This is a genomic window from Microbacterium sp. CJ77, from assembly GCF_002911615.1.
Lineage (GTDB): Bacteria > Actinomycetota > Actinomycetes > Actinomycetales > Microbacteriaceae > Microbacterium.
Genome location: NZ_PQBR01000007.1, coordinates 56,600 through 111,858 on the forward strand (window position 1 = coordinate 56,600; position 55,259 = coordinate 111,858).

A 55,259-nucleotide genomic window follows, 5' to 3' on the forward strand; every position below is an offset into this window, starting at 1 on the left:
GGGCCCGATCTGGACCCCGCTGCAGCCGAGCGGCGGACAGCGGCAAGAGAAGCTCCCGTCCTTCGGTGAGCAGACGCCGCTCGGACGCATGGGGCAGCCCGCCGAGCTCGCACCGGCGTACGTCTTCCTGGCATCCGCGGAGTCGAGCTACGTCATCGGCGAGACGCTCAACGTCAACGGCGGCATGCCGACCCCGTAGCGACCGTCGGATCGAACGGACGCGACATGCCGTCTGCCCCTCGTGATGGACGGCATGTCGCGTCCTTTCACGGCGCTGTGCGGCGTGGGACGACGACGGGATCGCGCGCCGCGGAGGCGTGAACGGGGGGAGCGGCATCCGCACGCCTAGGATCGGGAGCGGGCGCCCGCGTCCGATCCGGAGCCGACCGAGGAGCCACCGTGAACGACAACGATGCCCGCACGACCTGGGTGCTCGTCGATGGCGAGAACATCGACGCGACCCTCGGCGGCTCCATCCTCGGACGTCGCCCGCAACCCGACGAACGTCCCCGCTGGGATCGCCTGCTCGACTTCGCGGAACGCCAGTGGGCCCAGTCCGCGCGGGGCGTGTTCTTCTTGAACGCTTCGATGGGTATCCCGATGCCGTTCGTCCAGGCGCTGAAGGCCATGGACTATATCGTCGTGCCGCTGTCGGGATCGCCCGACGAGAAGGTCGTCGACATCGCCATCCAGCGCACCCTGCGTGCGCTGCTCGCGCGTCCCGAAGACGTCATGCTCGTCAGCCACGACGGGGACTTCCTGCAGGATCTCGGATCGCTGCTCGCCGCCGACCGCCGCGTCGGGGTCGCCGCGTTCTCGGAGTTCCGCAACGCCGGCTTCGGCACGCTCACGGGCCTGGAGAAATTCGACCTCGAGTACGACGCGCACGTGTTCGATGCGCCGCTCCCGCGCATCCGGGTCATTCCGATCGACGAGTTCGACCCGAGCGACTTCCTGCGCTGACGGGTACGCGGCAACGGTGTCTCACGCGAATCCGGTGAGCGTGTTCACCGGGCATCTGCCCGGCACTCGGGAGTACCGGCGCCTTCTGGCGGGACTGTTCTTCGCCGGCGTCGCGACGTTCGCTCAGCTCTACGCACCGCAGGCGGTGCTGCCTCAGATAGCGGCGGAAGCGGATGTCTCGGCGGCGACCGCTGCGCTGACGGTCTCGGCCGCGACGCTCGGACTGGCGGCGGCGGTCATTCCGTGGTCGATGGTCGCCGACCGGATCTGCCGGGTGCCCGCGATGGTGATCGGCATCAGCGCGGCGACCGCTCTCGGCGTCGCGGCGCCGTTCAGCCCGGACATCACGGTGCTGCTCCTCGTGCGCCTGCTGGAAGGCATCGCGCTCGGGGCGGTCCCCGCTATCGCGCTCGCCTACCTCAGTGAAGAGGTGGACGTGCGCCACGCGGCTGCGGCGGCGGGCAGCTATATCGCGGGGACGACGGTTGGTGGGCTCTCCGGCCGGATCGTCGCCGGGCCCATCGGGGATGTCGTGGACTGGCGAACGGGCGTGTGGGCGACCGCCGCGCTCTGCGCCGTCGCGGCCGTGCTGTTCGTCTGGCTCGTCCCGCGGGCGCGCGGCTTCGCGCCCGGACGATCCCGAAAACCCGGCGCGCGAGCACTCGGTGGCACGCAGTCCCGTGGCCCGGCGAGTGAGCCTCCCGGTGTCGCCTCGGCGGGAGCCCCCGGCATCCTCGTCCGCCTCTGGGCAGCCTTCCGGGCACCGGGGCAACTCGCCCTCTACGCGCAGGGCTTCCTGCTCATGGGCGCGTTCGTCGCGGTCTACAACTACCTGGGGTTCCAGCTGTCGGCGCCGCCTTTCTCCCTGTCCCACACCGTCGTGACGCTGCTGTTCCTGGCCTATCTGGCCGGCACCGTTTCGTCGCCGTGGGCGGGGGCCCTCGCGACCAGACACGGTCGGCTGCCGGTTCTGCTGGCGGGGATCGGCGTGATGGCGGCGGGCACGGCCCTGATGCTCGTGCCCTGGGCGCCCGCCGTGCTCGTCGGGTTGGTCATCATGACGGCCGGGTTCTTCGCCGCGCACGCCATCGCCTCGGGATGGGCGCCCGCGCGGGCGGATCCGATCACCCGCGCACAGACGTCATCGCTCTACTACCTCGGCTACTACGGCGGTTCGAGCCTGTTCGGCTGGTGTCTGGGGCTCGTCTTCGCGGCTCTCGGGTGGGCTGGACTCGTGGTCGGCGTCCTCATCATGTGTGCGGTCGCGGCATCGAGCGCGCTGCTCTCTCTTCGCGCGGGCGGCACGACGGATGCGGCCCGGTGAACGTCGGTCGATGCGTGCCCGGATGTCGGGTGGCGGCGGGGGTCGACGGGGTGTCAGGATGAGCACAACACCCCTATCTGGAAGGCGCTGCCATGGTTGCGTTCGCATACGGTCCCGTCGAGTTGTACCTCGTCGGTCTCGAGGATGAACGTCCCGCGCCGGGCGTCGTGGACGCGTTGGCCGAGGTGCTGGATGCGGGACTCGTGCGCCTTCTCGACCTCGTGCTGATGTCGCGCGATGACGACGGCAACCTCACGGTCGTCGAGATCGAGGAAGAGACCGACGACTACGGATTCGGGGGAGTCGAACTCGCCGCGGTCGGCATCGTCGGGGACGAGGACATCGCCGAGCTCTCGGAGCTCGTCGAACCCGGAACATCCGCGGTTCTGGTCGCGCTCGAACTCGCGTGGGCGCGTCGGCTCTCCGAAAAGCTCGCCGCTTCGGGCGGCCAGCTGCTGAGCGTCGAGCGCATCCCCGCGCCGGTCGTCAACGCCCTCATCGAATCGATCGACGAGGACTGACGGCGACCCCGGCGCGTTCACTCGACCGCGCCGATCACGAATGAGCAGATCGACCAGTCGTGTCGATCGACAGTAGGAACGGATGCTTGTGATGAGAAGAATGGGACGCCCCGGACTGCTCGGACTCGCCGCCCGCACGGCCGTCGTCGCGGGTACCGCGTCGGCCGTGAGCGGTGCGATGTCGGGGCGCCAGCAGCGTCGCGCGCAGGACCAGTACGAGCAGGACCAGTACCGGGCCGCGCAGCAGCAGGCGCAGATCGACACCGCAGCTCAGGCGGCCGCGGCCCAGGTCGCCGCGCAGGCTCCGGCAGCTCCGGCCGCCGCGCCGCCGGCAGTTGCCCCGGCAACCGCGCCGACGATCGACCTGGTGGGTGAGCTGCAGAAGCTCGCCGCTCTGAAGGACGCGGGAGTCCTGAGCGACGCCGAGTTCCAGGCCGCGAAGGCCAAGCTCCTCGCCTGAGCTCTCGGTAGACTCGCTGGTTCCCGCGCGGGCGCGGCGACCGTGCGCGCGCGGGAGCGAACGAACTCGATACGAACGAACTCGATACGAACGACGAGAGGCGACGATGTCGGACAGCACCCCCACGAACGTCCCCGCAGGTTGGTACCCCGATCCGAGGGACTCCTCGTGGCAGCGTTGGTGGGATGGCCTGGGCTGGACCGAACACGCGGTGCCCGCGGCATCCGGATCGGTGCAGCCGGCCCAGACGGACGCGGCGCAGTACCCCCAGGCACCCGCCGCGCCCAGCACACCGCTGCGGCCCGACATCCAGACCAACACGGTGTGGATCTGGCTCGTGGTGCTGCTGCCGTTGGTGATGCTGCCGACGATCTTCCTCATCGACTGGCGGGGATACCTCGAGTCGAGCCTCGACATGTCCTCGCTCGACACAGCCAACCCGATGCTGCCGTCCGTCGGCATGACGCTCACATCGGTGGGCCTGAGCATCGCGGGCTTCGTCGTGGCCGGGATCGGCGTCCTGTTCGCCTGGCTCGACTGGCGTGAGCTGAAGCGCCGCGGCATCCAGAAGCCGTTCCACTGGGCCTGGGCTTTCCTCGCCCTCGTCGTCACGAACGGTGTCTACGTGATCGGCCGCGGCGTGATCCTGCGTCGGCAGACGGGCAAGGGCTTGGCGCCGGTGTGGGTCTGGATCGCCGTCTCGGCGCTGAGCGTGATCGTCGGAGTCGTCTACGCCGGCATGATCATGGGCGAGATGTTCGACATCATCTTCGAGCAGACTGGCAACCTGCAGGTCTCCTAGTCGAACTCGCCCCGGGCGTGGGCGAGGATCATCCGAGCCACCGGATCCGGCTTCGTGATCATCGCCTCGTGACCGCGGCCGGGAATCTCGCGCATGTGCGCGCGGGGAAGCAGCCGGGTGACCTCGGCCACCCAGTCGTGCGGGCACACCCGGTCGTCGGCGCCGCGTAGCACGAGCGCATCCGCGCGCACCTCGGGCAGCGTCTGCTCGAGCCGGTGGTCGAGCATCACGCGCAGTTTGCGCAAGAACCAGCGCGGCCCGGTCTTGATGTAGTTGACGGCACCGAGCCAGATCACGCGGGGGTTCTCGTCGATCAGATCCTGAAGCATCCGCCACGCCTGGATCCGAGCGGTTCGTTCGGCGGCGTTCACCGTTGGAGCGATCAAGACGATGCGGTCGGAGACGGCCGGATGCCTCGCCACTGCCCCGCGACGACCTGCGTACCCATCGAATGCCCGACGAGCACGGGCTCGTCGATGCCGAGCTGTTCCACGAACGCGACGATCAGGTCGCCCGACTCCGCCATCGAGCGCGGGGTCGATGGCTCGGGGGACTCGCCGAACCCGGGCAGGTCGAGGGCGAACACGCGCCCGACGGTGCCGAGTTCTCTCGCGAGGCCGCGGAAGACGGTGTGACCCATGCCGATGCCGTGCACGAGGACGAAGTCCGGGCCGCCGAGCGTGCCCGTCGCCTCGTAGACGATCACCTGGTCTCCGAGGCGGACCGTGCGGTCGCGCGGCTCGGGCACGTCTTCACCGTCCGGCAGGGCATGATTCCTCGGCACCCCGCGAGCCTAGCCGCGGCCCAGCGTCGTCTGCTCGTCGCGGCTCAGCCGTCCTCGGACCGCTCGGTCGAGGCCGCGGCAGCCTCGCGAACGCGCTGCTCGGCCCGCCGCGCCCTGCGACCCTTGATGCCGCGACGAATCCCCCACACGAGGACCCCCGCCACTGCGACCACGGCGATCCACGGCAGCAGGAATCCGAGTCCGATCACGATGCCGTTCAGCGTCGCGATCAGGCCGTTCCAACCCGCGACCAGCCCGTCGCCGAACCCCGCCGGGTCTGCCGTGACGGTCTCTCGGTCAAGCATCAGCTCGACGCTCAGGCTCGACATCGCGACCTGACTCTCGAGCATCTCGAGCTGCTGCTGATACGACTCCAGCGTCGCCTGGCGCTCGGCCAACGCCGATTCGGCGGCGATCAGGTCGGCGACCGTCGCGCTCTGCGACATCAGCTCGGTCAAACGGGCGACGGATGCCTCCGCAGATGTGATTCGCGCGCGCAGATCCACGGCCTGATCGGTCACGTCCTGCCGCGAAATACTCGACGCGGTCACCTCGCCCAGCGCCCCGAGCTCGTCCATCGTCTCGGTCAGTTGATCAGCCGGGATCCGGACCTGAACCCATGCCCCGTTCGGCGACGCGGGGATCGTCGTGCCGTCGGCATCCATGACCCGGCCGTTCGACCCGACGTTCAGGCTCTCGACGTAGCCGCCGCGGGCTGCGGCAACATCGGCGACCGTGGCCGCCGCCGCGTCGATGTCGTCCACGCGCAGGCTGAGCGAGCCGGACGCGATCAGTTCGCGGGCGTCGGATGCGTCGGCGGCGCTGTCCGCGCCGCCGCGCGCGATCATGCCGCCGGATGTCGCGTTGCCGTCGACGGCGCCCTTGAGGGCATCCCCGTCGAGCGTCACGTCCTCCGCGGACTCGGGAACGACGGACATATCGCCCTCCTGGACCTGTCCGATGAGCGGCTGCCCGGCCTCGTTCGACGCCCCCGAGAAGCCCGGGAGTCCGCCCGTGATCGAGGACCCGACCAGCGCCGCGATGACGACCACACCGGCCGCCGCGCCGACTCCGGCCCACACCCGACCCCGACGAGCGCTGCGCCGACGTCTGTCCGCACCGATCTCGGCGAAGATCGCCGATTCGATCCGCGCGATGGTTTCGTCCGTCACCTCGGGAAGTGCGTCTCGGTCCGAGGCATCCTGCGTCGTGTTCATGTGGTCTCTCCGATCGCCGTCCGCATGCGCGTGCGGATTCGCGAGAGACGATTGCGGACCACGCCGTGCGGCACGCCCAGCTCATCCGCGGCGGCTTGGTAGGCGTACCCGCCCGAGGCGCACAGCACGAAGATCTCGCGGTCGAGCGGCGAGAGCCCCTCGACCTCGCGCAGGATCCGCTCGGCCACCTCGGCGTCGATGATCTGCTGCTCGACGTCGATCGTGTCCGGCAGCGTCTCGTCGGCCACGGCACCCGCGTGCTCACGATCGCGCCGACGGGCACGCATCCGATTCGCCGCCTGGAAGCGACAGATCGTGCTGAGCCAGGGCAGCAGCGAATCGCTCGCCAGTTCGAGCGCCGGCAGCTTCCGCCAGGCCACCACGAACGTCTCTTGCGTGACGTCCTCGGCGTCCGAGGCATCCTGCAGCAGGCGGTGCGCGATCCAGTACACGGGCTTCACATACGTCGCGTAGAGGGCACGGAAAGCGTGCTCACTGCCCGCGGCGGCCTGTGCCACCAGCATCCTGTCGCTCACGTCCACCATCCCGGCCATGTCGTCTCGGTGTGCCGCTCCTCGCTCCCTGCTCGTCGGCGTGGCGCGGCTGCCGCTCATTGTCTCTCACCCTGCAGGTGTCGACATCTCGCGGATCGTCTCAAAGAGATTCAACGGGGGCTAGGCTTGCCGACGCGAGAGGGAGTATCCCGACAGCGCGCATCCGTCATCACGGGCCCCGACGACGCGGCCCCGGGTGTGCGCCGCCCGGCACGATGGGGGCGAGGGAGAGACTTTCGTCTTCGAATGACCCTCCCTTTTTCTTGAAAGGCCCTCCATGGACCTGGAACTGCCCCTGTGGTTCGAGATCGGCTCGCTCGTCGCGCTGACGCTGATCTTGGCCGCCGACCTGCTGCTGATCCTCAAGCGCCCCCACATCCCCTCCACACGTGAATCGACCCTGTGGGTCGTCTTCTACGTCACGCTCGCGCTGATCTTCGCGGGGCTGATGTGGGTCTTCGCGGGCGGCGAATACGCGGGCCAGTTCGTGGCCGGCTGGCTGACCGAGTACAGCCTGTCGATCGACAACCTCTTCGTCTTCGTGCTGATCATGAGCCAGTTCGCGGTGCCTCGTCGGTACCAGCAAGAGGTCCTGATGGTGGGCATCATCATCGCGCTCGTGCTGCGTGGCGCGTTCATCCTCGTCGGCGCCGCGGTGATCGAGAACTTCAGCCCGATCTTCTACGTCTTCGGCGCCTTCCTGGTCTGGACGGCGATCCGTCAGGCGTTCCCGGGCGACCACGACGAAGAGGTCAAGCGCGAGAACTTCATCGTGCGGATGCTCCGTCGCACCATCGACATCAGCGACGAGTACGACGGCAAGAAGATCCGCACGGTCGTGAACGGCAAGAAGATCTGGACGCCGATGATCATCGTGTTCGCGGCGATCGGTGTGACCGATCTGCTCTTCGCGATCGACTCGATCCCGGCGATCTTCGGCATCACGACAAGCCCGTTCATCGTCTTCACGGCCAACATCTTCGCCCTGATGGGACTGCGGCAGCTGTACTTCCTGCTCGGCGACCTGCTGGATCGCCTGCGGTACCTGCATTACGGAATCGCGTTCATCCTGGCGTTCATCGGCGTGAAGCTCGTGCTGCACGCGATGCACGTGAACGAACTGCCGTTCATCAACGGCGGTGAGCACATCGAGTGGGCCCCCGAGATCTCGACCTGGACGTCGCTCGGCGTGATCGTCGCGTCCATGGTCGTCGCGACCGTCGCGAGCCTCATCGCCTCGGCGCGCGACCGTCGCGTCGTCGCAGCGGGCGGCGCGGGGACGACGGATGCGGGGACTCCTGCTGTCGCGGACGGGCCCGCCGGCACGCCCACCGCGGCGGCCGCGGTCGTTGCGGACGAGAAGGGCACGCCGCCCACGGTCGAGCAGCCCCCCGCACCCGACGCCCGCTGACCCGGTCGGCCCGCTGACCCCGACCAGTCCCCGAACGGTCGCGACTCGCCGCAAGCGATACACCTCAGGCGGCGAGTCGCGACCGTTCGTCATGGCTCCCATCCGCGTGAGATCAGTGCACGCCTTGTGCGGGTGGCGAGGCCGATGTCGCTCAGCTTCTTGGACGCTCGGATGACGAGCCATCCGGCCTCAGCCAGATCGTTGTAGCGCTCGAGATCATGCGCCCATTGCCACGGGTCTGTGCGGTGCTGATCGCCCTCGTACTCCAGAAGCACGCGCCACGGACGGTAGGCCAGGTCACCGTGAAGGGTGCGCCCGCGCACGGGTATCGGAGCGTTCAGTTCAGGTTCCGGAAGCCCCGCGCGCACGAGCGTCAGCCGAGCGCGCGTTTCGCGGGGTGAGCTCGAACCGGCGCGCACGAGAGTGAGTGCCTGAGCGAGATTTCTCCTGCCGCGCTGGCCCGAGGCATCGGCGACCGCGTCGTACATCTCGGTGGGTGTCGCGAGCGCCCCCGGCCGCCCGAGGAGTCGATCTCCCGCGATGACGAGTTCGTCGACGGTGAGCGGTGCGGCCAGATCCGCCCAGGTGCGGGCTGGATTCGTCACGCGGAGACGTCCGAGTAGGCGGGTGGACGGAGTTCGGCCTGTCGTGTGGCCCACTACTCCGGGCCCCCGTGGTGCACGTCCCCGCACCAGCGTGACGTGCACCCGTTCGTCGGTCTCGAGTCTCGTCGGCAGCGGGATGGCGTGGAGTCGGGCAGCGCTGAGGTGTGAAAAAACGTGCGAGCCCGACATCAGCGCGGCGTAGGCGAGGTGGGGAGGAACCCGCACCCCTCGTCCGGTCTTCTGCGAACGGTCGCGACTCGCCGCACGCCAGCGGATTCGCACGGGGAGTCGCGACCGTTCGGGGGAAGAGGTCAGGAGAAGCCCGGGGCCGCGCGCGACGCCGGGGGAGCGCGCCGCGGTGGTAGCCTGGCCGAATGCTGATCGCTCGCCTTCTCCTTAGCGGCCGCGACGAGTCCTAGTTCCAGGCCTCACTCGTCGCGGAGTCTGTCGCGGGCTTGATCACCCTCACAGGAGAGAACGACTGTCATGACAAACCCTGAATCCACGTTCACCGCGTCCAGCTCATTAGAGCCGTCGGCCGCCCAGATCGCCGCCCGAATTCCGGATGCGCCGCGCACCCTGGCCGAGAAGGTCTGGGACGACCACCTCGTCGTCAAGGGCAACGACGGTGAACCCGATCTCATCTACATCGATCTGCACCTGCTGCACGAGGTCACGAGCCCCCAGGCATTCGACGGCCTGCGCGCCGAGGGGCGCCCGCTGCGACGCCTCGATCTGACGATCGCGACCGAGGACCACAACACCCCGACGCTCGACATCGACAAGCCGATCGCCGACCTGACCAGCCGCACGCAGATCGAGACCCTGCGCCGCAACGCCGAGGAGTTCGGCGTGCGCCTGCACTCGCTGGGCGACAAAGAACAGGGCATCGTGCACGTCGTCGGCCCGCAGCTGGGCCTGACGATGCCGGGCATCACCGTGGTGTGCGGCGATTCGCACACGAGCACCCACGGCGCTTTCGGCGCGATGGCATTCGGGATCGGAACGAGCGAGGTCGAGCACGTCATGGCGACCCAGACGCTGCCGTTGAAGCCCTTCAAGACCATGGCGATCACGGTCGAGGGCGAACTCAAGCCCGGCGTCACGGCCAAGGACATCATCCTCGCGATCATCGCGAAGATCGGTGCGAACGGCGGCCAGGGCTACGTGCTCGAATACCGCGGCAGCGCCATCCGCGCCCTCTCGATGGAGGGCCGCATGACGATGTGCAACATGTCCATCGAGGCGGGTGCGCGCGCCGGCATGGTCGCCCCCGACGAGACGACGTTCGCGTACGTCAAGGACAAGCCGCACGCGCCGCAGGGCGCGGACTGGGATGCGGCGGTCGAGTACTGGCGAACGCTGCCGAGCGACGAGGGCGCCGTGTACGACGCCGAGGTCTTCCTCGACGCGAACGAGCTCGAGCCCTTCGTCACATGGGGCACGAACCCGGGCCAGGGCGTGTCGCTGAGCGACGTCGTGCCCACGCCCGCCGACATCGCCGACCCCAACGAGCGTGCCGCCGCCGAGCGAGCGCTGGAGTACATGGACTTGAAGGCGGGAACGCCGATGAAGGATGTCCCGGTGGACGCCGTCTTCATGGGGTCGTGCACGAACAGCCGCATAGAGGATCTGCGCGCCTTCGCATCCATCATCGAGGGTCGCAAGAAGGCCGACGGGGTGCGGGTCATGGTCGTGCCGGGCTCGGCGCGCGTGCGGCTCGAGGCCGAGGCCGAGGGTCTCGACAAGATCATCACCGACTTCGGTGCCGAATGGCGCTTCGCCGGCTGCTCGATGTGCCTGGGCATGAACCCGGATCAGCTCGCCCCGGGCGAGCGGTGCGCCTCGACGAGCAACCGCAACTTCGAGGGACGTCAGGGGAAGGGTGGGCGCACCCACCTGGTCTCGCCCCTCGTGGCAGCGGCAACGGCCATCCGCGGCACGCTGTCGAGCCCGAGCGATCTGGAAGACGACGTCATCGCCGTCGAGGACACACCGATCTATGCGCGCGTCGAGGCGGGAGAGGCCTGACATGGAGAAGTTCGTCACGCACACCGGGATCGCCGCGCCGCTGAAGCGGTCCGCCGTCGACACCGACCAGATCATCCCGGCCGTCTACCTCAAGCGCGTCACCAAGACCGGTTTCGAGGACGCTCTGTTCGCCTCGTGGCGCCAGGATCCTGATTTCGTGCTCAACCAGCCCGCGTACCAGGGAGCATCCATCCTCGTCGCCGGACCCGACTTCGGTACGGGGTCGAGCCGCGAGCACGCCGTCTGGGCGCTCCGCGATTTCGGCTTCAAGGTCGTCTTCAGCCCCCGGTTCGCCGACATCTTCCGCGGCAACGCGGGAAAGCAAGGCCTACTCACAGGTCTGGTCTCCGAAGCCGACATCGAGCGCATGTGGGCAGCGATCGAGGCGGATCCCGGTGTGCGGATCACGGTCGATCTCGAGGCGCGCGAGGCGCAGATAGCCGATATCCGGGTCCCCTTCGAGATCGACGATTACACTAGGTGGCGTCTCTTGGAGGGACTCGACGACATCGGGCTGACCCTCCGGAACGAAGACAAGATCGCCGCCTACGAAGCGCGACGCGAATCCTGGAGGCCACGCACTTTACCGGTGCCGCCGCTTCCCGCACAGTGAGGCTGCACCGCATGACGACTCTCCTGAACGACACGGCGGGCAACAAGAAGTCGGGACCAGGACGGAGCGCCAAAGTGAGCGCAGAGGTGCTCGCGATCAGGGGTGGCAGGCCGCTGCGCGGCACGATCGAGGTCAAGGGCGCCAAGAACCTCGTCACCAAGGCGATGGTGGCGGCGCTGCTCGGTGAGAGCCCCAGCATCCTGCGCGACGTCCCCGAACTCAGCGACGTCGCGGTCGTCCGTTCGCTGCTCGAGGTGCACGGCGTCACGGTGACGGACGGCGAAGAGCCGGGCAGTCTCGTTCTCGATCCGAGCGGTGCGGCCTCGGCGCACTTCGAAGAGATCGACGCGCACGCCGGTGCCTCGCGCATCCCGATCCTGTTCTGCGGTCCTTTGTTGCACTTGCTCGGCGAGGCGCTCATCCCGGATCTCGGCGGATGCCGTATCGGCGACCGGCCGATCAACTTCCACATGGATGCGCTGCGTGCTTTCGGCGCGATCGTCGACAAGAGCTACGAGGGCATCCGCATCACGGCCCCGAACGGCCTGCACGGCGCGAACATCGAGTTGCCCTACCCGAGCGTGGGAGCCACCGAGCAGGTGCTGCTCACCGCCGTCAAGGCGAAGGGCATCACCGAGCTGAAGAACGCGGCCATCGAGCCCGAGATCATGGATCTGATCGCGGTGCTGCAGAAGATGGGCGCGATCATCTCGTACGAGCCGAATCGCGTCATCCTGATCGAGGGCGTCGAGTCGCTGCGCGGTTACGACCACCGTTCGATCTTCGATCGCAACGAGGCCGTCTCGTGGGCCTGCGCCGCCCTTGCGACCGATGGCGAGATCTTCGTGCAGGGTGCGAAGCAGCAGGATCTGCTCACGTTCCTCAACGTGTTCCGCAAGGCCGGGGGATGGTTCGACATCCGCGAGGACGGCATCCTGTTCCGTCGCGACGGATCGATCACGCCGGTCGTCGTCGAGACGGACGTCCACCCGGGATACATGACCGACTGGCAGCAGCCTCTCATCGTCGCGTTGACGCAGGCCGAGGGCGAGTCGACCGTGCACGAGACCGTGTACGAGAACCGACTCGGATTCACGCAGGCCCTGGTCAAGATGGGCGCCGACATCGTCGTGCACCCGAACGGGCTCGAGGGGGGTAAGCGCCGCGTGCCGCGCCGTGCTCTCGAGCAGGCCGCGGTCATCAACGGACCCACGCCGCTGAGCGGGGCGGTGATCGAGGTGCCCGACCTGCGCGGCGGATTCTCGTACGTCGTCGCGGCCCTCGCCGCGCAGGGCGAATCGCGCGTGTCGGGCGTCGGCATCATCAGCCGCGGCTACGAGAAGTTCTTCGACAAGCTCACCGCGCTCGGCGCCGACTTCGACATCGTCGGGTGACGCGGTGAGCCGGACCCGCCCGCGATCGAGCGAGAAGTCACGACCGAGCGTCTTCTGGCTGCTCGGCGGCATCGTCGAGCCGTTCACGAAGTACTTCGCCCGCATCCGGATCCATGGTGCCGAGAAGATCCCGACCGAGGGATCGTTCATTCTCGCGCCGAACCACTACAGCGAGTTCGACCCGCTGGTCGTCGCCGTCACCGTCTGGGACATCGGCCGCGCGCCGCGCTTCCTCGTCAAGGAGAGCCTGTTCCGGGTGCCGGTGCTCGGCTGGGCGCTGCGGGCCACCGGCATGATTCCGGTCTCACGCGACTCGACGTCGTCATCGGCGAAGTCGACCCTGTCGGGCGCCGAGCGCCTGGCGACGACGGGGAGCAGCATCATCGTCTACCCCGAGGGCACGCTCACGCGAGACCCCGACCTCTGGCCCATGCGCGGCAAGACCGGTGCGGTGCGCCTGGCCTTCGAATCCGGGGCACCTCTCATCCCGGCGGCGCACTGGGGCGTGCAGGAGATCATGCCGAGGTACGGGGGCAAGCTCCGCTTCTGGCCCCCGCGCAAACAGGTGGACTTCGTGATCGGTGATCCCGTGGATCTGTCGGACTTCGAGGGGCGCCACCATCAGCCCGGCGCGCTCGTCGAGGCGACCGAGCGCCTCATGAACGCGATCGCCGCCCTGCTGGAAGAGCTGCGCGACGAGAAGGCGCCCCCCGTCCGGTGGAATCCGGCCACACACGCGCAGAAAGAGACGGGTCGCTTTGAGTCGTAAAGCTCCGGATGGTCCCAAGGTTGCCGTCGTCGGCGCGGGCAGCTGGGGCACGACCTTCGGCAAGATCCTCGCCGACGGGGGTGCGTCGGTCACCATGTGGGCGCGTCGCCCCGAACTCGCCCACGAGATCGCCGAGGGAAAGCGCAACAGCGAATACCTGCCGGGCGTGAACCTGCCCCGCTCGATGACGGCGACGGCGCACCTCTCCGAGGCCCTGCACGGGGCCACTCAGATCTATCTCTCGGTGCCGAGTCAGGCTCTGCGCGAGAGTCTGAAGGCCGTGCGTCCGCTCGTGACCGACACCGACGCCCTGCTCATCAGTCTGATGAAGGGTGTCGAGCGCCGATCGGGAATGCGGATGAGCCAGGTCATCGAGCAGGAACTCGCGTGCGATCCCGATCGCATCGCCGTGGCATCCGGTCCGAACCTGGCGCTCGAGATCGCGCGGGAGCAGCCCACCGCGGCCGTCATCTCATCCACGAGTCAAGAGACCGCCGACGCGGTCGCACGCCGGGCACGCAACGCGTACTTCCGCTCGTTCGTGAACACGGATGTCATCGGCACCGAGTTCGGCGGGGTGCTCAAGAACCTGATCGCCGTAGCGATCGGCATCGTCGACGGTGTCGGCTACGGCGAGAACACGAAGGCATCGATCATCACGCGCGGCCTGGTCGAGATGACCGACTTCGCCGTCGCCTACGGCGCGCAGCCCGAGACCCTCCAGGGTCTCGCGGGACTCGGCGACCTGATCGCGACCTGCCAATCCCCGCTCTCGCGCAACAACACCGCGGGTCGCCTGCTCGGTCAGGGATACTCGTTCCAGGATGTCGTGAAGCAGATGCAGCAGACGGCCGAGGGCCTCGCATCCGTGGCTCCCGTGCTCCAGCTGGCCCGAGAGGTCGGTGTGGAGATGCCGATCGTGGAGCAGGTGAAACGCGTGCTCGATGGAACGATGAAGCCGCAGGAGATCGCGCCACACCTGACCACCGACGATGACACCCCTCGGGGCGAGAGGACGCAGAATGCACAAACCGGCGGTGGCGGTGCTCTTTGGCGGTCGCTCCAGCGAGCACTCGATCAGCTCCGCAACGGCGGGCGGGGTGCTGCGGGCGATTGATCGCGAGCGGTACCGGGTGATCCCGGTCGGCATCACCCGCGACGGCGTGTTCGTGCTCGAGGACGATGATCCCGACAAGTTCGCCCTCGACGCCGCGATGCTGCCGGAGGTCGTCGACAACAACACGCGCATCGTCTGGCCCGAGGGCGGGGGCGCGCGCGAACTGCGTGTGCGCCGTGCCGACGGGACGGTCGAAGACCTCGGTACCGTCGACGTCGTCCTGCCGATCCTGCACGGTCTGCACGGCGAGGACGGCACCATTCAGGGCTTCCTCGATACCCTGCAGCTGCCGTACGCGGGCGGTGGGGTGCTCGATTCCGCACTGTGCATGGACAAGCACTTCATGAAGATCGCGCTGCAGGCCGAGGGTGTGCCCGTGGCCCCGTGGGTCACGGTGCGTCGCGCGCGCTGGGATGTCGATCCCGAGGGCGTGCGAACGGATGCCGCGGCGCTCGGCGACATCCTGTTCGTCAAGCCTGCTCGTGCCGGATCGAGCGTCGGCGTCTCGAAGGTGCATCACCTCGGCGAACTCGACGCCGCGCTCGCGCTCGCCTTCGCCGAAGACGACAAGGTGCTGATCGAGTCGGCCCTGGTCGGGCGCGAGATCGAGGTCGCCGTGCTGGAGGGGCGCGGAGGCGCGTCCGCCCGGGCGTCGCTGCCGGGCGAGGTCGTGCTGACGACCCGTGAGTTCTACGACTTCGAGGGCAAGTACCTCGGCGGCGACGGTGTCGACGTGCGCTGCCCGGCCGAGCTCGAGGCATCCGATATCGAGGCGATCCAGGCGCTGGGTGCTCGAGCCTTCGAGGCCGTGGACGGCCGCGGGCTCGCGCGCGTGGATTTCTTCCTGACGGCCGACGGGCTGGTCGTGAACGAGCTCAACACCATGCCCGGGTTCACGCCCATCTCGATGTTCCCGAAGTGCTGGATCGCGTCGGGCATGACCTACGCCGAACTCATCACCGAACTGGTCGATACGGCTCTCGAGCGCGCCTGACGCGCGGACGGTACCCGGGCACGGCCCTCGCTACGGCGCCGGGATGTCCGTGCAGGCGCCGTCGATCGGAAGTCGCCCGACCGGCGCGGCGAGGGCCTCGAGCACCGCGGCGCTCGACACGCCCGTGTCCACGTTCGTGTCGAGGTAGAGCTGAACCGCGGGGGAACGCCCGAACGTCGTGACACGGAATCGGAAGTCGCCCTCGTCCTCGATGATCCAGTCGACACCGCCGACGGACGTGCACGGGATCGTCGTGGGTCCCGGCGGCTCGACGCCGCAGGTGAGGAGCACGGCCGCCGGATCGCCCCACGCGCCTGTCGCCTGTGCATCCGTCTGCCGCCGTTCCTTGCCGTCGAGCGTGTCCGGCAGCCGCACGGACACCTCGGCGCACAGCGGGTCGTTCGCGTCCGGGCCGGGTTCCATGGCCACGGGCGCGGTGCAGCCGCTCAGAACGCCCGCGGCCATGATGGCGGTGGCCGCTGCGGCGAACAGACGTCGGACGGACATCCCTCCAGCCTACCGAGGCCGTCCGCGGCCGAGATGCGGCGCGGAGCGTTCGCAATTCGGTCTCTCCGGACGACCCCCCCCCCGGACGACCCGCCCCCGACGATCCGCGCGTGTTCTCCGGAGCGGGTTCGGGTCGCGCCCGCGGCGGGACTGAATACGGAACGGGATAGCGTGGACGTATGACCGACCCCGGCGATCCGCGCGTGGGCGACCTCGCCGAGGCCGCCATCCTCCGCGTGATCCTCGACCGCATCGGCACGGCCGAGGGTTCGGAGGTCGGGCCGGGCGATGACGCGGCCGTGCTGCGCGCTCCCGACGGTCGTGTGGTGGCCACGACCGACACCCTCGTGCACGGTCCGGACTTCCGCCTGGCCTGGTCGTCCGGCACGGACCTCGGCTGGAAGGCCGCCGCGGTCAATCTCGCCGACGTCGCCGCCATGGGGGCGCGACCGACGGGCCTTCTGGTCGCCCTCGCGATGCCGGCGGATACTCGGCTGTCCTTCGTTCGCGACTTCGCCGACGGCCTCGCGGCGTGCTGCGACGCGCTCGCGCCGGGATGCGCGGTCATCGGTGGTGACCTGACGATCTCGTCGACGCTCACGATCGCCGTGACGGCCCTCGGATCACTGGAGGGTCGTGCGCCGGTGCTTCGCTCGGGCGCGCGACCGGGCGACATCGTGGCGCTGGCCGGCGCGGCGGGTCTCGCCGCGCGCGGGATCGACCTGCTGTTCTCGAGATTCACGGATGCCTCGGGCCCGGTCGCCGTCGACCGGGCGAGCTTGGACGCCGCAGACCTCGAGGCGCTCGACGCTCAGTTGCGCCCGTCGCCGCCGATCGCGCTGGGCATCGCCGCGGCGGACGCGGGGGCCACGGCGATGATGGACGTTTCGGACGGCCTCGCGCTCGATGCGACGCGCCTGGCCCAGGCATCCGGTGTGACGCTCGCGATCCGCTCCGCATCGGTCGGCGGGGTCGCCCGCTGGGCGATCGACGGCGGCGAGGACCACGCCCTGCTCGCGACCTTCCCGCGCGACGCGGATCTGCCCGAGGGCTTCCGGGCGATCGGTGAAGTCACCGCGGCGGGGGCGAATCCGTTGCTTCTCGACGGCGAGCCGCGCGAGCCGCACGGGTGGGACCCGTATCGCGACTGGGACGCGGGGCGAGGCTGAGGCCGGTCGCGAACGCCCGCCAGTGTCAGTGCGCCTGCCAGATGACCGTGTCGCCGTATGCCCGCTCGCGCGCGAGTTCGATCCCCGCGGGCCAGCTCGGCTGCGGCGAGTGTCGCGAGCGTTCGACGACGACCAGGCCGTCGTCCGCTCTGCGCGGCGCGAGCAGCGCGAGGGTCGCGGCCAGGTCCGCCTCGCCGAGTTCGTAGGGGGGATCGAGGAACACCAGATCGAAGGTCGCGACCGAGCCGCGCAGGAACGCGTCGGCAGAGACGGCGTGAACCCGTCCGAGCCCTGAACCGCCCAGGGATCGCTCGACGCGGCCGATGTTGTCGCGGGCGATCGCCGCGGCCGGGCGGGACAGTTCGACGAGGTCGACGGAGGCAGCGCCCCTCGACAGCGCCTCGAGCCCGAGCGCGCCCGACCCCGCGTACAGGTCCAGGACGCGCGCGCCGTCCAGCGCGCCGGCCGACTCGAGTCCGGCGAACAGCGACTCGCGCACGCGGTCACTCGTGGGGCGTGTTCCGCGTGCGGGAACGGCGAGCCGGATGCCGCGGGCTCCGCCGGCGATGATCCGGGTCATCCCCTCACCCTACAAACCGCGAGGCCCGCGGGTACACGTCGGCGGGTCTGCACGCCCGTCCGCGTCCGAGAACCCGACCGGAACGGCGACGTCGTAGCCGCGAACTAGAGTCGTGGCATGTCGTCGGTGCATCTCGAAACCCGCCTCGAGGGCGTCGTGGGGGGGAAGACCGCCACGGCCCTCGAGCGCGCGTTCGGCATGCGCACGGTCGGTGACCTGCTGGCGCACTACCCGCGGCGTTACGCCCATCGTGGTGAACTCACACCCATCCGCGATCTGCCGGTGGGGGAGTCGGTCACGATCGTCGCCGAGGTGGTCAGCGCCGGTGAGCGTCGCATGCAGGCGCGGCGCGGTTCGATCCTCGAGGTCGTGATCAGCGACGGTCGCGGACATCTGACCCTGACCTTCTTCAACCAGTCCGGCCGCCTCAAGGAGCTCCGGGTCGGTCGACGCGGTATTTTCGCGGGCAAGGTCGGCGAATACCGCCACACGAAGCAACTGGCGCATCCCGACTACGAGCTCTTCGACGACGAAGAGGCCGCCCGCCGAAGCGCTCAGGAGTATGCCAACCTGCCGATACCGATCTATCCCGCCACGTCGACGATTCCCAGCTGGAAGCTCGGCAAGATCGTCGCCACGGTCCTCGATGTGCTGGGCGCCGTCGAGGATCCGGTCCCCGACGCGTTGCGGCTGCGTAAGGGCCTGGTGCCGGCGCGGGATGCGCTCGAGAAGATCCATCGGCCCGCATCGGACGCGGACGTCCACATCGCCCACGAGACGCTGCGGATGCACGAGGCTCTCGTGCTGCAGACCGCACTGCTGCAGCAGCGCGCCGCCGTGCGGGCTCTGTCGGCGCGTCCGCGCCCCGCGCAGAGCGCCGGGTACCTCGAGCGCTTCGACGCGACGCTGCCGTTCGCGCGCACGCCGGACCAGCACGAGGTCGGCGACCGGATCGCCGCGGATCTGGTGGGCGAGTGGCCCATGAACCGGCTCGTGCAGGGAGAGGTGGGGTCGGGCAAGACGCTCGTCGCCCTGCGCGCGATGCTGCAGGTGGCGGAGTCGGGCGGACAATCCGCCCTCATCGCGCCGACCGAGGTGCTCGCCGGTCAGCACCTGCGGTCGATCGCCCGGATGCTCGGGCCCGATCTCGCGCCCGAGCTGATGCCCACGCTGCTCACCGGACAGCAGGGCGCCGCCGATCGTCGCCGTGCCGCCCTTCGTGTCGCGTCGGGGCAGGCGCTCATCGTGATCGGCACGCACGCCTTGCTGAGCGACACGACGACCTTCGCCGATCTCGGCCTGGTCGTCGTCGATGAGCAGCACCGCTTCGGCGTGGAACAGCGCGAGACCCTGCGCGCGAAGGGGTCCAGTCCGCATGCCCTGGTTCTGACGGCGACACCGATCCCGCGCACGGTCGCGATGACGGTCTTCGGCGACCTCGATGTCTCCACGATCCGCACGATGCCCGTCGGACGCGCCGGTATCGAGACGTTCGTGGCGCCCGTCGGGGAGCGCCCGGCCTGGTTCGAGCGGGTCTGGCAGCGCGGAGCGGAAGAGGTCGCGAAGGGCCACCAGGTTTTCGTCGTCTGCCCCGCGATCGATGTCGAGGCCACCGGCAAGGCCGCAACCGACGACACGGTCGAGGCTCCGCCCGTCGAAGGCGAGGCGGCGCGCCAGCGTTGGGGCGTGGTCCAGGTGGAGCGACTGCTCGCCGCCCGGCCCGATTTCGCCGGCCTTCGCGTCGCGATCCTGCACGGACGCATGCCCGGCGACGAGAAGGACGCGACGATGCGGGCGTTCGCCGAGGGGCAGATCGACGTGCTCGTCGCCACCACGGTGATCGAGGTCGGCGTCGACGTGCCCAATGCCTCGACCATGGTCATCCTCGAAGCCGACCGGTTCGGTGTGTCTCAGCTGCACCAGTTGCGAGGTCGCGTCGGCCGCGGCGAGGTACCGGGGCTCTGCCTGCTCGTGACCGAGGCGCAACAGGGAACACCCGCCCGTGCGCGCGTCGAGGCCGTGGCGCGAACGCTCGACGGATTCGAGCTGGCCGAGGTCGACCTGGAGCTGCGCGGCGAGGGCGACGTGCTCGGCGACATCCAGTCGGGCGCGCGCTCGTCTCTGCGACTGCTGCGCGTGGTGACGGATGCTCCGCTCATCGCCGAGGCGCGCGCCGAGGCCGAGTCGATCCTGGCCGATGATCCCGACCTGAGCGCGCACAGCGGGCTCGCCCGCGCGATCGATCGCCGTCTCGACGTCGAGGATCGCGCCGCGATGGCGCGCAACTGACCGGGGAGCCCGCCGCGAAGCGTGTCCGGACACCGGTTGGCTCGGTAGGACGGCGCGCCCGGATAGGCTGGCTGGGTGAACAACAGGATCGCGGTCGTACCGGGGTCGTTCGACCCGCCGACCCTCGGCCACCTCGACGTCATCCGTCGCGCGGCATCGCTCTACGACTCCGTGCACGTGCTCGTCGTGCACAACCCCGACAAAGAGGCGATGCTGCCGATCGCGCATCGCCTGGAGCTGCTCGAGCAGTCGATCGCCGAGAGCGAGATCGAGGGCGATATCGTCGTGGCGTCGTGGAGCATGGGCCTTCTGGTCGACTACGCGACCGATGTGGGGGCGGGCGTGCTCGTCAAGGGCATCCGCTCGCAGATCGACGTCGTGTACGAAACGCCCATGGCAATCGTGAACCGGCACCTGGCACACGTCGAGACCGTCTTCCTGCTGCCCGATCCGTCGCACGCTCTCGTCTCGAGTTCGCTCGTACGCCAGGTCGCGGGCCTCGGCGGGGATGTCTCCCCCTATGTCCCCGCGCCGGTCGCGCGTTTTCTCACCACCGGTTCCAGCACGACCTGATCGGGCCCGATTTTCGGTACGTCCGCGAGCTGCGCGGTGGGCCTCGCCCCGGCGCGCCGTGGCGCGGGTAGCATGGTCCCCCGTGAGAAACCGTCGGCCAGGACCATTCGCCATCAATGTTCGAGACATCGAGCTCCGCCCCGGCGAGATGCGCGAGCACGAGTTCGATGTGACACTCGCGGAGCGGTGGGGCGAAGGACTCGTCTACCTGGAGCAGGGCGGCACCGTCGAGGTGGACGTGCGTCTGGAGTCCGTGCACGAGGGCATTCTGGCCAGCGGCGAGGCGAACGCGGAGTACGTCGGTATCTGCGGACGCTGCCTGATCGACATCGCCGCACCCCTCCAAGTCGAATTCCAGGAGCTTTTCGCGTACCCTGGAGACGAGACATCTGACTTCGAGGTTCAAGACGATCACGTGGATCTTGAAACTCTGGTCAGGGATGCGGTCATTCTGTCGCTTCCGTTTCAACCGGTATGCCAGCCGGATTGCCCCGGGTTGGACCCGGTAACGGGCGAGCGACTGGCCGATTCGGACAGTACTTCACTGAGCTCCAACCTCGATCCTCGATGGTCGGCGCTCAGTCACCTGGGCCAGGACGACGCCTCGGCGAGCGCCCGCGAGCCAGATCAGAACCCCTAAGACTCGAACGAAAGAGATAGAGCCATGGCAGGTAACCCCCCGAAGCGCAAGGTTTCGCGCTCCAACACCCGTTCGCGCCGCGCGCAGTGGAAGGCCGAGCCGATCGCGCTCGTCAAGACGGTCGAAAACGGCAAGGTCGTCTACAGCCGCCCCCACCAGGCCAAGGTCGTCACCGACTCGCAGGGAACCGAACTCTTCCTCGAGTACAAGGGCCGCAAGGTCGCAGACGTCTGATCGGCTCACCGTAGCCGTGGCAGTGCTTCCGGGGGGGAGACGCGCTCTCGTCCAGCGACTCGGGGTCGTCATCGATCCTGGGTTGCTGACGCTTGCCCTCACACATCGCTCGTACGCGTACGAGAACGGTGGCACGCCGCACAACGAACGTCTCGAGTTTCTCGGGGATTCGATCCTCGGGCAGGCCGTGACGGTCATGCTGTTCACCCGGCATCCGGAACTCGATGAGGGTTCGCTCGCGAAGCGACGGGCGAGTCTCGTTTCCACGGTCGCGCTTGCCGAGGCGGCGCGCTACATCGATCTCGGACGCCATGTGCTGCTGGGCCGCGGTGAAGAGCAGACCGGCGGACGCGACAAGGACTCGATCCTCGCCGACACGACCGAGGCGATCATCGGCGCCACGTACCTGTCGGCCGGCGCGGACGCCGCCACCGACCTCGTGCTTCGTCTGATGGAACCACTCCTCGACGATCCCGAGCGTTACGGCGCGGCGATGGACCCGAAGACGAGTCTGCAAGAGCTCGCCGCCCGCCGTCAGGAATCCCCGCCGGCGTATTCGGTGCAGGCCGCGGGCCCGGATCACAACCGCATCTTCACCGCCACCGTGCGCGTGGGTGCGACGGCCGCCCAGGGCGTCGGATCCAGCAAGAAGGCCGCCGAGATGGCCGCTGCTCTCGCGGCATGGCGGGACATCACGACCCGAGATGTCGGGAGCGACGACATTTCGGCACGTGCCTGAGCTCCCCGAGGTTGAGGTCGTTCGCGCGGGGCTCTTCCCGGCGGTGACCGGGGCCCGGATCGTGGCCGTCGACGCACGTGATGCTCGCGCTCTGACCCGGCATACGGGCGGACCTCTGGATTTCGAGACGCGCCTCCCAGGACGCCGGATCATCGGGGCCGCGCGGCGCGGCAAATTCTTGTGGTTGCCGCTCGCGGGAGGTATGCCCGAGGGCGACGGTGACGCGACCGACGGCGCCGAGGCGATCCTGGTCCACCTCGGCATGAGCGGGCAGATGCTGCTTCGTGCCGATGGCGCGCCGATCGAGCGGCACGAACGCATCCGACTCTCGATAGATCATCCCGAGCACGGGCCGCTCGACGTCGTCTTCGCAGACCAGCGAACGTTCGGGTCACTCGCGATCGACCCGCTCGTTCCCACCGCGGACGGCGAGGCCGCGGGGTGGGGAGCCGCGGATCCGCTGCTGCCGAGCCAGGTCTCGCACATCGCGCGGGACCCCCTCGACCCTGCCTTTCGCGACCGGGCGTTCGTGCACGCGCTGGCGCGCAAGGACTCGGCCGTCAAGCGGGTGCTGCTCGATCAGACCGTCGCGAGCGGCATCGGCAACATCTACGCCGACGAGGCGCTCTGGGCCGCGCGCATCCATCCCGAGACATCCGCTCGTACGCTGTCGACGCGGGCCGCGGGTCGGCTGCTCACCGAGGTGCGAACCGTGTTGAACCGGGCACTCGCCGAGGGGGGCACGAGCTTCGACGCGCAGTACGTCAATGTCAACGGACAGGCCGGCTATTTCGCACACAGCCTGCGGGCATACGGTCGCGCGGGCCAGCCGTGTGAGCGGTGCGGTCGCCCTATCGTCCGCGCCTCGTTCATGAACCGGTCGAGCCACTTCTGCCCGCGCTGTCAGCGCGTCCCGCCGCCGCGCTGACCCCGACCATCGAACCTGGCGCGGTGCTCCGGGCGCCGAGACAACCCTTCGTCGACGAATCACCCCGTGGCGAGGGTGTTTTCGTGGCATCAGGGGTGTTTTCGGCGAAGGTGCCGGAGGGGAGCGAAGGTGGTGGGAGCGGACGGGGGAAACGGATGCCCGGGGTCAGGGCTCGAGGATCTTCTTCCACGCACCCTCGTAGGCGATCGGCACGAACCCGATGGCCTCGTTGATGTCGAGCATCGGGCGGTTCTCTTCGGCGTTGTACGTGAGGACGCGTGGCGAGGCGGGCACGAGATCCCTCCAGGCGCGCAGGCCCGCACACTTCACGAGCATCCCCAGGCGGTGCCCACGGTGCTCCCTCAGCACGAGGGTGTCCTCCTGGTGAGACGCGGCGGTCCGGTCCGGCCCGATCGCCAGCTCGTTGAACGCGCACAGCTCGCCCGTCGCGATGTGCTGGGCCGCCGTCACCCGGAGCAGGCGGCCCCCGTCGATGGCGCGCGCATCGTTCCGTGCCACGCGCTCCGCGTCCCAGGTCTCTTCGTCGTACTCGATGGCCGCGGACGGGGCATCGGTCACCATCCGTGACTTCATCCAGGCGTAGCCTTCGACGAACTCCGGGGGAGTGGGCGCCTGCCACGACACGAGCCGATAGCCGTCGGCCGCTGCCGACGCCCGCTCGAAGAGTCGGTCGATCTCGTCGAACGGTGCCCGCAGGTCGAAGGCGCTGTTCCGGTCGATCTGCTCCAGTGAGAAGCCGTGCCTCACGAAGAACCGGGCGCCCGGATCGTCGGCCGGGATGCTCCCGAACCCGGTCGGCGGTTCGAGCCTCGGACCGGGTCGGTCGGGGTGCTCCGCCCACGATTGCAGGACGGTTCGCCCGTGCTCGCGCGCGGCGCGCTCGACCAGCTCGAGCGCGCCGGTGCCGATGCCGCGGCCCCGGACATCCGGAAGCAGCTCGATCAGCATGTACGCGATACGCGAGTCGGTCTCGATCGGAAGATCCAGGCCGACGCGCCCGACGGGACGGTCATCGTCGAGGACGAGCCACGACAACCGGATCTCATAGGGTTCGGGACGGTAGCTGGGCAGCAGCTCGGCGGCCGACATCGAGTGGTCGTCGTGGCCGGAGGTGTGCCGGTAGACAGCGTTTCGAATGTCGGTCATCGCGCGGAAGTCCGCGGCGTCGTCCGAGTCGACGGACTCGGGGATGACGAGGGGTCGGTATTCGATGTGATCACGGGTTGCGCTCATCGGAAGTCTCCTATGTGGGTGGGTGATGCGTGCGGATGCACGACGCCGGGTCAGGCGCCGTGCATCCAGAGCCGCGTCGCGTAGGCCGCGTCGGCCTCGTGACGCTCGCGCTGTTCGGCGTGGAAGGTGCGACGCCTGTGACGTTCGAGGGCATCGGCGTCGCTCGCGGGGCGTGAGCCCCACAAAACGAGCCAGAGCCCGACGCGCATCGCCGTGCGGTCGAGCAGGGACGTGCGGGCGATGCGGTTCGCCACGGGTGCGAGCGGGGCGAGTTGCGCGAGCGTATCGGGCGGATGGGACAGGGACGTCTGCGGCTGGGTCAGCTGCGTATTCATGGGGTTTCCTCGGAAAGGTGTCGAACGAGAAGGGTCTTTGGGGATGCCTGTGAGAAGGCATCCGGAGCCGCGTCCCGCTCGTCGACGCATGCGCGAACGGAGCGGTGAGGCGGGAGGATGCGGGTCAGCCGAAGCAGGGCTGTCGCAGGCGTGGAGTTGCCCCGCCCGGATGCGGGCGGAGTGCTCCTATGCGGCGGTCAGCGGCCGGTGTGGACGCGGCCGCGCGAGAAGGCGCCGAGGGAAGCGGTCACCAGGGAGAACGCGACGACTCCTCCGCGAGCGGAGCGAGTGGCGGCGACGCCTGTGCGTGTGATGTTCATCAACATGGTGACCTCCTTTCAAACCTCTGGCGCGAACAGCGACGAATCTATCTCTGACGCGAAGAGTGACGCTAGCGCGCGCTCGCCCACGGCGTCAAGCCGATTCACAGAATTCGAGCGGGGTCGGGCGTTGCCTGACGGGCGGGACGCCTCGGCTCGGGTAGCCTGAACCGCACGGTAATGCTGGGTCGGAGGCTGAATTCATGCACCTGAAGAGCGTGACGCTCAAGGGGTTCAAGTCGTTCGCCCAACCCACGACGTTCGCGTTCGAGACCGGCGTGACGGCGATCGTCGGGCCCAACGGATCCGGCAAGTCGAATGTCGTCGACGCCCTCGCATGGGTCATGGGCGAGCAGGGTGCCAAGACGTTGCGCGGCGGCAAGATGGACGACGTCATCTTCGCCGGGACCTCGACGCGCGGGCCGCTCGGCCGTGCCGAGGTCCGGCTCACGATCGACAACGCGGACGGCGCTCTGCCGATCGAGTACTCCGAGGTCACGATCAGCCGCACGCTGTTCCGCAACGGCGCGAGCGAGTACGCGATCAACGGCGACACGTGTCGGCTGCTGGACGTGCAGGAGCTGCTGAGCGACTCCGGCCTCGGGCGCGAGATGCACGTGATCGTCGGACAGGGCCGTCTCGACACGGTTCTGCAGGCGAGTCCCGAGGACCGGCGGGGGTTCATCGAAGAGGCCGCAGGCATCCTGAAGCATCGTCGTCGCAAGGAGAAGACCCTTCGCAAGCTCGAAGCCATGGAGGCGAACCTCACCCGCCTGAGTGACCTCGCGGGTGAGATCCGTCGGCAGTTGAAGCCGCTCGGGCGCCAGGCCGAGATCGCGCGCGAGGCGCAGACGATCGCCGCAGTCGTCCGCGACGCGAAAGCGCGACTCGTTGCGGATGAGCTCGTCGGGCTGCGGAACGAGCTCGCGGCACACGTGCGCAGCGAGCACGAACGCCATTCCGAGCGTCTGGTGCTGCAGGAGCGAGCGGACGACGTCCGCAAAAGGATCGAGATTCTGGAGTCCGAGCGCCGCGGATCGGATGCGGTCGACGCCGCGCGCAGCGTGCTGTTCGAACTCGAGCGGGTGCGGGAACGCCTGCGCGGGCTCTTCACCCTCGCGAACCAGCGCATCGCGCTGCTCGGCTCGGCCGAGGAGCAGACCGAGATCGGATCGAGCGTTTCGCAGGCCGATATCGACGAGGCGCGTGCCGAGATCATCGAACTGCGCGACGCCGTCGACGCCGCGGCCGAGATCGCGACCGACGCGGGACGTGCCGTCGCGCACGCGAGGGCGGAACTCGACGCGCTCGACACCGACATCGCCGCCCAGAGCGCCCTGGTCTCCGAACATGAGATGCGCATCACGGCGCTGCGCGGATCCGCGGATGCCGCGGCATCCGCTCTGGCGGCCGTGCGCGGTGCCGTGCTCCGTCAGCAGAACGCCCTCGACGCCGCTCTGGCTCGGCGATCCGCCGCCGCCGAGGCGCTGGAGGCGCTGGAGCCCCTGCCACTGCCCGCGGGGGACGTCGATCATCCGGCCGCCTATGACCGGGCCCAGCGGGCCGTCGCGGACGCCGATGCCGAGCTGGCGGGCATCCGGGACAGGTTGCACGCGGCGGAGCGTGAGGCGGGAGCCCTGACGGCGCAGACGGCCGCGCTCACCCGGGCGCTCGATGTGCGCAACGGTGCATCGGCGTTGATCGAGCGGGGCATCGCGGGTGTCCAGGGTCTGGTGGCGGATGGCATGCAGGTGCGCCCCGGGTACGAGGCCGCGATCGCCGCCGTGCTGGGATCGATCGCCGAGGGTCTTCTCGTGGACTCGCGAGACGCGGCGTTCGATGCCCTGTCCGAGGCCGAGCGCGCGGACCTCGGGGCCGTCGAGATCGTCGTGGGCGGAGCGGATGCTCCGGCATCCACTGATTTCCCGTCGCTTGACGGAATCGTGCCGGCTCTCGACGTCGTCACCGCACCGGGCGGTGTGCTCGGCATGCTCGCGCACGTCGCGATCGCGGACGACCTCGATGCCGCACGTGCCGCGTGGCCGCGCCTGCAGGCCGCTGTCGGCTCGACACCCCTGACGCTGGTGACGCGCGCCGGAGAGGTCGCGACCGCCTACCTGTTGCGCGGGGGGAGCGGCGGCTCTCCGTCGCGCTTGGCGCTCGTCGCCGAGCGGGATGCGGCGGCCGATCGCCTGGGCGAGTTGACCGTCATCGTCGACTCGTTGCGCGATGCCTCGGCGGATGCGAAGAAAGCCCTTGCCGAGGCCCGCCAGAAGGCCGCGACCGCGTTGCACGACATGCGGGCGTACGATGCGGCCCTCGCGGCTCGCGCCGAACACGTCAACCGCGTCACGGTGCAGCATGAGGCCGCCGTTGCCGAATGCGAGCGCCTCGAGGCGGGTCTGGCGCAGGCTCAGTCCGCCGTCAGCGATGCGGAAGCCGCGGCCCACCGCACCGCGAAGGAGCGCGACACGGCGCTCGAGGCTCCTCGCCCCATCCTCGACGCTTCGGCCCGCGAGGGTGTGCTTGGCGAGGTGGAGGCGGCCCGCGAGTCCGAGATGCGTGCGCGGCTCGAGGTCGAGACGCTCCGAGAACGCGTCCGCGCGCAGGAGGCGCGGGTCGTGTCGCTCGAGCGGCGTCGAGAGAGCGAACGCGCCGCCGCGGAAGAAGCCGCGCGTCGCGCCGTCATCCGCCGCGCCCAGCGCGAGGCCGCCGCGGGAGTGATCGCGCGGGTGCCGCACGTGCTCGACGCGGTGGAGAGGTCCGTCGCTCAGGCGGGACTCGATCTGGCCAACGCGGAACGCGAACGCACCGAGCAGAACGCCGAACTCACAACGCTCCGCGAGCAGGACATCGGACTTCGTGAGCGTCTGGCCGCCCTGACGGAGGGCGTGCACTCGCTGGAGTTGAGGATTCACGAAAAGCGCCTGCACGTATCCGGCCTGCTCGATCGGGCGCGGTCCGAGCTCGGACTCGAAGAAAATATTCTCATCGAGGAATATGGTCCGGATCGCGAGGTGCCGACCCCCGAGGCGGGCGAAGACGCATTCGAACCGTTCGATCGAGCACGGCAGCAGCGCCGACTTCAGCAGGCGGAGCGCACTCTCGCGCAGCTCGGTCGAGTCAATCCGCTCGCGCTCGAGGAGTTCGCCGCGCTCGAGCAGCGGCACGCGTTCCTCGTCGAGCAGCTCGGCGATCTGACGCAGACCCGCAAGGACCTGATGACGATCATCGGCGACCTGGACGAGCGGATGCAGACGATCTTCGCCGCGGCCTTCGACGATACGAAGGCCGCGTTCGCGGAGGTCTTCCCGGTGCTCTTCCCCGGAGGCGCGGGGAGCATCTCGTTGACGGATCCCGCGAACATGCTCACGACGGGTATCGAGGTCTCGGTGCGACCGGCGGGCAAGAAGATCGAACGGTTGTCACTGTTGTCGGGCGGCGAGCGGTCCCTCGCCGCCGTCGCCCTGCTCGTCGCGATCTTCAAGGCCCGCCCGAGCCCGTTCTACATCCTCGACGAGGTCGAGGCGGCGCTCGACGACGCCAACCTCGGTCGTCTGCTGACCGTGTTCGAGCAGCTCCGTGAGAACAGCCAGTTGATCGTGATCACGCACCAGAAGCGCACCATGGAGATCGCGGACGCGCTGTACGGCGTCTCGATGCGTCAGGACGGCGTGTCAGCCGTCGTCGGTCAGCGTGTGGGCGAGCGCGCCTCCGCGTAGGCTGGACGGATGGCGGAAAGCTCCTGGTCGCTCGGTCGTGCCCTGCGCGGCATGTTCGTCAAACCCACGATCGACGAGACGACGTGGGATGACCTCGAGACGGCGTTGATCCAGGCCGACTTCGGCCCCGAGATCACCGAACGCATCGTCGACGAGTTGCGCGGAAAGGTCGAGCGTTACCGCACGACCGATCCGAAGGATCTGCAGCGGATGCTCCGCGAAACGCTCGAGGAGCACTTCGCCAAGTTCGACACGACGCTGAAGCTGACCGAGCGTCCCGCCGTCGTGCTGGTGGTCGGCGTCAACGGCGTGGGCAAGACCACGACGATCGGCAAGTTCGCGAAGTTCCTGCAGCGCTACGGTCGCTCGGTCGTCGTGGGTGCGGCGGACACCTTCCGCGCCGCGGCCGTCGACCAGTTGGCCACGTGGGCAGAGCGCGGGGGAGCCGCGATCGTGCGCCCCCAGCAAGAGGGGCAGGATCCGGCATCCGTCGCCTATCAGACGGTCGAGTACGCGCAGCGCACCGGGACCGAGATCGTGCTGATCGACACCGCCGGACGCCTGCACACCAAGGGCGGGCTCATGGACGAGCTCGGCAAGATCAAGCGTGTGATCGAGAAGCAGGCTCCGATCAGCGAGGTGCTGCTCGTGCTCGACGCGACGACCGGCCAGAACGGCGTCATGCAGGCGCAGGCATTCCTCGAGCACGCCGGCGTGACGGGCCTCGTCCTGACCAAGTTGGACGGCTCGGCCCGCGGGGGCTTCGTGCTCGCCGTGCAGGAGCGCACGGGCATCCCCGTGAAGCTCCTCGGCCAGGGCGAGAGCATCGGCGACCTGACGGGCTTCACCCCCCACGTGTTCGCGGCGGCGCTCGTCGACTGAGCCGCGGCCCTACGCTGTCAGCGGATGCGCCGCAATAGCGTCGTGTTGGCTACCGGACGGTGCCGCGTGCTGGTTTCATGGAGACATGGCGATCGAGCACGACTTCTTCGGGGTACTCGAGTCCGGACCGGATGGATCGATCTTCTGGTCCGAGAACATCGAACTGGGCGACCAGTCGGTGACGGTGGACCTCACCGCGCCCGACCAGGACGACGTGTCGTCGGCGGCACTCGACATGGCGGCGACCCTGGTGTCATCGATAGAAGAGGTCGACCGCCGCGCGCGCGACGCGATGCTGTCTCTGTTCGATGACCGGACGAGCGAGGTCACCGAGTACATCATTCAGCAGCAGGAAACGCTGGGCGACGACATCGAGGGGATGCTCACCGACATCTCGGGCGACATCGCCGTGGACGTCATCCGTTCCCTGCAGTTGATGAGCATGACGATCCTCGCGGACGAGATGGGCACGGGCGATCCTTTCGCCGTCCTCGAGTACGCGCTCGATCCCGACGCGACCGACGACGTGCTGCTGGTGAACATGAGCAGCGACGGCGACGTGCAGTCGGTGACCAGCGCCGAGTAGCGCCGTCGCGCGCGCTAACGGAGGAGATCCCCGGTTCGGAGGATGCTGCCGTGAGTTGCGATCCTCCGAAGTGGAGATTCCCTCCCGAGCGGGGCTCGGGCGCGGCTCAGACTGCCTGAGCGAACCCGAGGTCGGCGGCCTCGGCGATGTGCGACAGGTGCGCGGGGATCTCGCGGCCCTTCGAACGCATCGACTGCGCCCAGAGGCGTCCGGCGCGGTACGACGAGCGCACGAGCGGGCCCGCGAGCACGCCGAGGAATCCGATCCGCTCCGCTTCTTCCTTGAACTCCACGAACTCCGCGGGCTTCACCCAGCGCGCGACCGGCAGGTGCCGCGGCGTCGGTCGCAGGTACTGGGTGATCGTGATGATGTCGGTTCCGGCGTCGTGCAGGTCCTGCAGGGCCTGCACGACCTCCTCGGGCTCTTCGCCCATGCCGAGGATGAGGTTCGACTTGGTGATGAGTCCGGCGTCGTGCGCCTGGGTCAGCACGTCGAGCGAGCGTTCGTACCGGAACGCCGGGCGGATGCGCTTGAAGATGCGCGGAACGGTCTCGACGTTGTGCGCGAAGACCTCGGGGCGCGCGTCGAACACGACGTTCAGCAGGTCCGACCGGCCCGAGAAGTCCACGGCGAGGATCTCGACTCCCGTGTTCGGGTTGGCGGCGTGGATTCGCCGAACGGTCTCGGCGTGCAGCCAGGCGCCCTCGTCGGGCAGGTCGTCACGAGCGACTGCCGTGACGGTCGCGTAACGGAGCCGCATCTGCGTGACGCTCTCGGCGACGCGGCGAGGCTCGTCCGTGTCGTAGTCGGCGGGTTTGCCCGTGTCGATCTGACAGAAGTCGCAGCGCCGCGTGCACTGCGAGCCGCCGATCAGGAACGTGGCCTCGCGGTCCTCCCAGCACTCGAAGATGTTGGGGCAGCCGGCCTCCTGGCAGACGGTGTGCAGGCCCTCGTCCTTCACGAGCGAATGCAGCGCCGTGTACTCGGGGCCCATCTTCGCCTTGGTCTTGATCCACTCGGGCTTGCGCTCGATGGGGGTCTCCGCGTTCCGGATCTCGAGCCGCAGCATCTTGCGGCCATTGGGCGCAGTCGCGGGCGTCGAGCTTGCTCCGTGCGAGTGGGAGCCCGACCCGCAGGCCGGTCCGCAGCCGCTCACGCCAGAACTCCCGCGTACTCGGTCTGGAACGTTCGGCTGACGGTGTCGAGGATGTCGCGGGGTGAGACATCCGCTCCCACCACCTCGCTGACCGTGGTGACCCCGGCATCCGTGATCCCGCAGGGCACGATGGCGCGGAAGGCGGCGAGCGAGTTGTTGCAGTTGATCGCGAAGCCGTGCATGGTCACGCCGCGCTGCACGCGAACGCCGATCGCGGCCACCTTGTCTTCCGAGAGGGGCCGACGCACCCAGACGCCGCTCCGGCCCTCGACGCGGTAGCCGTCGACACCGTGGGCGCTCAGGGCCTCGATGAGGATGCCTTCGAGACGCCGCACGTGCGCAACCACGTCGATCGGCTCGGGCAGGCGCACGATCGGGTAGCCGACGAGCTGGCCGGGTCCGTGCCAGGTGATCTTGCCGCCACGGTCGACATCGACGACGGGTGTGCCGTCGATCGGACGTTCGTGCGCTTCTGTGCGCTTGCCGGCGGTGTAGACGGCCTCGTGTTCGAGCAGCAGCATCGTGTCGGGGCGGATGCCCCCGAGAACGTCGGCGTGGACCTGCCGCTGCAGCTCCCACCCCTCCACATACGGGACGTAGTCGGGGGCGAGCCCGACCGTCTGCACTTCGAGCACGCGCACTCCCTCGTTCGTGGAACGTGTTTATGGATCGCGTCCAACAATACCCCCGACCGCCGGAGAAAGGGCGCGCCACCCCTACCCTGGAGGCATGTCGTCCGAGCCCCGCAGCGGTAGGCCGCGCGCGTCGTCGCGCGAGGTGCTCGCCGAGGCCGCGTGCGAGCTCTTCCTCGAGCAGGGGTATGCCGCGACATCCGTGTCGGACATCACCCGCCGTGCTGGGGTGAGCCGCTCGAGCTTCTTCAACTACTTCCCCTCGAAGGCCGATGTGCTGTGGGGTGGTCTCGATGAGAGGATCGCCGAACTCGGCGAAGTGCTGGCGGGCGCGCGGATGGCGGAGGCCGACGCCGATGTGCGCCTCGCGCTCACGGCGATGGTGCACGGATTCGCCCCCGACAGCCTCGCGCTCGCGCTCATGAACGCGCGTCAGATGGGCCTCGACGACGAACTCGAGCGCGAGGCATCCGTCCGTCAGGCGCGGATCGCGCGACTCGTCGCCGACAGGTTGCGCCGGGCCGGCGTCGATGAGTTGCGTGCCGCGGTCCTCGGGTCGGCCTTCGGGGGAGCGGTCCTCGCCTCGGTCGAGGAGTGGGCGCGCCTCGGGCCGGGACGCGCCTCGCTCCGCGATGTGCTGGATCGCGCCCTCGCGGTCATCGACCTTCGCTCCGCCTGAAGGCGTCGACGGGATCCGACGCTTCAGCGAACGGACGCGACATGCCGTCGGCGGGGCAGCGCGCACGGCATGTCGCGTCCTCTCGCGGCCGGACCGAGAGGATCGGCCCCGAGCATCGGCCCCGGCATCCGCTCGCGTAAACTCGACGCATCATGGCTACCTTCGGCACCCTCTCCGATCGGCTCACCGATACGTTCCGCAACCTTCGTAAGAAGGGGCAACTGACACCGGCGGATGTCGATGGCACCGTTCGCGAGATCCGGCGCGCCCTGCTCGAGGCCGACGTCGCGCTCGTCGTCGTCAAGGACTTCACCGCGAAGGTGCGCGAACGGGCGCTCGGCGACGAGGTCAACAAGGCGTTGAACCCGGCCCAGCAGGTCGTGCAGATCGTCAACGAAGAGCTCATCGCGATCCTCGGCGGACAGCAGCGTCGTCTGCAGTTCGCGAAGACCGCTCCGACCGTCATCATGCTCGCGGGCCTGCAGGGCTCGGGTAAGACGACGTTCGCGGGCAAGCTCGCCAAGATGCTCGAGAAGGACGGTCACACGCCCCTTCTCGTCGCCGCCGACCTCCAGCGTCCCAACGCCGTCAACCAGCTCCAGGTCGTGGCCGGCCAGGCGGGCGCCGCGATCTACGCGCCCGAGCCCGGCAACGGCGTCGGCGACCCCGTTCGCGTCGCACGCGACGGTGTCGAGACCGCGCGCCGTCAGCAGCACGACGTCGTCATCATCGACACGGCCGGACGCCTCGGCGTAGACGCCGAGATGATGAAGCAGGCCGCAGACATCCGCCGCGGCACGAACCCCGACGAGGTCCTGTTCGTCATCGACGCGATGAGCGGACAGGATGCCGTCAACACGGCCAAGGCCTTCCAGGAGGGCGTGGACTTCACCGGCGTCGTGCTGTCGAAGCTCGACGGCGACTCGCGCGGTGGTGCCGCGCTGTCCGTCGCATCCGTCACCGGTCGCCCGATCATCTTCGCGTCGACGGGTGAGGGGCTCGACGATCTCGAGGTCTTCCACCCCGACCGGATGGCCTCGCGCATCCTCGACCTCGGAGACATCCTCACCCTCATCGAGCAGGCGCAGAGCGCCTTCGACGAGGAGGAAGCCCGCAAGGTCGCCGAGAAGATCGCGACCGACAGCTTCACCCTCGAGGACTTCCTTCAGCAGATGCAGCAGCTGAAGAAGATGGGCTCGATGAAGAAGATGCTCGGGATGCTCCCGGGCATGGGTGCGATGAAGGACCAGCTCGAGAACTTCGACGAGCGCGAGATCGACCGCACCGAGGCCATCATCCGGTCCATGACGCCGGGCGAGCGTCACAACCCGAAGGTGCTGAACGGGTCTCGGCGCCTGCGCATCGCGCGAGGCTCGGGCATGACCGTCACCGACGTCAACCAGCTCGTGCAGCGGTTCGACCAGGCGGCCAAGATGATGAAGACCGTCGCGCGCGGCGGCACCCCCCAGATCCCCGGGATGGGACCCATGCCGGGAGCGCGCCCGGGTGCGTCGTCCAAGCGCGGCAAGCAGCCCAAGGCCAAGGGTGGATCGCGATCGGGCAATCCGGCCAAACGCGCGGCCGAGTCATCCGGTGTCGTCGCGAAAGCGCCGACGGGCTCGGGCTTCGGTCTGGGCGGCGGTGGCGCGGCCAAGGAGCCGACCGAGGCGGATCTCGCCGAGATCCAGAAGCTGTTCGGCCGCGGGTGATCGGTGCGGAGCCGGGGCCGAACCGCGCGGGTCAGCCCCGGCGTCGCCCGGGAAGCACGAGCGGCGTGCGCGCCGCGTAGTCGAGGTACTCCGATCCGAATGCCGCGCGCAGGTACCGCTGTTCGACGCGTGCCTTCGCGACGAGCAACGCGGTGAGCAAGAGCCACACGACGATGAGCTCAATGCGCGCTCTCCAGAGCACCCAGCCGGCGGAGGCCACGATCAGACCGAGGTAGACCGGATTGCGGGTGTAGCGATAGGCGCCCGTCGTCCTCAGCGGCGCTCCCGGTTTCGGTGCCACCCACGGCACGATGTCCCGGCCCAGAGCGGCGATGCCGGCGATCGACACGGCCAGGCCGGACAGGCCCACGATGGCGGCGATCGCCGTCACGATCGGCGTGCTCCACAGGGGCCCGCCAGGCAGAAGCAACAGGAGCAACAGCGCGAACTGCACCACAACCATCCACGCGTGGGGAGCTCGCACGATCAGCTCCCGCCCTGCGCCAGATGTTCGCGCAGGGTCGGGCCCGCGCGAAACTCGCGGATGAGGTGCTGCACGACCGCGCGCAGATCCCCACCCGCAGCATCCGCGACGTGCAACTGGCGCGAGTAGCTCGCACCACCGGTGAGGATCGCGTCGAGCCCGGCGAACTCGCGTGCGCAGTGCAGTTCTTCGGCGATCGTCTCGAGGCGCTCCATGGTCTCGCGGATGTGGTCGGCGACCGCCACCTGGGTGCCCTGGCGGTCGACGATCACGCGCGCGTCGAGGCCGTAGCGGGCGGCACGCCACTTGTTCTCGCGCACGAACCAGGGCTGGATGATCGTGAGATCCCGGCCCGCGTCGAGTTCGCGCGAAAAATGCTCGACCAGGGTCTGAACGAGCGCGGCGACCGCTGCGAGCTCGGGAAGAGTCGACATGCCGTCGCAGGCGCGCACCTCGATCGTGCCCCACCTCGGGGCCGGACGGATGTCCCACCGGACCTCGGTCGCATCCTCGATGACCCCGGTGCCGACCATGTCCGCGAGGTACTGCTCGTACTCGGCCCAGTTCGCGAGGGGCCAGGGGAGACCCGCGGTCGGCAGCTGCTGGAAGACGAGCGAGCGGTTCGACGCGTACCCCGTGCGCTCTCCGGCCCAGAACGGACTCGACGCCGAGAGAGCCTGCAGATGCGGCAGATAGACCGCCAGCGCGTTCACGATGGGCAGCACCTTGTCGGCATCGTTGACGCCGATGTGGACGTGGATGCCCCAGATCATCATGTTGCGTCCCCACCACTGGGTCCGCTCGATGAGGGTGTTGTAGCGGGTCTTGTCCGTGACGCTCTGCTCGAACCACTGGGCGAACGGATGGCTGCCCGCACAGAGCAATTCGACACCGAGGGGGTTCGTGATCTCGCGCACCGCCGCAATCGCGTCGGCGATGTCGTCGACGGCCGCCGCGACGGTGTCTCCCACGCCGCTGGTCACCTCGACGGTGTTCGTGAGCAGCTCTTCCGTGACGGTGTAGCGCTCGTGCTTCGTGGCTTCGCCGACGGGTCCCACCACCTCGGCCGCACGCCCGACCAGATCGCCCGAGTCCCCGTCGGCGAGCATGATCTCCCACTCGAGGCCCACCGTGGACCGACCGGAGGACGCGAAGGTCACAGTCATGCGCTCAGTCTGACACGCGGTCCGCGCCGGGCCCGTGACATCCGGATGGTTCGCGACGCACCCCGTCATCTGGCAGAATGGTGGGTCGGGTGGGCGCTCGACCCTCTATCCAGCGCCCGGTCCCTTCCATTTGAGCTTCCGCCGGGTGTGCACCCCACTCTCCAGGCGATCGGTTCGTCTTTTTCGTAATTCACATTCAGGAGAATCGTGGCTGTCAAAATTCGTCTCAAGCGCATGGGCAAGATCCGGGCGCCGTACTACCGCATCGTCGTCGCGGACTCGCGCACCAAGCGTGATGGCCGTGTCATCGAAGAGATCGGCAAGTACCACCCGACCGAGGAGCCCTCGTTCATCGAGGTCGACTCCGACCGTGCACAGTACTGGCTGAGCGTCGGCGCGCAGCCGACCGAGCAGGTGGCCGCGCTGTTGAAGCTCACCGGTGACTGGGGCAAGTTCAAGGGCGACAAGAACGCCGTGTCGACCGTCAAGGTCGCCGAGCCCAAGAAGCCGTTCGAGGCGGATGCCGCCAAGAAGGCCGTCCTCGTGCCGAAGGCCGAGAAGAAGGCTCCGAAGGCGGAAGAGTCCGACGCTCCCGCCGCTGACGCCGACGTCGACGCGAACGCGGCTGAGTAGTACGTTGCTTTCCGCCGCTCTCGAACACCTCGTGAAGGGCATCGTCGATCACCCCGACGACGTCCGGATCACGTCCGCAACCTCTCCTCGCGGGGAGGTCCTCGAGGTGCGCGTGCACCCCGACGATCGCGGGCGGGTGATCGGGCGCGGCGGACGCAACGCCAAGGCACTGCGTACCCTCATCGGCGCTCTCGCGGGAAGCCGACGCGTCCGCGTTGATGTCGCGGACGACTGACGTGGCCGAGAAGGCCACGCCGCCCGAGGGCGCGAAGACGCAGTTGCGAGTCGGACGCCTTGTGAAGGCGCACGGCCTCAAGGGCGCACTCAAGCTCGAGCTGTACACCGACGATCCCGCCGGTCGGTTCGCGCCCGGAGCATCCTTCACGCTCCAGGTGCCCGAATCGTCGGCCTGGCACGGGAAGACGCTGACCGTCCGCGAATTCCGCTGGATGAACACGCACCCCGTCGCGTTCTTCGAGGGCGTCGACGATCGTGACGCAGCCGAGGGCCTCGTCAAGGCGATCCTCTGGATCGATGCGGATGCCTCGGCTCAGCCGACGGAGGATGACGCCTGGTACGACCACCAGCTCGTCGGACTCGATGTGGTCCGCGACGGATCCGTCGTCGGGACCATCGTCCGCGTCGAGCACCTACCCGCCCAGGACCTGCTGATCGTCAAGGCGGGCGACAACGAGATCATGGTGCCTTTCGTCGCGGCGATCGTTCCCGAGGTCGACGTACAGGCGGGCCGTGTGACGGTCACACCGCCCCCGGGACTCTTCGAGGAGCTCGTCGACGACGATCAGGCCGATCGAGAGCTGCCCGAGCACGAGCCGAACGAGCACGCAGCACCGGATGCATCCGCCGACAGCGACGCAGCTGACGAGGACGACAAGCCGGAGGCCTGACGTGCGCATCGACGTCGTCTCGATCTTCCCCGGCTACTTCGATGCCCTCGAGGTCTCGCTGCTCGGCCGTGCACGAGGCGCTGGCCTTCTCGACATCCGTGTCCACGACCTCCGTGAGTGGACGCACGATCGCCATCGCACCGTGGACGACACCCCGTACGGTGGCGGCGCGGGAATGGTCATGAAGCCCGAACCGTGGGGTGCGGCGCTGGATGCGATCGTCGCGGAGTCCGCGACGACTTCGGGCGATGCCGCTGACCCCGAATCGGATGCATCGCGCCGACCCGTATTCATCTTCCCCTCGCCCGCTGGCGAGCTCTTCACCCAGGCCACGGCGCGCGAGCTGTCGCAGCGTCCTCACCTCGTGTTCGGGTGCGGCCGCTACGAGGGCATCGACGAGCGCGTGTTCACGTACGCCGCCGGCCTCGGTGAAGTCAGGCTGGTGAGCCTCGGCGACTACGTCCTGAACGGTGGTGAGGTCGCCGCGATGGCCATGATCGAGGCCGTGGGCCGTCTCATCCCGGGCGTCGTGGGCAACCCCGAGAGTCTCGTGGAAGAGTCGCACGAGGACGGGCTGTTGGAGTATCCGTCGTACACCAAGCCCTCGTCCTGGCGGGGTCTCGACGTGCCGCCGATACTCCTCAGTGGACACCACGCCGCCATCGAAGCGTGGCGGCGCGAACAGAGCGTCGAGCGCACGCGCGAGCGACGTCCGGACCTCCTGCCCTGACCCAGCGGCCCGAGCGCTACAGGCCCTCGATTCCCTTGCCGATCAGGACGAAGCCGAATACGAGCAGCAGCACGGCCATGATGGCGGCGTTGTGCTGGGTGAGCCAGTCCCGCAGCCGCGTCAGCACCTTTGCCGTCCTGTGCGGCGCGAGGGCGGCGGCAAGGACGATGGCAAGCACGGCGACCGAGGCGACCAGGACGTAGACGACACCGCTCGTGAGGGCGACGTCCGCAGCGACTCCGGCGGCGCCGATGGAGATGCCTGCAGCGATACCGAGCAGGGCATTCTTGGGGTTGGCGGCCGAGAGCAGCAGTCCGAGCCCGACGCTGCGGACCGGACCGGCCGACATGAGCCCCGACATCCATGCGGGCAGTTCGGCGTCGGCACCGCGCGTCGTGATCGCCTTCCGCACGGCGAGGAAGAGCAGAACGACACCTAAGACGATCCGAAGCCATCCGAAGATCGCGGGCGTGCTCCCCGCGCCTGCTCCGCTCAACAGACCCGCCGCGAATGCTCCGATCAGCACCACGACCCCGCAGCCGATGATCCATCCCGCCGCGAACGCGCTGCCGCTCAGACGGGGTCTGACGGACATCACGATGAGCACGGCGGCGATCAGGGGGATCGGGCTGAGGCCTGCGGCGACAGCGAGGGGCAGGATGTCGCCGATGACCTCGTTCATGCCCCGATCCTGACAGATGCGAGCATCCGGGCGCACAGCCACAGTTCGTTACGTGCCGTTCATCTCACGCAGCGCCAGTCACGCAAGAATCGAGCGGTGCCCGAGGTGCGGGCTCGAAGGGACACACATGCGCCGCGCGAAGATCGTTGCCACCCTGGGACCCGCCTCGTCGTCGTACGCGGTGATCGAGGGGCTCGTACGGGCGGGGATGGACATCGCTCGCCTGAACCTCAGTCATGGAGCATACGCGCAGCACGAGGAGTCGTACGCGAACGTTCGACGCGCTGCAGACAGCACGGGTCGAGCGGTGGGGATCCTCGTCGACCTGCAGGGGCCGAAGATCCGCCTCGGCCGTTTCGCGGACGGGCCGCACGTGCTCGATCCCGGCGACGTCTTCACGATCACGACCGAGGATGTCGTGGGCACCCGCGAGATCGTCGGCACGACCTTTGCGCCGCTGGCGCGCGACGTGCAGGTCGGGGATTCGATCCTGATCGACGACGGCAAGGTGCGGCTGCGCGTGCTCGAGACCGATGGCGTGAGCGTGCGCACCGAGGTCGTCGTCGGGGGAGCCGTTTCGAACAACAAGGGACTGAACCTGCCCGGCGTGGACGTCAAGGTACCGGCGCTGAGTGAGAAGGACGAGGCCGACCTGCGGTGGGCTCTGGCCCTCGGCGCCGACATGATCGCGCTGTCGTTCGTGCGCTCGGCGAAGGACGCCCATCCCGTCCGCCGCGTGATGGCGGAGGAGGGGAGGTTCATCCCGGTCATCGCGAAGATCGAGAAGCCCGAGGCCGTCGCCGTCCTGCACGAGATCGTCGACGCGTTCGATGGCGTGATGGTCGCGCGCGGTGATCTCGGGGTCGAGCTGCCGCTCGAGCAGGTCCCGATCGTGCAGAAGCGCGCGGTCGAGGATGCGCGGCGATGGGCCAAGCCCGTGATCGTGGCGACGCAGATGCTCGAGTCGATGATCGAGAATCCGGTGCCGACCCGCGCCGAGACGTCCGATGTCGCCAACGCGATCCTGGACGGAGCCGACGCCGTCATGCTCTCGGGAGAGACGGGCGTCGGCGCGCATCCGATCACGGTCGTCGAGACGATGGCGCGCATCATCGCCTCGACCGAGGAGCAGGGGCTCGATCGGATCGTGCCGCTCGGCACCAAGCCGCGCACGCAGGGCGGAGCTCTGACACTCGCCGCGGCGAGCATCGCCGACTTCGTCGACGCGAAGTACGTCTGCGTCTTCAGCCAGTCCGGGGACTCCGCGAGACGGATGGCCCGGCTGCGTTTCCGTTTGCCGACCCTGGCGTTCACCGATCTGGCGGCGACCCGTTCGCGGCTCGCCCTCTCGTGGGGCGTCGAGACGTTCCTCGTGCCGCGCGTACCGACGACGGACGAGTTGATGCGCATCGTCGACGAGGTCCTTCTGCAGGCCGGTCGCGCTCTGCCGGGCGACCGGGTGATCGTGACGGCGGGTTCGCCTCCGGGCATCGCGGGTTCGACCAACAACGTGCGGGTGCATCGCGTCGGCGACGGAGTGGGACCGGCTCTCGCGGCCGATCTCGCGGCGCGCGCTCCCGCGGCACCGCTCGCCTGAGCTGAGGCGCGCTCAGCGCGGAGGGCCTGGTTGCTCCGGAGGATCCTCCACCGCGGTGCGATCCTCCCGAGCAATCAGATCCTCGGAACGAACGAGGACGTGCGTGCCCTCAGCGCACCCCGAGGAACGAACGGTCGGTGAGCACGATCGGGCCGTCCGCGGTCAGCGCCACCGTGTGCTCGGCGTGAGCACCGCGCGAGCCGTCCGCGCTGCGCAGCGTCCAGCCATCCGGATCCGTGATGAGCTCGTCGGTCGTCTGCAGGAACCACGGCTCGAGCGCCACGACCAGGCCGGCGCGCAGCGGGTAGCCGCGTCCCGCCTTGCCGTCGTTCGGAATGTGCGGGTCGCCGTGCATGATGCGTCCCACTCCGTGTCCGCCGAAGTCCGTGTTGATCGAATAGCCCTCGCCGTGCGCGACGGCGGCGATCGCCGCGGAGATGTCGCCGATCCTGTGCCCGACGGTCGCGGTCGCGATCGCGGCATCCAGCGCACGCTCCGCGGTGTCGATCAGACGCAAGTCCTCGTCGCGCGGCGTGCCCACGACGAACGAGACGGCGGAGTCTGCGACCCAGCCATCGACCGAGACCGCGAAGTCGAGCGACACGAGGTCGCCGTCGCGCAGGACGTAGTCGTGGGGGAGTCCATGCAGCACGGCATCGTTGATCGACGTGCAGATGACCTTGCCGAACGGGCTCGCGCCGAACGACGGGTGGTAGTCGATGTAGCAGGATTCCGCTCCCGCGCGCGTGATCAGGTCGTGCGCGCGACGGTCGATCGCGAGCAGGTTGGTGCCGACTTTCGTCTCGTCGCGCAGTGTCGCGAGCGTTTCGGCGACGAACCGTCCCGCGGGACGCATCGCTTCGATCTCGGCGGGTGTGCGCAGTTCGATCATCGTGTTCCTTTCCTGCCGTCACGTCCATTGTGTCCGACTCCCGGGCCGTCCTTCCCCGTGAGCGCTGGGAGGTTGCCCAGCGCAGCGGTCTGAGCGCCCTCGCGGCACCCGTCGAGGCGTACCATCGTTCACATGTGGCTGCGGCGTGCATTCTTCCACTGGCTGATCCCAGCCGCTTTTCTGCTGCCCGTCTGGCTGCTGGTCGGCTGGGGTGTCTTCCAGGGCGGGGCCGGTCCCTTCCTCTGGGTGCTGTTCATCGCCGTGCCATCCGTGTTCCTCGGTCAGCTGCTTCTGACGCTGCTGGTTCGCGCTCGTCCGACCGTGCGCGCCCAGCGCGCCGTTTCGTGGTGGGATGTCGCGGGCTTCACGCTCTGGCATGCGCTGACGATCGCCGTCGGCTTCTTCGGCGCGTGGTTCGTCCCGCTCCTCGTCGGCGCCATCGTGGTGGCCATCACGCTGTTCTGGCTGAGCCTCTGGCAGCTCTGGAGTGAAGCTCGCTCCGGAACCGGCCGCATCGTGCTGCGTTATTCGAGTGCTTCTGGCGCCGCTGCAGCTGACGGCACAGCCTGGGACGGTGTACGCGCGGCGCGCGAGTCCGCGAACAGCGATGGTGAGGTCATCGTCCTCTCGGAGGTCAGCCAACCCGGTGAGGGTCGCGTCTCGCGCTGAGGCTCGGCGCGAAGCGTCCATCGCCCTCGCCGTCTGCCGGGTGACCCGACTGGTTTGGTCACCCCCGGCATCCGTGGCAGAATGGTCCCTTGTGCCGTGACCGACTCTGCCGCAGGGGAGTCCGCGGATCGCACCGATCCCGCACCGCACGTCTTTCATCCTTTTCACAACCTTCACCCGCGCCCGACCTGTGGCGGACGCAGAGAGACAGATCATGCAGATCCTCGACGCCGTCGATGCAGCATCGCTGCGCACAGACATTCCCGAGTTCGGCCCCGGCGACACCGTCAAGGTGCACGTCAACATCACGGAGGGCACCCGCTCGCGTATCCAGGTCTTCCAGGGCTTCGTGCTCGGTCGGTCGGGCGACGGTGTGCGCGAGACATTCACGGTCCGCAAGATCAGCTTCCAGGTCGGCGTGGAGCGTACGTTCCCCGTGCACAGCCCGGTGATCGACCACATCGAGGTCGTCACCCGCGGTGACGTTCGTCGCGCGAAGCTCTACTACATGCGCAACCTGCGCGGCAAGAAGGCGAAGATCAAGGAGAAGCGCGACAACTGAGTCGCCTTTTCCGAGAAGACCCCGTGGCTCGCGCTGCGGGGTTTTCTCTTTCGCCGGGTGATCAATCGATGCACGGATGTGTGCGCGCCCGCCACCCGCATGCCCCCGGATGTGCGACGCTTGAGGCACGGGCGCACGACACTTGCGAGCCGTGAAGGACGAGACCGTGAGCAGCCCCGCAACAGACACCCCTGAACCCGCGCCGCTCGTGCGCAGTCGTAGCCGGCGCCGCGGTGCGTTTGCGCTGCTGCGCGACATCGTGGTGATCGTGCTCGTCGCGGTGCTCGTGTCGTTCCTCGTCAAGACGTTCCTCGTGCGGTCGTTCTACATTCCCTCGGGGTCGATGGAGAACACGCTCCTCATAAACGACCGCATCCTCGTCGACGAGATCACGCCGCGGTTCGGCGGCTACGACCATGGCGATGTCGTTGTCTTTCGCGATCCGGGCGGGTGGCTGCCGCCCTCGACGCAGCCCGATCGTCCGCCCGTCGTCGAGGCGTGGGAATGGGTGCTGTCGCTCGTCGGTCTTGCCGCTCCCGATAGCGAGGACCACCTGATCAAGCGCGTTATCGGTCTGCCGGGCGACCATGTCGCGTGCTGCAACGCCCTCGGTCAGATCACGGTGAACGGCGTGCCGATCGACGAGTCCGAGTACCTTCTGATGCCTCCGGGCGAGACCGCGGCGTCCAGAGACGCCTTCGATGTCGTCGTCCCCGAGAACAGCCTGTGGGTGCTCGGAGACAACCGATACCGATCGAAGGACTCGCGCTACAACCAGGAGCAGCCGGGGCGCGGTTTCGTGCCTCTCGACAATGTCGTGGGCCGGGCGTTCCTCGTGACGTTCCCGTTCTCGCGCTTCGGCCCGATCGACTTCCATCACGGGGTTTTCGCCGGTGTTCCGGATCCCACGGATACCGCGGGGGCACTCGAGCGATGACGGTGATCGAGCCGCGTCTGACGCTGGAGCGTCGACTGCTGCGCGAACGGCCGATCGTGATCGCGTGCGACGAGGTCGGGCGTGGGGCCCTCGCGGGGCCGGTCGCGGTGGGTGCGACCGCCGTCGATGCAGCCGGCGCGCGCAAACGAGTACCGCAGGGGCTACGCGATTCGAAACTCGTTCCCGAGGCACGGAGAGCGGATGTCGCGGCGCGGGCGGAAGGGTGGGTCTGCGCGAGCGGGGTCGGTTGGGCATCGGCGGGAGAGGTCGATCAGTTCGGCATCATGCGAGCTCTCGGCCTCGCGGCTATGCGCGCACTCGACGATCTGCGGACGCACGGCATCGCCGTCGAGGACGGGATCGTCATTCTCGACGGCAACTACGACTACATCACGGCGGCCGGAGCACGAGGCCTGACGGTGCAGCCCGTCATCAAGGCCGACCGGGACTGCGCGAGTGCCGCCGCGGCATCCGTCATCGCGAAGGTCGCGCGCGACGCCGTGATGACCGGGCTGCACGACGATCTGCCGGCTTACCAATGGGCGCGGAACAAGGGCTACGCGAGCGTTGAGCATCGCCAGGCGATCGACCTCCATGGGCTCAGCGCCCACCATCGCGCGTCGTGGGCGATCGCACCCGCAACGCTCTTCTGAGACCCGAGGCGCTCGCCGACCGCGCGCCCTCAGCCGACAACGCCCCTCCGGCGAGCGCGGCCCGGCACGATCCGGACGCGGGGCGCCGGGGTAACTAGGATGGAACAACCATGGATGACGATGTCTTCGAGGATTACGACCGCGAACTCGAGCTGGCGCTCTTTCGCGAATACCGCGACGTCGTCTCGCAGTTCCAGTTCGTGATCGAGACCGAGCGGCGCTTCTATCTCGCCAACGAGGTCAATGTCGTGCGCCGCGACACCGAGCACGACTTCTACTTCGAGATCACGATGAACGACGTGTGGGTGTGGGATATCTACCGCGCCGACCGGTTCGTGAAGTCGGTGCGCGTTCTGACCTTCAAGGACGTCAACGTCGAGGAGCTCTCGCGCCGCGACTTCGAACTGCCGCAGGAGCTCTCGCTCGACGGCGAGTAGTTCGCTCGATCCTCCACAGAGGCTCCTGTCTCCGGTGATCCCCGGATCGTCCCTGCGTGCGTTGCGGGGCGCCTCCGCCCTGCGAGGGTTGACCCGCATCGACCGCCGGTCGAGCGGAAGGGGCGGTCAGTGGCGCAGAAGGACGAGCGCGGAAAAGCCGGAGAGCAACGTGCCGCCGAGTATCTCGAGCGCCTCGGCTACGCCGTGGTCGATCGCAACTGGCGTTGTGATCAGGGCGAGCTCGATATCGTCGCGTGTCAGGGCGACGACCTCGTCTTCATCGAGGTCAAGACCCGTCGCGGAATCGGCTACGGGCATCCGTTCGAAGCGATCACTCCCGAGAAGTTCGCGCGACTGCATCGACTCGCTATCGCGTGGATCATCGCGCATCCGGGTTCCGGGTGGGGACGAAGCATCCGGATCGATGCGATCGGCATCGTGGGAGACGACCCGACGACGGGCACGCTCGAGCACCTCGAGGCGCTCCGTTGACCATCGCGCGCACGTGGGGCGTCGCGCTCAGCGGAATCGACGGATCGCTCGTCGAAGTCGAGGCAGACCTGTCGAGCCAACTGCCGGAATTCCGGCTGATCGGGCTCCCCGACAAGGCACTCGGTGAGGCGCAGCTGCGCGTTCGCAACGCGACGGCGAATTGCGGGATGCCCCTGCCCGCCCGTCGATTGACGGTGAACCTCTCGCCCGCCAGCCTGCCGAAGCACGGATCCGGATTCGACGTGGCGATCGCCGTCGCAGCGCTCGCGACGGCCGGAGGTTTCGATCCCGCGTCTCTGACCCAGACCGTGCATCTGGGCGAGCTCGGGCTCGACGGTCGGCTGCGCCCGGTGCCCGGGATTCTGCCCGCGGTGCTCGCGGCCGCACGAGCGGGTATCCGCCGCGTCGTCGTGCCCCACGCGAACGTCGACGAAGCGCGGCTGATCGAGGGAGTGCGGGTGCTCGGTGCCGTCTCGCTCGTCGATGTGGCTCGCGCCCACGGCGTGGACGTGCCCGAACTCGACCTGGCGCCCGTGCCGCGCACCGCGGCGCCGGTGGCCTCGCATCGACCGCCCGAACTCGCCGAGGTTGTGGGTCAGCGCGAGGCCGTCGAGGCGCTGATCGCCGCTGCGGCGGGAGGGCACCATCTGCTGATGTCGGGCCCGCCCGGGGCGGGAAAGACGATGATCGCCGAACGGCTGCCGGGAATTCTCCCTCCGCTCGGTGACGCCGAAGCCCTCGAGACCGCGGCGCTGCGTTCGCTCTCCGGCGAGGCCGTCGACGCGCTCAGCCGCACACCTCCCCTGGAAGCCCCGCATCACAGCGCCTCGATGGCGGCCCTCGTCGGGGGCGGCAGTCGGCTCGTCCGCCCCGGCGCGATCGCGCGGGCTTCGGGAGGCGTGCTGTTCTTGGACGAAGCCGGGGAGTTTCCCGCATCCGTCCTCGATGCGCTGAGACTTCCGCTCGAGAAGGGACAGATCACGATCCATCGCTCGGGTGTGTCGGCGACCTTCCCCGCACGGTTCCAGCTCGTGCTGGCGACCAATCCGTGTCCGTGCGGGCATCACGGCGTGCCGGGCGGGTCCTGCACGTGCCCGCCGCAGGCGATCCGCCGGTACGTCGGACGCCTGTCGGGCCCGCTGCTCGATCGGGTCGATATCCGCTTCGGTCTGGTGCGGGTCTCGCGCGTTCCGGGCCGAGCCGAGGCCGACACGATCACGACGGCGGTCGCGCGGGAGCGCGTCGCCGAGGCACGGGATCGTGCGCGGCGGCGCCTGAGCGAGACTCCCTGGCAGACGAATGCGCAGGCGTCCGGATCGTGGCTGCGCCAGGGTCCGCTCGCGCTCGCGCCCGAGGTGCGCCGCCCGCTCGATGGGGCGCTGCAACGAGGAGCCCTCACGCTTCGGGGGTATGACCGCACCCTCCGCGTCGCGTGGACCTTGGCCGACCTCGGCGGACGTGATCGTCCCACGCTCGACGACATCGGTCGGGCGCTGTTTCTGCGCAAGGGAGTTCACGCGTGAACGCGGAGCTGCCGGAGCACGCCGATGATCGCCGCGCTCAGCTCGGCGCGATCGTCTCGCCGGGCCGAGACGACCAGGGAATATCGGATGCGTGGGCGCGGGCGATCTGGAGCCGGATCAGCGAACCGGGCGACGGCGTTGCGGGGCACCTGGTGGCTGCTCTGGGGGCCGAGGGCGCGCTGCGCGAGGTCCGAGCTCGGGCATCCTCACGATCTCGCCCACGATCGCCTGCGTTCACGGCGGGGCTCAAGCGCTGGCTGCCGCGCCTGAACCCCATCGCGGTCGAGGGGATGTTCCGCACGGCACGGTTCGCACGGCTCCGGCTGATCACGCCAGCCGATCCCGAGTGGCCGCGTGGTCTCGCCGATCTCGGCGCGCATTCCCCGCTCGTGCTGTGGGTTCGGGGGTCGGGGCGCGCCCTGCTCACGGGCGAGCCTCGCGTTGCGCTGGTGGGAGCGCGCGCGTGCACGGCATACGGTGAGCTCGTCGCGGGGGACCTCGCCGCTGATCTGGCGGACCGTGGGGTGAGCGTGGTGTCCGGTGCAGCCTTCGGTATCGACGGGGCTGCGCATCGCGCCGCGCTCGGTACGGGCGGAACCACGATCGCTGTGCTGGCAGGTGGCGTGGACCGGCCATACCCGTCGAGTCACTCGGACATGATCGAGAGCATCGCCGAGACCGGTGCCGTCATCGGCGAGATCGCGCCCGGCGCCGCTCCCACCAAGTCACGCTTCTTGCAGCGGAACAGGGTTATCGCCGCGATGTCCGAGGCGACCGTGGTCGTCGAAGCGGGTTGGCGCAGCGGATCGCTCAACACGGCGGGTCACGCGGCGGCCCTGGGGCGCCCGCTCGGCGCCGTGCCGGGGCCGATCACCTCCGCGACCTCCGCGGGCTGTCATCGCCTGCTGCGGGAGTTCGACGCGACGTGCGTCACCTCGGCGGCGGACATCATCGAGCTGACCGGCTGGGATGCTGCGCCGAATCGGTTCCCGGCACCGGCGGGCGGGGTCCCCGCCGATGGGGCACCCGGTGCGGTCGCCGGGGCTGGAGAGGTCGTTGCGGCGGCCGCGGGCAGCGACCGGAGCGCCGAACAAACGCGTGTGCTCGAGGCGACCGACAGGCGGGCACGCAGATCGAGCGACGAGATCGCGCGGAGGGCCGGCACGACGCCCGCGCATGTGGAGGCGCAGCTCGGTCTATGGGAACTCGAGGGGCTGGTGGTGCGTGAGGACGACGGATGGCGGCGCGCCGCCGCGCGGTCGGCCCGGGGATGAGCGCATGCTGGGCGGGTGGACTGGCACGATGCATCGGAGGCGTTCGAGACGCACCTGCGAACCGTGCGCCGCCTGTCTCCCGCAACGACGCGTGCGTACCGCGCCGACCTGCGCGACCTGATCGAGGTCGCGCTGCTCACCGGAGTGCAGACGCCCGCCGAGACCGACCTGGGACTGCTGCGCGAATGGCAGGGGCAAGCGAGCGAGCGCGGCGATGCGCGGGCGACCCTCGCGCGTCGTACCGCGGCCATCCGGTCGTTCTTCGCGTGGGCGCTGGAAGCGGGGATCGTGACGCAGGATCCGAGCCTGCGCCTGGTCGCGCCCAAGCGCGGACGGACGCTGCCGACAGTCGCGACCGCTCCTGCCGTCGCCGAAATGCTCGACGGGCTGGCCGCTCTCGCCGAGGGCGGCGACCCGCTTCCGCTCCGTGATCGGGCGATGCTCGAACTGCTGTACGGCGCGGGTATCCGTGTCTCGGAGCTGTGCGGTCTGGACATCGGTGACCTCGACCTCGATCGGGGCACCGCGCGAGTCCTCGGCAAGGGCTCCAAGGAACGCGTCGTGCCGTTCGGCGTTCCCGCTCGGCGCGCGATAGAGGCCTACGTGACGCGAGGGAGGCCCGAACTCGTCGTGGAGCACTTCGGTGACGGTGCGGCGGCGGCCCGGGGGAGCGGTAGCGCGCTGTTCCTCGGCTCACGCGGGGGCAGGATCTCACCGCGGACGGTCTACGACGTCGTCTCGCACCGCCTGGCTCCCACCCTCGGCGTGGAGCACATCGGCCCCCACGCACTCCGCCACTCGGCGGCGACTCATCTGCTCGACGGCGGTGCTGATCTGCGGACGGTGCAAGAGATCCTCGGGCACGCGAGCCTCGGTACGACGCAGATCTACACGCACGTCTCGAGCGAACGTCTGCGCGCGGCCTACCGCCTGGCGCACCCGCGCGCTTGAGGGCCGGCATGTCGCGACCGTTCGTGGGTGCCCGACGGCGGGCGTTTGCCTGCCGGGGGCGTCGCCTCGACAGGATCGGTGACCGCGGTGCCCGGCCGGGCTCAGCGGTCGGCGTAGGGGAGCAGCACGGCCCGGGGCATCGCCCCGAGCAGCACGAGCGGATTGAGGTACTCGCCGTCGAGCCGTGCGCCGAGGTGCAGGGCCCCGGGCTCTGCGTGTCCGCCGACCGACAGCACCCCGACCACCTCACCGCGCATGACGCGCTCGCCCGGCACGACCAGCGCCTCGACGGGTTCGAGTGTCGAGACGATCCCTTCGCCGTGATCGATCGTCAGTACCCTCCGATCGACCACGCGCCCCGCAAATGCGACGACCCCGTCATCGGGCGCACGAACGGATGTCTCACCGCGAAGGGCGATGTCGATGCCCCGGTGTCCCGGACCATAGGCATGGGCCGGAGCCAGATAGTCGCGGACGATCCCGAACGGTGGCGCCACCGGCCATGACCAGGCAGCCACGCCGCCGTTCGCCCCGCCGCCGCCCGTCTCGCTTCCCGCCGCGGCGGCACCCAGCGACCCGGCGAGGAACGCCGCGGCCACCGCCGCCACCGTGGCCCGGCCAGCCGCGCGCGCGAAGCGAAACACGACGGTACGAGGCATCCGATCAGCATGCGCCGATCCGAGCGACACCTCGCGTCGCGCACCGATGTCGGGGGACGCCGTCCATCCGCCGCAGCGGGGGAGGAGCCATCCGGGTTGGCCACCATGCCCCCGTCGGTGACTGATACACTGGCAGAGCACCTCGTTTACGGGGTGACTTCGCGTGCCCAGAGCGTTGCGATCCGAGGATCGCGCGTGGCATCCCTCCCCACGGTCCCGCCTCACGGCGGGTGGGAGTGTGCCGGTCACCAGGACACGTCGCCCGACCGGAGCGACGAATCACACAACCGCAAGAGGCACCGCGTGGTGCCAAGACAGGAGTCGGCCATGGCCGTCGTTACCATTCGCCAGCTGCTCGATTCGGGCGTGCACTTCGGACACCAGACGCGTCGGTGGAACCCGAAGGTGAAGCGCTTCATCCTCACCGAGCGCAGCGGCATCCACATCATCGACCTGCAGCAGTCGCTGTCGTACATCGACAAGGCGTACGACTTCGTCAAGGAGACGGTCGCCCGCGGGGGCACGGTGCTGTTCGTCGGCACCAAGAAGCAGGCCCAGAGCGTCATCGCCGAGCAGGCGACCCGCGTCGGCCAGCCCTACGTCAACCAGCGTTGGCTCGGCGGTCTGCTCACGAACTTCCAGACGATCTCCAAGCGCCTCGCGCGCATGAAGGAGCTCGAAGAGCTCGACTACGAGGTCCCCGCGAACAGTGGCTTCACCAAGAAGGAACTGCTGATCAAGAAGCGCGAGCTCGACAAGCTGCACAAGTCGCTCGGCGGGATCCGGAACCTGACCAAGACGCCTTCGGCGATCTGGGTCATCGACGCCAAGCGCGAGCACCTCGCGATCAACGAGGCCAAGAAGCTCGGCATCCCCGTGATCGGCATCCTCGACACGAACGCCGACCCGGACGAGTTCCAGTACCCGATTCCCGGCAACGACGACGCGATCCGCTCGGTGGGCCTGCTCACGCGCATCATCGCGGACGCCGCAGCCGAGGGTCTGATCCAGCGCCACCAGCCCTCGGGTGAGGCCGAGACGGCCGAGCCCCTCGCCGACTGGGAGCGCGAGCTTCTCGAGCAGGCTGCCCCCGAGCAGTCCTCCGCCGACACCGCGAAGGTCGCCGAGCCCGCCCTCGCCGAGGCCGTCGCCAACGAGCTGGTCGCGGACGAGCAGGCCATCGAGGGTGCTTCCGCCACCGAGTCCGCCGCTGACGCCGAAGGCGCCGCCGCTCATGACCAGACGATCGCCGAGGCCGCCGGCCTCGACGCCGCGGACGTGAAGGCCGCCGAAGACGCAGCCGCCCCGGCATCCGCCGAATAAGCGCATCGGCTCGCCGGGCGGTACTGCGTCCGGCGAGCCCTCACCCCGCCACACACGACACATCGAAAGACACGCAAGGGGTTTACACACCATGGCAAACTTCACGATCGCCGACATCAAGGCGCTGCGCGAACAGCTCGGCACGGGCATGGTCGACACCAAGAAGGCACTCGAGGAGGCCGACGGAGACGTCGAGAAGGCCGTCGAGATCCTCCGCCTCAAGGGAGCGAAGGGCAACGCGAAGCGTGCCGACCGCTCCACGAGCGAGGGACTCGTCGTCGCCCGCGAGGTCGGCGGCAAGGTGACGCTCGTCGAGCTCGCCTGCGAGACCGACTTCGTCGCCAAAAACGAGCGCTTCATCGCCCTCGCGGACAAGGTCGCGGATGCCGCGGCCGCTGTCTCGGCCGACTCGGTCGAGGCCGCTCTCGCCGCCCCTGCGGGCGACGGCACGGTCGACCAGCTCATCTCGGACGAGGCTGCGATCATCGGCGAGAAGGTCGAACTGCGCCGCGTGCGCACGCTGACGGGTGACCACTTCGAGATCTACCTCCACAAGACGAGCAAGGACCTGCCGCCGCAGATCGGTGTCGTCGTCGCCTACTCGGGTGACGACGCCGAGACCGCGCGCAGCATCGCCCAGCACATCTCGTTCGCGAACCCGAGCTACCTCGCGAAGGCGGATGTCCCCGAGGCCGAGGTCGAGCGCGAGCGCGACATCGTCACCAAGATCTCGCTCGAAGAGGGCAAGCCCGAGGCGGCTCTGCCCAAGATCGTCGAGGGCCGTGTGAACGCGTTCTTCAAGCAGGTCGCGCTGCTCGAGCAGGACTATGCGAAGGACAACAAGCTGTCCGTCGCCAAGGTCGCGCAGGACGCGGGCATCACCGTGACCGACTTCGCTCGGTTCAAGGTCGGCGCCTGACGCTGTGACGTGAGGGGTCCGGTGCATCGCACCGGGCCCCTTTTCTCTGCGTCCGTCCCCCGCAGGGGGACTCTGGGCGCGCGACACGACGCCTCTGCCGTTAGGTTGGAGGCTGACGGAAGGATGCTGAGTGATCGACGAGGCTACCGGGCGCCGACGCGTCCTGCTCAAACTGTCGGGTGAGGCGTTCGGCGGTGGATCGCTCGGAGTGAATCCGGATGTCGTCAGCCAGATCGCGCGCGAAATCGCCGAGGCGGTGGATCGCGTCGAGATCGCGATCGTCGTCGGCGGCGGCAATTTCTTCCGCGGTGCCGAACTCAGCCAGCGCGGCATGGATCGCGGCCGGGCCGACTACATGGGCATGCTCGGCACCGTGATGAACGCCCTCGCGCTGCAGGACTTCCTCGAGCAGGCGGGGGCCGCCACGCGCGTGCAGTCCGCGATCTCGATGATGCAGGTCGCCGAGCCCTACATCCCGCGTCGCGCCGAGCGCCACATGGAGAAGGGGCGCGTCGTGATCTTCGGTGCCGGCGCGGGCCTGCCGTATTTCTCGACCGACACGGTGGCGGCGCAGCGCGCGCTCGAGATCGGCGCAACCGAGGTGCTCGTCGCCAAGAACGGGGTCGATGGCGTCTACACCGCCGACCCCCGCACGGATCCCACCGCGGTACGCCTCGACCGCGTCACCTACAACGACGCGCTCCAGCGCGGTCTGAAGGTCGTCGACTCGACCGCCTTCAGCCTGTGCATGGACAACCACATGGACATGCGCGTGTTCGGCATGGAACCCGCCGGCAACGTCACGCGAGCGCTTCTCGGTGACGAGATCGGCACGCTCGTCACGGTCTGACCGCGACCCCGCGGCTAGACTGAGCGAACGCTTCAACCCCTGAAGGAGTCACCGTGATCGCGGACGTCTTGGCGGATGCCGCCACCCGCATGGACCGTGCCGTGGAGGCCGCGAAGGATGATTTCGCGACCGTTCGGACGGGTCGTGCGAACCCCCAGCTGTTCCAGAAGATCCTCGTGGACTACTACGGCACACCGACCCCGCTCGCGCAGCTCGCGTCGCTCAACAACATCGAAGCGCGCACGATCGTCGTCACCCCATACGACAAGTCGGCACTCAAGGCGATCGAAGAGGCCATCCGCAACACGCCCAACCTCGGCGCGAATCCGACGAACGACGGAAACCTCGTTCGCGTCACGATGCCCGAGCTGACGGAAGAGCGCCGCAAGGAGTTCGTGAAGATCGTCCGCACCAAGGGCGAGGACGCGAAAGTCCACGTGCGAGGCATCCGCCGCAAGTGCAAGGACGACCTGGACGCGCTCAAGAGCGACGTCGGCGAGGACGAAATCGCCCGCGGCGAGAAGGAATTGGACGCGCTGACGAAGGCACACGTCGACCTGATCGACGATGCCCTCAAGCGCAAAGAGGCAGAGCTGCTCGAGGTCTGAGCCGCATCCGACCATGAGTGACGCACCCGACGAGTCAGAGCTTCGAGAAACGCCGTCCCCGCCGACGCGCGCGGGCCGGGCGGGCGGACACGAATCCGCCGCCGCGTTCCAGGAGCACGTTCGTCAGGCGCGCAGCGACCTCGAACAGCAGGTCGCACACGCCCGCGATCAGTTCGGCGAGGCGAACGAGCGCATCAAGCAGCGCACCGGACGCGACCTGATCGTCGCGATCATGATCGGTCTCGCCATCGGTGCCGTCGTGATCGCCTCGCTCATCTTCCTCAAGTGGGTCTTCGCGATCTTCGCGCTGGCTGTCGCGGTCCTCGGAACGTTCGAATTCTGTCGCGCTTTGCAGGTCTCCGGCCGCAAGGTCGACATGGTTCCGCAGATCGGGTTCGTCTTCGTGCTCGTCGCGGGCGGGTTCTTCCTCGACCTGTGGGCGCTGTGGGTTCTCGTCTTCGTCGACGTCGTCGTCGTGGTCGTCTGGCGTGTGCTCGGACAGATGATCGCGCAGGACGGCCGACGCTACGGTGATGTGCTCTCGGACGTCTTGATCGGCGCGCTCGTGCAGCTCTACGTCCCCTTCCTCGGCAGCCTGGCAATGGTGCTGCTGCGGCAAGAGGGCGGACAGTGGTGGGTGCTCGCGTTCATCATCATCGCCGTCGCCTCCGACACGGGCGCGTACGCGACGGGTCTCGCTCTCGGTCGCACCCCGATGGCCCCCCGCATCAGTCCGAAGAAGACGTGGGAAGGCTTCGCCGGCGCCGTCGCCGCTGCCCTCATCGCGGGAGTCCTGCTCGCCTGGCTGATGATCGGATTGCCCTGGTGGGCCGGCCTGATCATGGGAGCGGTCATCGTGGTCACGGCCACTGCCGGTGACTTGGGTGAGTCGATGCTCAAGCGCGACCTGGGTATCAAGGACATGAGCTCGTGGCTGCCGGGCCACGGCGGTGTGCTCGATCGGCTCGACTCGATCCTCCCGTCCGCCGCCGCAGCGCTCGCCCTCTTCTACCTGCTTTCGCCGCTGGGAGTTGCATGACCGACCCGACCACGCCCGCAGAGCCCGACGCATCCGTGGATGTCGCCGACATGGCCGCCGCCGGTGCTGATCAGACCGAGACGCGGGGCACTTCCTCGCTTTTTCCCGAGGCGCCGCGTCGCGTCCTGGGGTACGACAAGGCTGCCGTCGATGCGTTCCTGGAGCGCGCCCGGCAGGAGTTCGAGGGTGAGCCGTCCCCGGATGGCACGCCGTACCTCGATGCTGCGTCGGTGCGTACCGCAGCCTTCCCCCTGGTCAAGCGCGGCTACGCGATCGAGCCCGTCGACGCGGCACTCGCGCGCATCGAGGACGCCTTTGCCGCACGCGACCGCGAAGCGGCGGTGGCGACGACGGGCACGAGAGTGTGGGTGGAACGGGCACGCGATGATGCGCAGGTCCTGCTCGATCACCTCTCGCGGCCGCGGCGGCGACGGTTCGCCCGCGCCGGGTGGTTGCGCTTCGGCTATCGCACGGACGAAGTGGATCTCGTCGCCGACCGTCTCGTCGAGTACTTCGAAACAGGCCGCCCCATCACTGTCGATCAGGTGCGGGCAGTCGCATTCCGGATGCAGCGTCGCGGGTATCAGGAAGAGCAGGTCGACGCGCTGCTCGACGCCGTGATCGACGTCATGCTCGCCGTTCGCTGAAAGTTCGTCCGCCGGATCCGTGCCGAGCGCGCCGGTAGCGTGGCACGTCGCCGGGGTCGCGGCTAAACTCGAAGCACTGTGAGCCAGGGCAACGAGATCATTCCGGCGCCGACCCGCACGTCTGTGGGTCG

The 55,259-nt window shown here is 68.8% G+C and carries 63 protein-coding genes (2 of these 63 running past the window's edge); 46 read left to right on the forward strand and 17 right to left on the reverse strand.

Annotated elements, in window-relative coordinates:
• The 6 genes from C2868_RS06125 to C2868_RS06150 form a co-directional block, all read left to right on the forward strand.
• Positions 1 to 199, forward strand: the 3' portion of a protein-coding gene (locus C2868_RS06125) for an SDR family oxidoreductase (RefSeq protein ID WP_100810900.1). Its footprint begins 698 nt before the window's first position; only the last 199 of its 897 coding nucleotides appear in the window; its start codon lies off the left edge, out of view; it ends in the stop codon at positions 197 to 199.
• A gap of 200 nt (positions 200 to 399) precedes the next feature.
• On the forward strand, positions 400 to 963 hold the full coding sequence (locus C2868_RS06130; protein ID WP_100810899.1) for an NYN domain-containing protein: 564 nt from the start codon (positions 400 to 402) through the stop codon (positions 961 to 963).
• 16 nt (positions 964 to 979) lie between these two features.
• Positions 980 to 2,287 (forward strand): MFS transporter, encoded by a 1,308-nt coding sequence (locus C2868_RS06135; protein ID WP_258034412.1) that lies wholly within the window; start codon positions 980 to 982, stop codon positions 2,285 to 2,287.
• A gap of 92 nt (positions 2,288 to 2,379) precedes the next feature.
• Positions 2,380 to 2,808, forward strand: a complete 429-nt coding sequence (locus tag C2868_RS06140; RefSeq protein ID WP_100810897.1) for a DUF6325 family protein — start codon at positions 2,380 to 2,382, stop codon at positions 2,806 to 2,808.
• Positions 2,809 to 2,908: 100 nt separating this feature from the next.
• Positions 2,909 to 3,268: an SHOCT domain-containing protein gene (locus C2868_RS06145; RefSeq protein WP_198519551.1), complete on the forward strand. Its 360-nt coding sequence runs from the start codon at positions 2,909 to 2,911 to the stop codon at positions 3,266 to 3,268.
• A gap of 106 nt (positions 3,269 to 3,374) precedes the next feature.
• Positions 3,375 to 4,070, forward strand: a complete 696-nt coding sequence (locus C2868_RS06150; RefSeq protein ID WP_100810895.1) for a DUF2510 domain-containing protein — start codon at positions 3,375 to 3,377, stop codon at positions 4,068 to 4,070.
• Here the strand turns inward: C2868_RS06150 and C2868_RS06155 are convergent.
• From C2868_RS06155 to C2868_RS06170, 4 genes are read right to left on the reverse strand one after another with little or no spacing between them, the layout of a single operon-like run.
• On the reverse strand, positions 4,067 to 4,399 hold the full coding sequence (locus C2868_RS06155; protein ID WP_146048011.1) for an alpha/beta fold hydrolase: 333 nt from the start codon (positions 4,397 to 4,399) through the stop codon (positions 4,067 to 4,069). The two genes, C2868_RS06150 and C2868_RS06155, sit on opposite strands and share 4 nt — an antisense overlap.
• Before the next feature lie 53 nt (positions 4,400 to 4,452).
• A complete protein-coding gene (locus C2868_RS06160) occupies positions 4,453 to 4,854 on the reverse strand; it encodes an alpha/beta fold hydrolase (protein ID WP_146048012.1) in 402 nt (133 codons plus the stop codon).
• A 44-nt stretch (positions 4,855 to 4,898) separates the two neighbouring features.
• Positions 4,899 to 6,071: a DUF4349 domain-containing protein gene (locus tag C2868_RS06165; RefSeq protein ID WP_100810892.1), complete on the reverse strand. Its 1,173-nt coding sequence runs from the start codon at positions 6,069 to 6,071 to the stop codon at positions 4,899 to 4,901.
• Complete coding sequence (locus C2868_RS06170) at positions 6,068 to 6,625, reverse strand: RNA polymerase sigma factor (RefSeq protein ID WP_100810891.1); 558 nt, start codon at positions 6,623 to 6,625, stop codon at positions 6,068 to 6,070. Before C2868_RS06170 ends, C2868_RS06165 begins: the two co-directional genes overlap by 4 nt.
• A gap of 277 nt (positions 6,626 to 6,902) precedes the next feature.
• Between C2868_RS06170 and C2868_RS06175 the strand changes: the two genes are divergently transcribed.
• Positions 6,903 to 8,036, forward strand: coding sequence for a TerC family protein (locus C2868_RS06175; protein ID WP_181003372.1), 1,134 nt, complete (start codon positions 6,903 to 6,905; stop codon positions 8,034 to 8,036).
• 89 nt (positions 8,037 to 8,125) lie between these two features.
• On the opposite strand, the gene C2868_RS06180 is transcribed toward C2868_RS06175, so the two are convergent.
• Positions 8,126 to 8,641, reverse strand: coding sequence for a hypothetical protein (locus C2868_RS06180; protein WP_100810890.1), 516 nt, complete (start codon positions 8,639 to 8,641; stop codon positions 8,126 to 8,128).
• Between the two features lie 486 nt (positions 8,642 to 9,127).
• Here C2868_RS06180 and leuC point away from each other — a divergent pair, with 486 nt between their 5' ends.
• From leuC to C2868_RS06210, 6 genes are read left to right on the forward strand one after another with little or no spacing between them, the layout of a single operon-like run.
• On the forward strand, positions 9,128 to 10,672 hold the full coding sequence (gene leuC, locus C2868_RS06185; protein WP_232711181.1) for a 3-isopropylmalate dehydratase large subunit: 1,545 nt from the start codon (positions 9,128 to 9,130) through the stop codon (positions 10,670 to 10,672).
• A gap of 1 nt (position 10,673) precedes the next feature.
• On the forward strand, positions 10,674 to 11,285 hold the full coding sequence (gene leuD / locus C2868_RS06190; RefSeq protein ID WP_100810889.1) for a 3-isopropylmalate dehydratase small subunit: 612 nt from the start codon (positions 10,674 to 10,676) through the stop codon (positions 11,283 to 11,285).
• An 11-nt stretch (positions 11,286 to 11,296) separates the two neighbouring features.
• Positions 11,297 to 12,679, forward strand: coding sequence for a UDP-N-acetylglucosamine 1-carboxyvinyltransferase (gene murA, locus C2868_RS06195; protein ID WP_100810888.1), 1,383 nt, complete (start codon positions 11,297 to 11,299; stop codon positions 12,677 to 12,679).
• 4 nt (positions 12,680 to 12,683) lie between these two features.
• A complete protein-coding gene (locus tag C2868_RS06200) occupies positions 12,684 to 13,448 on the forward strand; it encodes a 1-acyl-sn-glycerol-3-phosphate acyltransferase (protein ID WP_100810887.1) in 765 nt (254 codons plus the stop codon).
• A complete protein-coding gene (locus C2868_RS06205; RefSeq protein ID WP_100810886.1) occupies positions 13,438 to 14,565 on the forward strand; it encodes an NAD(P)H-dependent glycerol-3-phosphate dehydrogenase in 1,128 nt (375 codons plus the stop codon). The genes C2868_RS06200 and C2868_RS06205 overlap by 11 nt, the downstream gene beginning before the upstream one ends.
• A complete protein-coding gene (locus C2868_RS06210; RefSeq protein ID WP_103663084.1) occupies positions 14,471 to 15,559 on the forward strand; it encodes a D-alanine--D-alanine ligase family protein in 1,089 nt (362 codons plus the stop codon). Before C2868_RS06205 ends, C2868_RS06210 begins: the two co-directional genes overlap by 95 nt.
• A gap of 30 nt (positions 15,560 to 15,589) precedes the next feature.
• On the opposite strand, the gene C2868_RS06215 is transcribed toward C2868_RS06210, so the two are convergent.
• On the reverse strand, positions 15,590 to 16,066 hold the full coding sequence (locus C2868_RS06215; protein ID WP_100810884.1) for a DUF3515 family protein: 477 nt from the start codon (positions 16,064 to 16,066) through the stop codon (positions 15,590 to 15,592).
• A gap of 179 nt (positions 16,067 to 16,245) precedes the next feature.
• On the opposite strand from C2868_RS06215, the gene thiL reads away from it, so the two are divergent.
• On the forward strand, positions 16,246 to 17,235 hold the full coding sequence (thiL, locus tag C2868_RS06220) for a thiamine-phosphate kinase (protein ID WP_100810883.1): 990 nt from the start codon (positions 16,246 to 16,248) through the stop codon (positions 17,233 to 17,235).
• 25 nt (positions 17,236 to 17,260) lie between these two features.
• On the opposite strand, the gene rsmD is transcribed toward thiL, so the two are convergent.
• Entirely contained in the window at positions 17,261 to 17,815 is a 555-nt protein-coding gene (gene rsmD / locus C2868_RS06225) for a 16S rRNA (guanine(966)-N(2))-methyltransferase RsmD (RefSeq protein ID WP_181003373.1), read from the reverse strand.
• A gap of 117 nt (positions 17,816 to 17,932) precedes the next feature.
• Between rsmD and C2868_RS06230 the strand changes: the two genes are divergently transcribed.
• The 6 genes from C2868_RS06230 to mutM all read left to right on the forward strand — a co-directional run bounded on the left by C2868_RS06230 (position 17,933) and on the right by mutM (position 23,218).
• The gene (locus C2868_RS06230) at positions 17,933 to 20,104 is read left to right on the forward strand and encodes an ATP-dependent DNA helicase RecG (protein ID WP_103663085.1); all 2,172 of its coding nucleotides are present in this window, start codon (positions 17,933 to 17,935) and stop codon (positions 20,102 to 20,104) included.
• Positions 20,105 to 20,179: 75 nt separating this feature from the next.
• Positions 20,180 to 20,677 (forward strand): pantetheine-phosphate adenylyltransferase, encoded by a 498-nt coding sequence (gene coaD, locus C2868_RS06235; RefSeq protein WP_100810881.1) that lies wholly within the window; start codon positions 20,180 to 20,182, stop codon positions 20,675 to 20,677.
• 148 nt (positions 20,678 to 20,825) lie between these two features.
• Positions 20,826 to 21,317 (forward strand): DUF177 domain-containing protein, encoded by a 492-nt coding sequence (locus C2868_RS06240; protein WP_100810880.1) that lies wholly within the window; start codon positions 20,826 to 20,828, stop codon positions 21,315 to 21,317.
• 24 nt (positions 21,318 to 21,341) lie between these two features.
• A complete protein-coding gene (gene rpmF, locus C2868_RS06245; protein WP_100810879.1) occupies positions 21,342 to 21,551 on the forward strand; it encodes a 50S ribosomal protein L32 in 210 nt (69 codons plus the stop codon).
• A gap of 16 nt (positions 21,552 to 21,567) precedes the next feature.
• Positions 21,568 to 22,290: a ribonuclease III gene (gene rnc, locus C2868_RS06250; RefSeq protein WP_100810878.1), complete on the forward strand. Its 723-nt coding sequence runs from the start codon at positions 21,568 to 21,570 to the stop codon at positions 22,288 to 22,290.
• Positions 22,283 to 23,218 (forward strand): bifunctional DNA-formamidopyrimidine glycosylase/DNA-(apurinic or apyrimidinic site) lyase, encoded by a 936-nt coding sequence (mutM, locus tag C2868_RS06255; protein WP_100810877.1) that lies wholly within the window; start codon positions 22,283 to 22,285, stop codon positions 23,216 to 23,218. The genes rnc and mutM overlap by 8 nt, the downstream gene beginning before the upstream one ends.
• Before the next feature lie 165 nt (positions 23,219 to 23,383).
• On the opposite strand, the gene C2868_RS06260 is transcribed toward mutM, so the two are convergent.
• The 3 genes from C2868_RS06260 to C2868_RS17685 form a co-directional block, all read right to left on the reverse strand.
• Positions 23,384 to 24,472, reverse strand: a complete 1,089-nt coding sequence (locus C2868_RS06260; RefSeq protein WP_100810876.1) for a GNAT family N-acetyltransferase — start codon at positions 24,470 to 24,472, stop codon at positions 23,384 to 23,386.
• Between the two features lie 50 nt (positions 24,473 to 24,522).
• Entirely contained in the window at positions 24,523 to 24,807 is a 285-nt protein-coding gene (locus C2868_RS06265; RefSeq protein WP_100810875.1) for a hypothetical protein, read from the reverse strand.
• A 197-nt stretch (positions 24,808 to 25,004) separates the two neighbouring features.
• Entirely contained in the window at positions 25,005 to 25,133 is a 129-nt protein-coding gene (locus tag C2868_RS17685) for a hypothetical protein (protein WP_258034413.1), read from the reverse strand.
• 197 nt (positions 25,134 to 25,330) lie between these two features.
• On the opposite strand from C2868_RS17685, the gene smc reads away from it, so the two are divergent.
• From smc to C2868_RS06280, 3 genes are all read left to right on the forward strand, one after another.
• Positions 25,331 to 28,849, forward strand: coding sequence for a chromosome segregation protein SMC (gene smc / locus C2868_RS06270; RefSeq protein WP_100810874.1), 3,519 nt, complete (start codon positions 25,331 to 25,333; stop codon positions 28,847 to 28,849).
• 9 nt (positions 28,850 to 28,858) lie between these two features.
• A complete protein-coding gene (gene ftsY, locus C2868_RS06275; RefSeq protein WP_100810873.1) occupies positions 28,859 to 29,731 on the forward strand; it encodes a signal recognition particle-docking protein FtsY in 873 nt (290 codons plus the stop codon).
• Between the two features lie 85 nt (positions 29,732 to 29,816).
• A complete protein-coding gene (locus tag C2868_RS06280) occupies positions 29,817 to 30,317 on the forward strand; it encodes a DUF2004 domain-containing protein (RefSeq protein WP_100810872.1) in 501 nt (166 codons plus the stop codon).
• Positions 30,318 to 30,423: 106 nt separating this feature from the next.
• On the opposite strand, the gene lipA is transcribed toward C2868_RS06280, so the two are convergent.
• Positions 30,424 to 31,386 carry a lipoyl synthase gene (gene lipA, locus C2868_RS06285; protein WP_100810871.1) on the reverse strand — a complete coding sequence of 321 codons (963 nt, stop codon included), beginning with the start codon at positions 31,384 to 31,386 and terminating at the stop codon, positions 30,424 to 30,426.
• Between the two features lie 83 nt (positions 31,387 to 31,469).
• On the reverse strand, positions 31,470 to 32,114 hold the full coding sequence (gene lipB, locus C2868_RS06290) for a lipoyl(octanoyl) transferase LipB (protein WP_308455393.1): 645 nt from the start codon (positions 32,112 to 32,114) through the stop codon (positions 31,470 to 31,472).
• 88 nt (positions 32,115 to 32,202) lie between these two features.
• Here lipB and C2868_RS06295 point away from each other — a divergent pair, with 88 nt between their 5' ends.
• Positions 32,203 to 32,784 (forward strand): TetR/AcrR family transcriptional regulator, encoded by a 582-nt coding sequence (locus C2868_RS06295; protein WP_100810870.1) that lies wholly within the window; start codon positions 32,203 to 32,205, stop codon positions 32,782 to 32,784.
• Between the two features lie 152 nt (positions 32,785 to 32,936).
• Positions 32,937 to 34,493, forward strand: coding sequence for a signal recognition particle protein (gene ffh, locus C2868_RS06300; protein ID WP_103663086.1), 1,557 nt, complete (start codon positions 32,937 to 32,939; stop codon positions 34,491 to 34,493).
• Between the two features lie 31 nt (positions 34,494 to 34,524).
• Here ffh and C2868_RS06305 read toward each other — a convergent pair whose 3' ends face one another.
• Positions 34,525 to 34,977: an isoprenylcysteine carboxylmethyltransferase family protein gene (locus C2868_RS06305; RefSeq protein WP_146048013.1), complete on the reverse strand. Its 453-nt coding sequence runs from the start codon at positions 34,975 to 34,977 to the stop codon at positions 34,525 to 34,527.
• Between the two features lie 2 nt (positions 34,978 to 34,979).
• A complete protein-coding gene (locus tag C2868_RS06310; RefSeq protein WP_100811344.1) occupies positions 34,980 to 36,143 on the reverse strand; it encodes a glutamate--cysteine ligase in 1,164 nt (387 codons plus the stop codon).
• Positions 36,144 to 36,350: 207 nt separating this feature from the next.
• Between C2868_RS06310 and rpsP the strand changes: the two genes are divergently transcribed.
• From rpsP to trmD, 4 genes are read left to right on the forward strand one after another with little or no spacing between them, the layout of a single operon-like run.
• Complete coding sequence (gene rpsP / locus C2868_RS06315) at positions 36,351 to 36,776, forward strand: 30S ribosomal protein S16 (RefSeq protein WP_100810867.1); 426 nt, start codon at positions 36,351 to 36,353, stop codon at positions 36,774 to 36,776.
• Between the two features lie 4 nt (positions 36,777 to 36,780).
• Entirely contained in the window at positions 36,781 to 37,011 is a 231-nt protein-coding gene (locus tag C2868_RS06320; RefSeq protein WP_100810866.1) for an RNA-binding protein, read from the forward strand.
• Positions 36,995 to 37,684, forward strand: coding sequence for a ribosome maturation factor RimM (gene rimM / locus C2868_RS06325; protein WP_100810865.1), 690 nt, complete (start codon positions 36,995 to 36,997; stop codon positions 37,682 to 37,684). The genes C2868_RS06320 and rimM overlap by 17 nt, the downstream gene beginning before the upstream one ends.
• 1 nt (position 37,685) lies before the next feature.
• Complete coding sequence (gene trmD, locus C2868_RS06330) at positions 37,686 to 38,414, forward strand: tRNA (guanosine(37)-N1)-methyltransferase TrmD (RefSeq protein ID WP_100810864.1); 729 nt, start codon at positions 37,686 to 37,688, stop codon at positions 38,412 to 38,414.
• Positions 38,415 to 38,430: 16 nt separating this feature from the next.
• Here trmD and C2868_RS06335 read toward each other — a convergent pair whose 3' ends face one another.
• Positions 38,431 to 39,096, reverse strand: a complete 666-nt coding sequence (locus C2868_RS06335; protein ID WP_100810863.1) for a GAP family protein — start codon at positions 39,094 to 39,096, stop codon at positions 38,431 to 38,433.
• Between the two features lie 127 nt (positions 39,097 to 39,223).
• Here C2868_RS06335 and pyk point away from each other — a divergent pair, with 127 nt between their 5' ends.
• The gene (pyk, locus tag C2868_RS06340) at positions 39,224 to 40,693 is read left to right on the forward strand and encodes a pyruvate kinase (RefSeq protein ID WP_100810862.1); all 1,470 of its coding nucleotides are present in this window, start codon (positions 39,224 to 39,226) and stop codon (positions 40,691 to 40,693) included.
• A gap of 109 nt (positions 40,694 to 40,802) precedes the next feature.
• Here pyk and map read toward each other — a convergent pair whose 3' ends face one another.
• Entirely contained in the window at positions 40,803 to 41,585 is a 783-nt protein-coding gene (map, locus tag C2868_RS06345) for a type I methionyl aminopeptidase (RefSeq protein WP_100810861.1), read from the reverse strand.
• Positions 41,586 to 41,717: 132 nt separating this feature from the next.
• On the opposite strand from map, the gene C2868_RS06350 reads away from it, so the two are divergent.
• From C2868_RS06350 to C2868_RS06390, 9 genes are all read left to right on the forward strand, one after another.
• A complete protein-coding gene (locus C2868_RS06350; protein WP_100810860.1) occupies positions 41,718 to 42,254 on the forward strand; it encodes an MFS transporter permease in 537 nt (178 codons plus the stop codon).
• 214 nt (positions 42,255 to 42,468) lie between these two features.
• On the forward strand, positions 42,469 to 42,816 hold the full coding sequence (gene rplS / locus C2868_RS06355; RefSeq protein ID WP_100810859.1) for a 50S ribosomal protein L19: 348 nt from the start codon (positions 42,469 to 42,471) through the stop codon (positions 42,814 to 42,816).
• 166 nt (positions 42,817 to 42,982) lie between these two features.
• On the forward strand, positions 42,983 to 43,753 hold the full coding sequence (lepB, locus tag C2868_RS06360; protein WP_100811343.1) for a signal peptidase I: 771 nt from the start codon (positions 42,983 to 42,985) through the stop codon (positions 43,751 to 43,753).
• A complete protein-coding gene (locus C2868_RS06365; protein ID WP_100810858.1) occupies positions 43,750 to 44,406 on the forward strand; it encodes a ribonuclease HII in 657 nt (218 codons plus the stop codon). The genes lepB and C2868_RS06365 overlap by 4 nt, the downstream gene beginning before the upstream one ends.
• A 110-nt stretch (positions 44,407 to 44,516) precedes the next feature.
• A complete protein-coding gene (locus C2868_RS06370) occupies positions 44,517 to 44,843 on the forward strand; it encodes a DUF2469 family protein (protein WP_100810857.1) in 327 nt (108 codons plus the stop codon).
• A 129-nt stretch (positions 44,844 to 44,972) separates the two neighbouring features.
• Positions 44,973 to 45,335 (forward strand): YraN family protein, encoded by a 363-nt coding sequence (locus C2868_RS06375; protein WP_100810856.1) that lies wholly within the window; start codon positions 44,973 to 44,975, stop codon positions 45,333 to 45,335.
• Positions 45,332 to 46,858, forward strand: coding sequence for a YifB family Mg chelatase-like AAA ATPase (locus C2868_RS06380; protein WP_100810855.1), 1,527 nt, complete (start codon positions 45,332 to 45,334; stop codon positions 46,856 to 46,858). The genes C2868_RS06375 and C2868_RS06380 overlap by 4 nt, the downstream gene beginning before the upstream one ends.
• Positions 46,855 to 48,132, forward strand: a complete 1,278-nt coding sequence (dprA, locus tag C2868_RS06385) for a DNA-processing protein DprA (RefSeq protein ID WP_232711180.1) — start codon at positions 46,855 to 46,857, stop codon at positions 48,130 to 48,132. The genes C2868_RS06380 and dprA overlap by 4 nt, the downstream gene beginning before the upstream one ends.
• A 15-nt stretch (positions 48,133 to 48,147) precedes the next feature.
• Positions 48,148 to 49,083, forward strand: coding sequence for a tyrosine recombinase XerC (locus C2868_RS06390; protein ID WP_100810854.1), 936 nt, complete (start codon positions 48,148 to 48,150; stop codon positions 49,081 to 49,083).
• Positions 49,084 to 49,184: 101 nt separating this feature from the next.
• Here the strand turns inward: C2868_RS06390 and C2868_RS06395 are convergent, their stop codons facing one another.
• Positions 49,185 to 49,742, reverse strand: a complete 558-nt coding sequence (locus C2868_RS06395; protein WP_100811341.1) for a murein hydrolase activator EnvC — start codon at positions 49,740 to 49,742, stop codon at positions 49,185 to 49,187.
• 327 nt (positions 49,743 to 50,069) lie between these two features.
• Between C2868_RS06395 and rpsB the strand changes: the two genes are divergently transcribed.
• The 7 genes from rpsB to C2868_RS06430 all read left to right on the forward strand — a co-directional run.
• Positions 50,070 to 51,065: a 30S ribosomal protein S2 gene (gene rpsB / locus C2868_RS06400; RefSeq protein ID WP_100810853.1), complete on the forward strand. Its 996-nt coding sequence runs from the start codon at positions 50,070 to 50,072 to the stop codon at positions 51,063 to 51,065.
• 91 nt (positions 51,066 to 51,156) lie between these two features.
• Positions 51,157 to 51,984, forward strand: coding sequence for a translation elongation factor Ts (gene tsf, locus C2868_RS06405; protein WP_100810852.1), 828 nt, complete (start codon positions 51,157 to 51,159; stop codon positions 51,982 to 51,984).
• A 130-nt stretch (positions 51,985 to 52,114) separates the two neighbouring features.
• Positions 52,115 to 52,834, forward strand: a complete 720-nt coding sequence (pyrH, locus tag C2868_RS06410; protein ID WP_100810851.1) for a UMP kinase — start codon at positions 52,115 to 52,117, stop codon at positions 52,832 to 52,834.
• Positions 52,835 to 52,887: 53 nt separating this feature from the next.
• Positions 52,888 to 53,442: a ribosome recycling factor gene (gene frr, locus C2868_RS06415; RefSeq protein ID WP_100810850.1), complete on the forward strand. Its 555-nt coding sequence runs from the start codon at positions 52,888 to 52,890 to the stop codon at positions 53,440 to 53,442.
• Between the two features lie 13 nt (positions 53,443 to 53,455).
• On the forward strand, positions 53,456 to 54,481 hold the full coding sequence (locus C2868_RS06420; RefSeq protein WP_100810849.1) for a phosphatidate cytidylyltransferase: 1,026 nt from the start codon (positions 53,456 to 53,458) through the stop codon (positions 54,479 to 54,481).
• A complete protein-coding gene (locus C2868_RS06425; RefSeq protein WP_232711179.1) occupies positions 54,478 to 55,128 on the forward strand; it encodes a DivIVA domain-containing protein in 651 nt (216 codons plus the stop codon). Before C2868_RS06420 ends, C2868_RS06425 begins: the two co-directional genes overlap by 4 nt.
• Positions 55,129 to 55,206: 78 nt before the next feature.
• Positions 55,207 to 55,259 carry the beginning of a lytic transglycosylase domain-containing protein gene (locus C2868_RS06430; RefSeq protein ID WP_100810848.1) on the forward strand. It continues 670 nt past the right edge of the window, so 53 of the gene's 723 nt are visible here — the first part of the coding sequence; its start codon is at positions 55,207 to 55,209; its stop codon lies off the right edge, out of view.

Bases quoted from the DNA above. Each gene is read 5' to 3' on its own strand.
- rimM (WP_100810865.1), top strand. From the start codon at position 36,995: ATGTCGCGGACGACTGACGTGGCCGAGAAGGCCACGCCGCCCGAGGGC.
- ffh (WP_103663086.1), top strand. From the start codon at position 32,937: ATGGCTACCTTCGGCACCCTCTCCGATCGGCTCACCGATACGTTCCGC.
- rpmF (WP_100810879.1), top strand. From the start codon at position 21,342: ATGGCAGGTAACCCCCCGAAGCGCAAGGTTTCGCGCTCCAACACCCGT.
- C2868_RS06145 (WP_198519551.1), top strand. From the start codon at position 2,909: ATGGGACGCCCCGGACTGCTCGGACTCGCCGCCCGCACGGCCGTCGTC.
- C2868_RS17685 (WP_258034413.1), bottom strand. From the start codon at position 25,133: ATGTTGATGAACATCACACGCACAGGCGTCGCCGCCACTCGCTCCGCT.
- C2868_RS06240 (WP_100810880.1), top strand. From the start codon at position 20,826: ATGCGCGAGCACGAGTTCGATGTGACACTCGCGGAGCGGTGGGGCGAA.
- C2868_RS06365 (WP_100810858.1), top strand. From the start codon at position 43,750: ATGACGGTGATCGAGCCGCGTCTGACGCTGGAGCGTCGACTGCTGCGC.
- pyk (WP_100810862.1), top strand. From the start codon at position 39,224: ATGCGCCGCGCGAAGATCGTTGCCACCCTGGGACCCGCCTCGTCGTCG.
- C2868_RS06165 (WP_100810892.1), bottom strand. From the start codon at position 6,071: ATGAACACGACGCAGGATGCCTCGGACCGAGACGCACTTCCCGAGGTG.
- C2868_RS06150 (WP_100810895.1), top strand. From the start codon at position 3,375: ATGTCGGACAGCACCCCCACGAACGTCCCCGCAGGTTGGTACCCCGAT.
- C2868_RS06395 (WP_100811341.1), bottom strand. From the start codon at position 49,742: ATGCCTCGTACCGTCGTGTTTCGCTTCGCGCGCGCGGCTGGCCGGGCC.
- C2868_RS06155 (WP_146048011.1), bottom strand. From the start codon at position 4,399: ATGCTTCAGGATCTGATCGACGAGAACCCCCGCGTGATCTGGCTCGGT.
- leuC (WP_232711181.1), top strand. From the start codon at position 9,128: ATGACAAACCCTGAATCCACGTTCACCGCGTCCAGCTCATTAGAGCCG.
- C2868_RS06295 (WP_100810870.1), top strand. From the start codon at position 32,203: ATGTCGTCCGAGCCCCGCAGCGGTAGGCCGCGCGCGTCGTCGCGCGAG.
- smc (WP_100810874.1), top strand. From the start codon at position 25,331: ATGCACCTGAAGAGCGTGACGCTCAAGGGGTTCAAGTCGTTCGCCCAA.
- C2868_RS06215 (WP_100810884.1), bottom strand. From the start codon at position 16,066: ATGTCCGTCCGACGTCTGTTCGCCGCAGCGGCCACCGCCATCATGGCC.
- C2868_RS06170 (WP_100810891.1), bottom strand. From the start codon at position 6,625: ATGGCCGGGATGGTGGACGTGAGCGACAGGATGCTGGTGGCACAGGCC.
- leuD (WP_100810889.1), top strand. From the start codon at position 10,674: ATGGAGAAGTTCGTCACGCACACCGGGATCGCCGCGCCGCTGAAGCGG.
- C2868_RS06260 (WP_100810876.1), bottom strand. From the start codon at position 24,472: ATGAGCGCAACCCGTGATCACATCGAATACCGACCCCTCGTCATCCCC.
- C2868_RS06210 (WP_103663084.1), top strand. From the start codon at position 14,471: ATGCACAAACCGGCGGTGGCGGTGCTCTTTGGCGGTCGCTCCAGCGAG.
- ftsY (WP_100810873.1), top strand. From the start codon at position 28,859: ATGGCGGAAAGCTCCTGGTCGCTCGGTCGTGCCCTGCGCGGCATGTTC.
- C2868_RS06335 (WP_100810863.1), bottom strand. From the start codon at position 39,096: ATGAACGAGGTCATCGGCGACATCCTGCCCCTCGCTGTCGCCGCAGGC.
- C2868_RS06280 (WP_100810872.1), top strand. From the start codon at position 29,817: ATGGCGATCGAGCACGACTTCTTCGGGGTACTCGAGTCCGGACCGGAT.
- rpsB (WP_100810853.1), top strand. From the start codon at position 50,070: ATGGCCGTCGTTACCATTCGCCAGCTGCTCGATTCGGGCGTGCACTTC.
- C2868_RS06265 (WP_100810875.1), bottom strand. From the start codon at position 24,807: ATGAATACGCAGCTGACCCAGCCGCAGACGTCCCTGTCCCATCCGCCC.
- rsmD (WP_181003373.1), bottom strand. From the start codon at position 17,815: ATGACCCGGATCATCGCCGGCGGAGCCCGCGGCATCCGGCTCGCCGTT.
- C2868_RS06370 (WP_100810857.1), top strand. From the start codon at position 44,517: ATGGATGACGATGTCTTCGAGGATTACGACCGCGAACTCGAGCTGGCG.
- murA (WP_100810888.1), top strand. From the start codon at position 11,297: ATGACGACTCTCCTGAACGACACGGCGGGCAACAAGAAGTCGGGACCA.
- C2868_RS06175 (WP_181003372.1), top strand. From the start codon at position 6,903: ATGGACCTGGAACTGCCCCTGTGGTTCGAGATCGGCTCGCTCGTCGCG.
- C2868_RS06425 (WP_232711179.1), top strand. From the start codon at position 54,478: ATGACCGACCCGACCACGCCCGCAGAGCCCGACGCATCCGTGGATGTC.
- tsf (WP_100810852.1), top strand. From the start codon at position 51,157: ATGGCAAACTTCACGATCGCCGACATCAAGGCGCTGCGCGAACAGCTC.
- thiL (WP_100810883.1), top strand. From the start codon at position 16,246: ATGACCGACCCCGGCGATCCGCGCGTGGGCGACCTCGCCGAGGCCGCC.
- C2868_RS06230 (WP_103663085.1), top strand. From the start codon at position 17,933: ATGTCGTCGGTGCATCTCGAAACCCGCCTCGAGGGCGTCGTGGGGGGG.
- map (WP_100810861.1), bottom strand. From the start codon at position 41,585: ATGATCGAACTGCGCACACCCGCCGAGATCGAAGCGATGCGTCCCGCG.
- lipA (WP_100810871.1), bottom strand. From the start codon at position 31,386: ATGCTGCGGCTCGAGATCCGGAACGCGGAGACCCCCATCGAGCGCAAG.
- C2868_RS06420 (WP_100810849.1), top strand. From the start codon at position 53,456: ATGAGTGACGCACCCGACGAGTCAGAGCTTCGAGAAACGCCGTCCCCG.
- rplS (WP_100810859.1), top strand. From the start codon at position 42,469: ATGCAGATCCTCGACGCCGTCGATGCAGCATCGCTGCGCACAGACATT.
- C2868_RS06310 (WP_100811344.1), bottom strand. From the start codon at position 36,143: ATGACTGTGACCTTCGCGTCCTCCGGTCGGTCCACGGTGGGCCTCGAG.
- C2868_RS06140 (WP_100810897.1), top strand. From the start codon at position 2,380: ATGGTTGCGTTCGCATACGGTCCCGTCGAGTTGTACCTCGTCGGTCTC.
- C2868_RS06350 (WP_100810860.1), top strand. From the start codon at position 41,718: ATGTGGCTGCGGCGTGCATTCTTCCACTGGCTGATCCCAGCCGCTTTT.